Annotated in this window: 46 protein-coding genes and 1 riboswitch (1 of these 47 cut by a window edge); of the genes, 22 read left to right on the top strand and 24 right to left on the bottom strand. The window is 53.3% G+C overall.

Going from position 1 to position 54,960, the window contains the following annotated elements:
* Positions 1–607 (top strand): IS110 family transposase (locus tag AYI87_RS17655; protein WP_144201238.1); only part of this gene is annotated, 607 nt, incomplete at its 5' end.
* 963 nt (positions 608–1,570) lie between these two features.
* Here the strand turns inward: AYI87_RS17655 and AYI87_RS17650 are convergent.
* The 7 genes from AYI87_RS17650 to AYI87_RS17620 form a co-directional block, all read right to left on the bottom strand.
* Positions 1,571–2,581 (bottom strand): alpha/beta hydrolase family protein, encoded by a 1,011-nt coding sequence (locus AYI87_RS17650; protein ID WP_144203995.1) that lies wholly within the window; start codon positions 2,579–2,581, stop codon positions 1,571–1,573.
* A 513-nt stretch (positions 2,582–3,094) separates the two neighbouring features.
* Entirely contained in the window at positions 3,095–5,311 is a 2,217-nt protein-coding gene (locus AYI87_RS17645; protein ID WP_144203994.1) for a PAS domain-containing protein, read from the bottom strand.
* A 117-nt stretch (positions 5,312–5,428) separates the two neighbouring features.
* Positions 5,429–6,031, bottom strand: coding sequence for a TatD family nuclease-associated radical SAM protein (locus AYI87_RS17640; RefSeq protein WP_144203993.1), 603 nt, complete (start codon positions 6,029–6,031; stop codon positions 5,429–5,431).
* Between the two features lie 138 nt (positions 6,032–6,169).
* Positions 6,170–9,319: an efflux RND transporter permease subunit gene (locus AYI87_RS17635; RefSeq protein ID WP_144203992.1), complete on the bottom strand. Its 3,150-nt coding sequence runs from the start codon at positions 9,317–9,319 to the stop codon at positions 6,170–6,172.
* A complete protein-coding gene (locus AYI87_RS17630; protein ID WP_144203999.1) occupies positions 9,319–10,533 on the bottom strand; it encodes an efflux RND transporter periplasmic adaptor subunit in 1,215 nt (404 codons plus the stop codon). Before AYI87_RS17630 ends, AYI87_RS17635 begins: the two co-directional genes overlap by 1 nt.
* A gap of 238 nt (positions 10,534–10,771) precedes the next feature.
* Positions 10,772–11,992 carry an ATP-dependent RNA helicase SrmB gene (srmB, locus tag AYI87_RS17625; protein WP_144203991.1) on the bottom strand — a complete coding sequence of 407 codons (1,221 nt, stop codon included), beginning with the start codon at positions 11,990–11,992 and terminating at the stop codon, positions 10,772–10,774.
* Between the two features lie 89 nt (positions 11,993–12,081).
* Positions 12,082–12,813: a tRNA1(Val) (adenine(37)-N6)-methyltransferase gene (locus tag AYI87_RS17620; RefSeq protein WP_144203998.1), complete on the bottom strand. Its 732-nt coding sequence runs from the start codon at positions 12,811–12,813 to the stop codon at positions 12,082–12,084.
* Between the two features lie 477 nt (positions 12,814–13,290).
* On the opposite strand from AYI87_RS17620, the gene brnQ reads away from it, so the two are divergent.
* The 6 genes from brnQ to AYI87_RS17590 all read left to right on the top strand — a co-directional run bounded on the left by brnQ (position 13,291) and on the right by AYI87_RS17590 (position 20,380).
* Complete coding sequence (gene brnQ, locus AYI87_RS17615; RefSeq protein ID WP_260865174.1) at positions 13,291–14,601, top strand: branched-chain amino acid transport system II carrier protein; 1,311 nt, start codon at positions 13,291–13,293, stop codon at positions 14,599–14,601.
* Positions 14,602–14,679: 78 nt separating this feature from the next.
* Positions 14,680–15,591: a site-specific tyrosine recombinase XerD gene (gene xerD / locus AYI87_RS17610; protein WP_144203989.1), complete on the top strand. Its 912-nt coding sequence runs from the start codon at positions 14,680–14,682 to the stop codon at positions 15,589–15,591.
* Positions 15,592–15,811: 220 nt separating this feature from the next.
* Complete coding sequence (dsbC, locus tag AYI87_RS17605) at positions 15,812–16,537, top strand: bifunctional protein-disulfide isomerase/oxidoreductase DsbC (RefSeq protein WP_144203988.1); 726 nt, start codon at positions 15,812–15,814, stop codon at positions 16,535–16,537.
* 120 nt (positions 16,538–16,657) lie between these two features.
* Positions 16,658–18,382 carry a single-stranded-DNA-specific exonuclease RecJ gene (recJ, locus tag AYI87_RS17600; protein ID WP_144203987.1) on the top strand — a complete coding sequence of 575 codons (1,725 nt, stop codon included), beginning with the start codon at positions 16,658–16,660 and terminating at the stop codon, positions 18,380–18,382.
* Between the two features lie 559 nt (positions 18,383–18,941).
* On the top strand, positions 18,942–19,286 hold the full coding sequence (locus AYI87_RS17595; RefSeq protein WP_144203986.1) for a hypothetical protein: 345 nt from the start codon (positions 18,942–18,944) through the stop codon (positions 19,284–19,286).
* A 65-nt stretch (positions 19,287–19,351) separates the two neighbouring features.
* Positions 19,352–20,380 (top strand): DUF2157 domain-containing protein, encoded by a 1,029-nt coding sequence (locus tag AYI87_RS17590; RefSeq protein WP_144203985.1) that lies wholly within the window; start codon positions 19,352–19,354, stop codon positions 20,378–20,380.
* Positions 20,381–20,462: 82 nt separating this feature from the next.
* Here AYI87_RS17590 and AYI87_RS17585 read toward each other — a convergent pair whose 3' ends face one another.
* A complete protein-coding gene (locus AYI87_RS17585) occupies positions 20,463–21,452 on the bottom strand; it encodes a class 1 fructose-bisphosphatase (protein ID WP_144203984.1) in 990 nt (329 codons plus the stop codon).
* A gap of 206 nt (positions 21,453–21,658) precedes the next feature.
* On the opposite strand from AYI87_RS17585, the gene AYI87_RS17580 reads away from it, so the two are divergent.
* On the top strand, positions 21,659–23,911 hold the full coding sequence (locus tag AYI87_RS17580) for a S9 family peptidase (RefSeq protein ID WP_144203983.1): 2,253 nt from the start codon (positions 21,659–21,661) through the stop codon (positions 23,909–23,911).
* Positions 23,912–24,532: 621 nt separating this feature from the next.
* On the opposite strand, the gene arcA is transcribed toward AYI87_RS17580, so the two are convergent.
* Positions 24,533–25,252: a two-component system response regulator ArcA gene (gene arcA / locus AYI87_RS17575; protein ID WP_011864583.1), complete on the bottom strand. Its 720-nt coding sequence runs from the start codon at positions 25,250–25,252 to the stop codon at positions 24,533–24,535.
* A gap of 577 nt (positions 25,253–25,829) precedes the next feature.
* On the opposite strand from arcA, the gene AYI87_RS17570 reads away from it, so the two are divergent.
* The 4 genes from AYI87_RS17570 to AYI87_RS17555 all read left to right on the top strand — a co-directional run bounded on the left by AYI87_RS17570 (position 25,830) and on the right by AYI87_RS17555 (position 29,723).
* Positions 25,830–26,261 carry a DUF3293 domain-containing protein gene (locus AYI87_RS17570; protein ID WP_144203982.1) on the top strand — a complete coding sequence of 144 codons (432 nt, stop codon included), beginning with the start codon at positions 25,830–25,832 and terminating at the stop codon, positions 26,259–26,261.
* 103 nt (positions 26,262–26,364) lie between these two features.
* Positions 26,365–26,541: riboswitch (Lysine riboswitch) on the top strand.
* 129 nt (positions 26,542–26,670) lie between these two features.
* Positions 26,671–28,029 carry a lysine-sensitive aspartokinase 3 gene (gene lysC, locus AYI87_RS17565; protein WP_144203981.1) on the top strand — a complete coding sequence of 453 codons (1,359 nt, stop codon included), beginning with the start codon at positions 26,671–26,673 and terminating at the stop codon, positions 28,027–28,029.
* Positions 28,026–29,132 (top strand): succinylglutamate desuccinylase/aspartoacylase family protein, encoded by a 1,107-nt coding sequence (locus AYI87_RS17560; RefSeq protein ID WP_144203980.1) that lies wholly within the window; start codon positions 28,026–28,028, stop codon positions 29,130–29,132. The genes lysC and AYI87_RS17560 overlap by 4 nt, the downstream gene beginning before the upstream one ends.
* A gap of 93 nt (positions 29,133–29,225) precedes the next feature.
* Positions 29,226–29,723 (top strand): hypothetical protein, encoded by a 498-nt coding sequence (locus AYI87_RS17555; protein WP_144203979.1) that lies wholly within the window; start codon positions 29,226–29,228, stop codon positions 29,721–29,723.
* A gap of 178 nt (positions 29,724–29,901) precedes the next feature.
* Here AYI87_RS17555 and AYI87_RS17550 read toward each other — a convergent pair whose 3' ends face one another.
* The 6 genes from AYI87_RS17550 to AYI87_RS17525 all read right to left on the bottom strand — a co-directional run bounded on the left by AYI87_RS17550 (position 29,902) and on the right by AYI87_RS17525 (position 36,644).
* On the bottom strand, positions 29,902–33,801 hold the full coding sequence (locus AYI87_RS17550; RefSeq protein ID WP_144203978.1) for a rhombosortase-dependent M36 family metallopeptidase: 3,900 nt from the start codon (positions 33,799–33,801) through the stop codon (positions 29,902–29,904).
* 220 nt (positions 33,802–34,021) lie between these two features.
* A complete protein-coding gene (asnC, locus tag AYI87_RS17545) occupies positions 34,022–34,483 on the bottom strand; it encodes a transcriptional regulator AsnC (RefSeq protein WP_011864588.1) in 462 nt (153 codons plus the stop codon).
* A 134-nt stretch (positions 34,484–34,617) separates the two neighbouring features.
* A complete protein-coding gene (rluA, locus tag AYI87_RS17540) occupies positions 34,618–35,295 on the bottom strand; it encodes a bifunctional tRNA pseudouridine(32) synthase/23S rRNA pseudouridine(746) synthase RluA (RefSeq protein ID WP_144203977.1) in 678 nt (225 codons plus the stop codon).
* Between the two features lie 93 nt (positions 35,296–35,388).
* A complete protein-coding gene (locus AYI87_RS17535) occupies positions 35,389–35,676 on the bottom strand; it encodes a hypothetical protein (protein WP_144203976.1) in 288 nt (95 codons plus the stop codon).
* A gap of 25 nt (positions 35,677–35,701) precedes the next feature.
* Positions 35,702–36,253, bottom strand: coding sequence for a class I SAM-dependent methyltransferase (locus tag AYI87_RS17530; RefSeq protein WP_144203975.1), 552 nt, complete (start codon positions 36,251–36,253; stop codon positions 35,702–35,704).
* Positions 36,228–36,644 (bottom strand): hypothetical protein, encoded by a 417-nt coding sequence (locus tag AYI87_RS17525; protein ID WP_144203974.1) that lies wholly within the window; start codon positions 36,642–36,644, stop codon positions 36,228–36,230. The genes AYI87_RS17530 and AYI87_RS17525 overlap by 26 nt, the downstream gene beginning before the upstream one ends.
* Positions 36,645–36,862: 218 nt before the next feature.
* Here AYI87_RS17525 and AYI87_RS17520 point away from each other — a divergent pair, with 218 nt between their 5' ends.
* On the top strand, positions 36,863–37,852 hold the full coding sequence (locus tag AYI87_RS17520) for a 2-hydroxyacid dehydrogenase (protein WP_144203973.1): 990 nt from the start codon (positions 36,863–36,865) through the stop codon (positions 37,850–37,852).
* 114 nt (positions 37,853–37,966) lie between these two features.
* Positions 37,967–38,704, top strand: coding sequence for a dienelactone hydrolase family protein (locus AYI87_RS17515; protein WP_144203972.1), 738 nt, complete (start codon positions 37,967–37,969; stop codon positions 38,702–38,704).
* A gap of 89 nt (positions 38,705–38,793) precedes the next feature.
* On the opposite strand, the gene corA is transcribed toward AYI87_RS17515, so the two are convergent.
* Both corA and AYI87_RS17505 read right to left on the bottom strand, forming a co-directional pair.
* Positions 38,794–39,762 (bottom strand): magnesium/cobalt transporter CorA, encoded by a 969-nt coding sequence (gene corA, locus AYI87_RS17510; RefSeq protein WP_144203971.1) that lies wholly within the window; start codon positions 39,760–39,762, stop codon positions 38,794–38,796.
* Between the two features lie 16 nt (positions 39,763–39,778).
* On the bottom strand, positions 39,779–40,330 hold the full coding sequence (locus tag AYI87_RS17505) for a mechanosensitive ion channel domain-containing protein (RefSeq protein ID WP_144203970.1): 552 nt from the start codon (positions 40,328–40,330) through the stop codon (positions 39,779–39,781).
* Between the two features lie 334 nt (positions 40,331–40,664).
* Between AYI87_RS17505 and AYI87_RS17500 the strand changes: the two genes are divergently transcribed.
* From AYI87_RS17500 to AYI87_RS17485, 4 genes are all read left to right on the top strand, one after another.
* Positions 40,665–41,408 carry a spermidine synthase gene (locus AYI87_RS17500; protein ID WP_144203969.1) on the top strand — a complete coding sequence of 248 codons (744 nt, stop codon included), beginning with the start codon at positions 40,665–40,667 and terminating at the stop codon, positions 41,406–41,408.
* A 210-nt stretch (positions 41,409–41,618) separates the two neighbouring features.
* The gene (gene ahpC / locus AYI87_RS17495) at positions 41,619–42,188 is read left to right on the top strand and encodes an alkyl hydroperoxide reductase subunit C (protein WP_011864598.1); all 570 of its coding nucleotides are present in this window, start codon (positions 41,619–41,621) and stop codon (positions 42,186–42,188) included.
* Positions 42,189–42,365: 177 nt separating this feature from the next.
* Entirely contained in the window at positions 42,366–43,931 is a 1,566-nt protein-coding gene (gene ahpF, locus AYI87_RS17490; protein WP_144203968.1) for an alkyl hydroperoxide reductase subunit F, read from the top strand.
* A gap of 112 nt (positions 43,932–44,043) precedes the next feature.
* Positions 44,044–45,228, top strand: a complete 1,185-nt coding sequence (locus tag AYI87_RS17485) for a GGDEF domain-containing protein (RefSeq protein WP_144203967.1) — start codon at positions 44,044–44,046, stop codon at positions 45,226–45,228.
* Between the two features lie 29 nt (positions 45,229–45,257).
* On the opposite strand, the gene AYI87_RS17480 is transcribed toward AYI87_RS17485, so the two are convergent.
* The 4 genes from AYI87_RS17480 to AYI87_RS17465 form a co-directional block, all read right to left on the bottom strand.
* Complete coding sequence (locus AYI87_RS17480) at positions 45,258–45,662, bottom strand: hypothetical protein (protein WP_144203966.1); 405 nt, start codon at positions 45,660–45,662, stop codon at positions 45,258–45,260.
* A gap of 261 nt (positions 45,663–45,923) precedes the next feature.
* Entirely contained in the window at positions 45,924–46,121 is a 198-nt protein-coding gene (locus AYI87_RS17475) for a hypothetical protein (RefSeq protein WP_011864602.1), read from the bottom strand.
* Positions 46,122–46,242: 121 nt separating this feature from the next.
* The gene (locus AYI87_RS17470) at positions 46,243–47,661 is read right to left on the bottom strand and encodes a cytochrome C biosynthesis protein (protein ID WP_144203965.1); all 1,419 of its coding nucleotides are present in this window, start codon (positions 47,659–47,661) and stop codon (positions 46,243–46,245) included.
* Between the two features lie 228 nt (positions 47,662–47,889).
* Positions 47,890–48,327, bottom strand: coding sequence for a hypothetical protein (locus AYI87_RS17465; RefSeq protein WP_144203964.1), 438 nt, complete (start codon positions 48,325–48,327; stop codon positions 47,890–47,892).
* A gap of 322 nt (positions 48,328–48,649) precedes the next feature.
* Here AYI87_RS17465 and AYI87_RS17460 point away from each other — a divergent pair, with 322 nt between their 5' ends.
* The 4 genes from AYI87_RS17460 to chrA all read left to right on the top strand — a co-directional run bounded on the left by AYI87_RS17460 (position 48,650) and on the right by chrA (position 52,943).
* Complete coding sequence (locus AYI87_RS17460) at positions 48,650–49,126, top strand: MarR family transcriptional regulator (protein WP_260865173.1); 477 nt, start codon at positions 48,650–48,652, stop codon at positions 49,124–49,126.
* A gap of 24 nt (positions 49,127–49,150) precedes the next feature.
* A complete protein-coding gene (locus tag AYI87_RS17455; protein ID WP_144203962.1) occupies positions 49,151–50,392 on the top strand; it encodes a glycerol-3-phosphate dehydrogenase/oxidase in 1,242 nt (413 codons plus the stop codon).
* Positions 50,393–50,434: 42 nt separating this feature from the next.
* Positions 50,435–51,574 carry a 23S rRNA (uracil(747)-C(5))-methyltransferase RlmC gene (gene rlmC / locus AYI87_RS17450; protein WP_144203961.1) on the top strand — a complete coding sequence of 380 codons (1,140 nt, stop codon included), beginning with the start codon at positions 50,435–50,437 and terminating at the stop codon, positions 51,572–51,574.
* A 160-nt stretch (positions 51,575–51,734) separates the two neighbouring features.
* The gene (chrA, locus tag AYI87_RS17445; RefSeq protein ID WP_144203960.1) at positions 51,735–52,943 is read left to right on the top strand and encodes a chromate efflux transporter; all 1,209 of its coding nucleotides are present in this window, start codon (positions 51,735–51,737) and stop codon (positions 52,941–52,943) included.
* A gap of 34 nt (positions 52,944–52,977) precedes the next feature.
* Here chrA and AYI87_RS17440 read toward each other — a convergent pair whose 3' ends face one another.
* The 3 genes in view from AYI87_RS17440 to AYI87_RS17430 are tightly spaced (each overlapping or abutting the next) and all read right to left on the bottom strand, a layout consistent with a single transcriptional unit that may run on beyond the window.
* Positions 52,978–54,216, bottom strand: a complete 1,239-nt coding sequence (locus AYI87_RS17440; RefSeq protein ID WP_144203959.1) for an ATP-binding protein — start codon at positions 54,214–54,216, stop codon at positions 52,978–52,980.
* Entirely contained in the window at positions 54,213–54,917 is a 705-nt protein-coding gene (locus AYI87_RS17435; protein WP_144203958.1) for a response regulator transcription factor, read from the bottom strand. Before AYI87_RS17435 ends, AYI87_RS17440 begins: the two co-directional genes overlap by 4 nt.
* Positions 54,914–54,960, bottom strand: the 3' portion of a protein-coding gene (locus AYI87_RS17430; RefSeq protein WP_186300664.1) for a DUF3019 domain-containing protein. Its footprint extends 349 nt past the window's final position; 47 of the gene's 396 nt are visible here — the last part of the coding sequence; its start codon lies off the right edge, out of view; the stop codon is at positions 54,914–54,916. The genes AYI87_RS17435 and AYI87_RS17430 overlap by 4 nt, the downstream gene beginning before the upstream one ends.

The following is a 54,960-nucleotide window of genomic DNA, read 5'->3' as shown; positions in this document are numbered from 1 at the left end:
TAATCAAATCAGAGGCCTGCTATATGAATATGGCATTGTCATCGCAAAAGGCAAAGAAAGCCTTAAAGCAGCATTACCTGACTTAATTGAAGATGCAGAAAATGGATTAACCGAAAGAGCTCGAGTCCACTTTACGCTGCTACACCAAGAGTGGGGCGCGATTGATGAAGCCATAAAGTCATCAGAAAAGGATATCAAACAGCAAGCCCTGGCTTCCGAAGGAGCTAAACTACTAATGCAAATAAAGGGAATAGGAGAGATTACGGCAACAGCCGTAGTCTCTTTTGCTGGTAATGGTTCGTCCTACAAGAATGGTAGACATTTTTCAGCCAATATCGGTTTAGTACCTAAGGAACATTCAAGCGGTGGAAAACAAAGTCTTGGTGGGATAACCAAGCGAGGTAACCGTTACCTCAGGAAGCTACTCATTCAATGTGCTTGGTCGATTATCAGGCACTGTAAAACAGCGCAAGATAGGTTGTCTGTTTGGGTTAAAACGCTCATCGAACGGCGTGGCAGTCACAAGTCTGCAGTCGCGCTGGCTAATAAGTTAGCAAGAACTGTTTGGGCCATTCTATTTAAGAAAACAGAGTTCAGAGCTGTTTAAATTTAAAGTTTAGAGTAAAGCAAACCATGTACTGCTAAATAGTAATGTAACAACAGGTAATACCGGCCTCTACAACCCCTGAGAGAATCCATGAACCAAAGAGTTCGGACGGACGGTTAAGGCGTAGAGGCGCGGTTCTCATTAAGGCCAGAGCACAAAGATGCTCATAAACAGGTCGGATATACGGATGCAGTAATATCTTTTGTTACTAACAAATTAGCTATTGAATCTATCGAGGTGTCCATATATGGAGGGAATGCCAAAAAATGTAGGGAACATTTTTGGCCCTGTTTCGGAAGCTCACCGGCGCACCTACACCGAGTTATCTGTCTCTTCGATTTAGCCGCATTTGGTATCCATTAGCTTGATTAAGCGCATATTTTGGGGATGAGGGAGTGTTAGACTTTCGGCTCTAGCCGTCATCAGATATGGAATAATCCTTGTGTGAATAATGCCTGTCATAGGGGTGAAAGATACTTGACTAAAACTAGGGGAAATGAGCACAAGCCTAGTGTATTGTGTTAATTTTTAAGGCGTTTGTAATAGATTCCTTGCACTAACTTCACTCCAAATTGCGTCTCCCGCTTCTGGAACAGTAATCAAGATCCAGACAAGACCTAGTAGAATACAGCAAACGCAGATCGATATTAATCCAGCAACAACTCTTCTGCGCGTTTCATTTGCTAGATAGTACTTAGGAAAAAAGACAGAGATTCCCGAGTACTTGAGCAGGAAGGGGACTTCTTTTCCACATTTGTGCAAAGTGGAAAGACCAATGGCCGCAGCTAGCCCCGAAATAAATCCAACTAACCAAATTCCGACAAAAATGTTCGCAATGAAATCCATGCTCATAAGAGATATAACGCCTTGCTATGGGACGAGAGTTGGCTTGCTAAACTTGGTGAGGAAGGAACCCGAGCAAGCCGTTTCGAGTCCCATCCATTGGCAGCTTGTTATAATTTCCTACAAATATTTTTCAAACCAAGATACTAATTCTTCGTTTGCAGCTGCTTTGTTGTTCATTAAACCATGATCATCCCGAGGATAGACCACAAGTTTATGTGGTATTTCATTTTTTGATAAAGCTGCCGCTAGCTCAATTGAGCTATTCACTGGTACCCGTTTATCATTTTCGCCATGCAAAAGTAAAATAGGAACATCATGGGGTAACTGATCTACCCATTTTAATACTGAGCGTTTCTCTAATTCTGCAATCTTGTTTTTCTCATAATTTGGAATTCGATGAACAAAAACTTTCTCCATCTCAGGGCGAAAATCTAGTTCTTTCAATAGATCTGTAGGGCTGGCAATAGTTGCTATTGCTTTAATAATTTTTGAATGTCTAGCAGCTAAAAATGTTTGCATACCACCTCGGCTCGCACCAAACATGCCGATACGGTTTGAGTCTGCATTTTTAATTTTTGGAATATACTTTAATAATTCAGTGACATCATTTACATCCTTGCCACCAAATTCATCAAGTAAAATGTCTTTTGAACTCGATTGTCTATATTGACTACCAATGATCACAAACCCTTCATTGGCGATGGGAAATAAGTTGTGCATCATAGAACCAAACACAACGGAGCCGAAACTGCCATTTCCTCCCCGATTGTATACCAAAACTGGTAATGCTTTCTTATTAGGTGACTTGGGTTTAATCAAATAGCCATCGATATCAAGTCCATCCACTTGATATTTAAATGTAATGCAGGATAGGTTTTGCCTATAGTGATTAAACTTGTGTTCTCCAAACATTGAATCGAATTGCGCCATTCCTTTTGCTAATTTTTCTGTTGATTTAATCCTTTTTTTACGCTGGCTTTCTATAAAGCTTCGCCATGAATCATAGTCAGAAAAGATGGACCTAAAACAATCGAGTTGCTCTGTTATATTCTCGTCAGCAATTAATTCCTCTGCATTGCTAGCAAATGACGAAAAAAATAAAATACAAATTAAAAGATATTTTTTCACATAAACTCCTTTTTCTGTGATTGATTGAACTTAGACAAATGGGGTTAGAGTAGAGTTTTTAAGCGGCTTAGTTCGCACACATTATGATTGGCTTCTTCTTTCCCTAAATGGCGTACCCGTTAGCTTGATTACGAGTTTGCCCGGCTCTGTCCTTGGTTGGTCATACTTTAATCTACCTTATTGGCAGGACTCAATAGATGTATCACATTTTTACGGCGAATTTTAATTAAGAAAGAATGACTTGTATTTGCGGGCATCAGATATCGTTAAATCGAAGAGACGTTAGACACCCAGTGTAAACACGATTTTGGCCCTCGGCGGCAGGGAAGCCGCCGTGGAGCGTATAGGGACATATTCACAGCGTGCCAAAATAGTGTTTGCACGATCCCCGCCGGGCAGGCGTTAGGTTGCCATGAAGGTGCGAGCTTCAAATTCTCGTTCAAACACCACTTCAGCTAAGGGCTGAAATCTTCAAAGGCTAAGCATACGCCGCTGAGTATGCAGATCAAAAACCTAATTTTGCCTCGTAAATGCTTGGCAAATATTCTGCTCGCCTATCTGCTTGGCACGCTTGAGTGCCACCTCGGCATTACTCAGGTACTGCTCCAGGTTTTGGCCCGTCTGGTAGCTGGCGATCCCCATGCAGATCCCTGTACCCAGGCCGATCTCGTTGAGGCCATTTAACGACTTCACTGCGAAGTGGTGGGCGTCGTCCGAGCTGGTGTCCGGCAGTATCACGATCAGCTTGCCCAGCTGCCAGTGTGACATCTGGTAGTTGACCGGCAGGGTCCTGAGGATATGGATCTCCACCTCGCGCTGACGGTTTTCCAGCTGGCCGATATCACTCATGTGGCTCAGCATGCTCTCGGCGGTGATGTCGATCAGCAGCAGGCTAGAGTGCTCGCGGCTGACGGGGCTGAGTGACTTGAAGTAGTCGTCCAGATCCCTGAGGTTCACCAAGATGGCGCTGCGGTGGGGGATGAAGTCGCCGGTGTCTTGCAGCAGGGCGCGCTTCTGCGCCTGCTCCAGGGTGCAGACGATATGTTCTATCTCACCGGCGGCGTCCAGGTGGCCCTTGAGGGTCGCCTGCAGGCAGGTGTTCTCCTTGCTGTTGGGGTCACAGAGGATCTGCCCCTTCCAGCTGCCCTGTAGCAAGATCTGCTGGGTGATCCTCGGCCACTGGGAGCTGAGGTCGTTGTTGAGCAGATCCGTGAGGTTCTTGCCCTGAATGTCGTGGATGGAGACCAGCTGCATGAAGGCCTGGTTGGCCAGCTCCAGCATGCCGTTAGCCTGCACCAGGGCGCAGGGGATGGCGTTGTCGTTCAGTAGCTCGTTGAGCTTGGCCTGATGCTGGACCTTTCTCAGCTGAGACACATCTTCGAAGGTGACCAGATAGTACTTTTCCTGACGGCTGCGGCGCGGCGAGCTGGTGACAGTGATCGCCAGATGGCTACCGCCGGGCGAGTCGAAGTCGATGACGCCTTGCCACTTGTGATTAGCCTCAAGCTGGGCGGCGACCTCGGCGTACTGCTCGTTCTCGAACTGCAGGATCCGCTGCAGGTTACGATCTTGCAGCTCGTCCAGGGGCAGGCATAGTAGCTCGGCGGCCTTCTCGTTGGCGGTCATCACCCGGTTCTTGTCGTTGATGATCACGCAGCCGATATCCTGGTGGAACAGGCGGTGGGCCAGCTCGATACTGTATTCCCGCGAGCGCTGGCCGATGCGATAGGAGTGGCTCAGCAGGATCAGCGCCAGTGCCAGCAGGGTGAGCACCACTGCGCCGACGATTAAGATGTTGCGCCACTCGGAGAACAGCTCGGCGATGGCGTCGTTGCGCACATAGGAGACCAGGTAATATTCCCGGCGCGTCTCATACTGGGTGGTCAGCTCTATCTTTAGGTAGACGAAGGTGGCGTCGTCGCCATGGAACTGGCCGAAGTTGCTCATGGCCATCTTGCGCCACAGCGCCGGATAGGTCTGGCGCAGGCTGCCGCCCATGGTATCTGGGATGCGGTTGATGGTCGGCTTGCTCTCGGCGCCGGCATACAGCAGTCCCTGGGTGTCGAGCATCATGAGCGGCGACTCGGCGCTGGAGTAGGCGGGCTTGATGCTTTTCAGCATACGGCTCATGGACTGATAGGTCAGCAGGTAGCCGCGCACGCTCTGGTCGGGATTCTCAAGCCAGGCCAGCTGATACAGGTAAGGCTCTAGCTTGCCCTTGATGGGGGTAAACTCCAGCGGCGAGGTGTAGACCTCGTTGCCGCCCATGTTGCGCGCGCCGCCGAGCAAGGAGGGTGGTAGCGGGTCGCGGCTAAAGTCGTTGGTGGTGGAAAACTTATACTTGCCCTGGGGATCGAACAGGGCGATATCGAGCAGCTCGGGGATGTTGCGTATCATCACCTCCCAGCTCTGTTGTAGCTTAAGCTGACGCACCTCGCTGGGGATGGTCAGGTAGCGCTTGAGTAGCTCATCGTTGGCAAACATCTGGGTGCGGAACTGCTGGAAGGAGACCTTGTCGGCGATCAGGGTGCCGACAGATTGCAGTTCGCTGTATCTCTGGGTGGCCCAATCTTCCTGCAGGCGACGCTCGCCCAGGGTGATGATGACGTTGGTGAGGAGCAAGACGCTGATCAGCAAGATGATGATCTGGGTGACCACCGAGAAGATGCGTTGCGCAGACCAGTGCAGCCCCTGTCCGGCGATCAGTTGTGGTTGTTTCTGCGTCAGCATTGCAAGCGGTGTTTCCCCAGTGATTTTGCGGCTATGTTAGCATGATTTTCGCCGCAGAACACAGTCGGTTACAAACCGGCAACGCCCCGGTAAATCATCGGATGACGCCCAGGTAAATTAACCGACGACGCCGAGCTTTCTGTGTTTAAACTGCGCCTTGACATCGAGCACCAGGGCGCGGCATCTGTCGATATCCACCCCTTCCAGGCCCTCGATGGCCGACACCTGCACCTGGTCGATATAGCGAGGTGCCATACGGATAAAGTCCCACAGTGACTCATAAGCGCCCTTGAGCTTGGGCTGACAGTGTCTGAGGTAGGCGGCCTCGGTATCGGCGTTGAGCGAGATGGAGAGGGCGTCGACCACCTCGGCCAGCTCAGGCAGTATGTTGCGTCGGTGAAACAGGTTGCCAAGCCCGTCGGTGTTGACCCGCACTCTGCCGCCGCGGCGCTTGATCTCCCTTGCCACGCTAAGCAAGGTGGCTAGGTTGAGGGTAGGCTCGCCGTAGCCGCAGAACACATATTCGTCGAACTGGCTCACTTCGCCCAGTAGGGGGATGAGCTCATCGGCTTTTGGCTGATGGTCGAGATCAAGCTGATACTCATGTACCTGCTTGCTGCCGTTATGTTTGGGGCAGAACTGGCATCTCAGGGTGCAACGCCCCGTGATGTTGAGGTAGCGGCTGTTGCGAATGTCGTAGATTAAGGTGGACTGGATCATGGTACTCAAAGCTGTGATTGACTGGCCCTTGGCAAAATGAGTTGCAAGGAGAATGGCAGGAGTCTAGCGCGTTTGGCGCGGCGAAAACCTCTGCTGGATCAAAAAGGGAGGCTAAGCCTCCCTTTGAATCTAGATTGATTAGGACTGCTCGCCCTCGACGCTATGGCTACGGGGTTGCCACCACCAACGGAACAGACGGCCGGTGAGTTGCCTGATATCGTTGAGTATGATGTAGAGCACGGGCACCAACACCAGGGTCACCACGGTGGAGAAGAGGATACCGAAGGCCAGCGAGGTGGCCATAGGGATCACAATCTGCGCCTGTAGGCTGCGCTCGAGGATGATGGGCACCAGACCGACGAAGGTGGTCATAGAGGTGAGGATGATCGCCCGAAAACGATAACAGCCTGCGTCTATGGCGGCCTCTTTAAGCGGCAGGCCCTGAGCGCGGGCGCGGTTGACAAAATCCACCAGGATCAGCGAGTCGTTTACCACTACCCCGGCCAGCGCCACGATACCACACAGGCTGAGCACGCTCATGGAGAGCCCCAGGATGAAGTGGCCGAACAAAGCGCCTATGATACCGAAAGGGATCACCGACATGATGATCAGCGGCTGGCTGTAGGACTTGAGCGGAATTGCCATCAGCGCATAGATGGTGAACATGGCAAAGAAGAAGCCCTGGATCAGGCCTATCATGGCGCTCTGCTCATCGGCGCTGCCACCATCTAGCGTGGTGGATATGTGGCGATACTTGCTCTCAAGGTAGGGCAGGAAATCCTTCTGGATCTCACCCACTACCTTGGAGGGCTCGACCACATTCTTGTTGGCGTTGGCGATAACCGTGATGGCGCGGCGGCCGTCGACACGGGTGATCGACGAGTAGGAATCACCCAGCTCTATGTCGGCCACGCTGGAGAAGGGCACCGAGGTGCCTTGGGGCGTGCGGATCATCATGTTTTCCAGATGCCCCAGGGTGCGGCGCTGCTCCAGTGGGTAGCGCACCATTACCTTGACCTCCTCCTTGTTGCGCAGAATACGCTGGGCCTCATAGCCGTAGAAGCCGTAACGCACCTGGCTGGCCAGATCCGACAGGGTCAGCCCCAGGGCCTCGGCCTCGGGCTTGATCGCCAGGCGGATCTCGTGGCTGCCGGAGGAGTAGTTGTCCGAGATGTCATACACCCCCTCGTAGGTGCGCAGCTTCTGTTTCAGCTCGTCGGCGGCCTGGGAGAGCTGCTCGAGATCGCTCGAGGTGAGCCTGAAGGAGATATCGCCGCCGGCGTCGTTGGTGCTGGCATTAATGTTGAGCTTCTTCACCGAGATCAGCTCAGGCAGCGCCTTGCGCCAGGCATCGGCGATGGTGACGCCGTCCACGTCTCTGTCTTCACCCTTGGTCAGCTCGGCGAAGATGAAGGCAGAGGTGCGCGAGCCCATGTTGATAAAGCTGTGCTTCACCACAGGGTAGCCGTACTCGTCTTCCATCTGATCGTTCATCACATAGAGGGCGTTCTCTATCTCCTTGACTACCTTGAGGGTGTTGGCCTCTGAGCTGCCCACATCCATCTCCAGCCGTACCTGAATGAAGTCAGACGGAATATCAGGGAAGAAGACCCAGCGCACCTTACCGCTGGCGACCAGTGCCACCGAGAGGATGAGCACGCCGACGAAAGTGGCGACCACATTGTATCTGTGCTCGATACAGCGACCGATGAAGCTGCGGTAGCTGTGGTGGATGAAGTGTTGCACCTTGTTGTTGAGCGCCGTCTTGAAACGCACAAACAGGTTAGGGTTAGGGTTCGGGCGACGTGGCTTTAGGTGAGCCAGGTGCGCCGGCAGAATAAGCTTGGATTCCACCAGTGAGAAGGCGAGACAGAGGATCACCACCAGGCCGATGGACTTCCAGATGATCGCCATGGGGCCAGATACCATCAACATGGGGATGAAGGCGGCTATGGTGGTCAATACGCCGAAGGTGGCGGGCATGGCGACCTTGTGGGCGCCCTTGATCACATTGTCCAGCGAGTGGCCGTGGCGCTCGATCTCCGTGTAGGCACTCTCGCCGATGACGATGGCATCATCCACCACTATCCCAAGCACCAGAATGAAGGCGAACAGGGTCAGCATGTTGATCGACAGCGAAAAGGGCTCCAGTGGCATCAGCAGCATGGCGCCGAGGAAACAGACAGGCAGGCCCACCATCACCCAGAAGGCCAGACGCAAGTCGAGGAACAGCGCCAGAATGATAAATACCAAGAGGGCGCCATAGAACATGTTCGACAGCATCATGTTGAGACGGCCCTTGAGGTAGTGGGTCAGGTCGCCCCAGGTATCTAGCTGAGCAGTGGCCGGCAGGGTGGCGCGGCGCTCCTCCACATAGGCTTTCACCTGAGAGGAGATATCCAGCGCGTTCTGATCGTCGACGCTCAGCACCTCGATAATGGCCGCCGGCTTACCGTTGAAGCGGGTGTATTCCAGACGCTCCTCGAAGTCGTCGCGAATGTTGGCCACCTCGGGCAGCATGATGCGGCTGCCATCCTTGCGGGTCTTGACCACTATCTTGGCAAAGTCGTCGCCGGTGTAGGCCTGGCCCTTGGTGCGCAGCAATATGTCGCCATCCTCGGCGCGGATCGAACCGCCGGGCAGGTCGATGGAGGAGTTACGCACCGCCATCGCCACGTCGGCGAAGCTGAGGCCATACTCACGTAGCTTGTCTTCGGAGACCTCTATGCCTATCTCATAGTCACGCACCCCGGTGACTTGTGCGCGGGTGACGGCGGGTAGAGCGGTGATCTCCTCACGTATGCTCTTGGCCAGCTCTTTCATCTCGTGCAGGTTCATGTCGCCATACACTGAGACCCAGATAACGTTGTTTTCCGGCTTGATGCGGAAGATGTTGGGCTTCTCGATATTGTCGGGAAAGGTCGCGATGGCGTCGATGCGCAGCTTGGCCTCGTCGAGGATATCCTGGGGATCGAAGCCGTCCTCCACCTCTATGGTGACGCTGCCTGAGCCTTCGCTGGCGACCGAGGTCACCTTCTTGATGCCGCTGATATCCTGGATCGCCTCTTCGATCTTGATGTTGATCCCCTCTTCGATCTCCTGAGGGGCGGCGCCTGGATAGGCCACGGAAATTTGCAGATAGTTGAGCTCGAAGGAGGGGAAGACCTCCTTATTGATCAGCAAGGTGCTGAACAGGCCGCCGATAAGCAGCGCAAACATCAAGAGGTTGGCCGCCACGCTGTTGCGGGCGAACCAGGCAATGATGCCCTTATTGGTATTGGTCTCCATTACTGATCACCTGCTGCCACTAGGGTCTGCTGGCTGTCATCCTCTTTGTCCTGGTTCTGAGACTTGTCCTCTTCGCCGATCACCTTCACCAGCTGACCGGTGGCCATGTTGTTAATGGTGGTCAGTGAGATGCGCTCGCCATCTTTCAGGCTGTCCTTGATATAGACCTTGTCGATATCGCTGCGTACCACGTTGACCTCACGCATCTCTAGCGTGTTGTCGTCGCGTACTACGGCGACCTGGTGATCCCTGACAATATAGCGGGGCAATTTGACTATCCCCTCAACGGTGCGGCCCTTGATGATGGCGTTGACGAAGCTTCCGTATTTCAGCGGCAGCTGGCCTTCAGTCTTGTTCTCTCTTAAGTAAGGGTCTTTCACCTCGGCCACCAGATAGACCATGCGGTTGTCGGCGTCGATCACTCCTTCGCTGCGCACTATTTGGCCTGTCCAGTTTACCGTGCGACCCGCCAGTTCGGCGCTCAGGGTCACCTGGGTATCGGGGTTGTCGATAGATTCCAGGTAGGCCAGCTCATGGTTGGCCAGCGGCAGACGGATCTCGGCGGTGCGGGTGTCGTACAACTCGCCCAGGTTAGTGCCCAGGGTGACATACTGGCCCAGATCTACGTTACGGGACTTGATGATGCCGTCGAACGGCGCGCGTATGGTGGTGCGCTCCAGGTTACGTTGGGCGCGGGCCAGGGCGGCCTCGGCAAACTTGACGTTGGCCTGCTCCTTCTTGAGCTGTGGCACACGCAGGCCAAGCTCTGGCGGCACGCCGCCGTCGTAGCCCTTCCAGTCGTTCTTGGCCACTTCGCCGCGGGCGATCTCTTCATCCAGCGCCGCCTTGGCCTGGGCCAGGGTGGCCTGAGCCTGCATCAGATCCGCCTCGTAATCCGAGGGTTCGATCTGCGCCAGCATATCGCCGCGCTTGACTATGCCACCGGCGACAAACTTGTCCGAGATGGTCAGCATGCGTCCTTGCACCTCTGTGACCAGCTGGGTCTTGTTCTTGGGGAGCACCACGCCGTAGGAGGGCAGGTTTAATGAAACGGTTTCACTTCGTACCGGCATCACGTCCACTATGGGAACCGGCATCTCTTCCTCTTTCTGCTCTGGGGCTTCCTGAGTACTCATCAAGAGGGCGGCAAGCAGGCCGAAGACGATCAGGATGAGAAAAGGGGGGAAAACTCTTCGTAGGATAATTTTTATCATTGACTTCATGCTATTCCGTGCTGAGCTGAATGCCCTATAAATTACCAGAGTCTCCTCTGTGCGCAAAAGTCTTTTTGTAAATAAAATGTGTCAAACCCACTCTGTTAAACCAATTTAACATATTGAAAATCAAGTGAAGCTGGTGACACTTGCTACCAATTTGTTAAAACGCCATAAAAAAAGCGCCCCCTTAGGGACGCTTAATTGCCGAGACGGCGGGCGTTTGACAAGCTTAACGCTAGCGTTTCTTCTTGGATTTCTTCGGGCTCTTCTTGTCGCTGCTCTTCACCTTCTTCTTGGTGGGCACCTTAGCTTCCTTGTGCTTAGGGCGCAGCGAGTCGATCACCCGGCGTTTCAGCGGCTGCTCGATATAGCGCTCAATTTTGGCGACGACGCGCATGTCGTGGGCCTCCACCAGTGAGATGGCCGTGCCCTTGTTGCCCGCGCGGCCGGTGCGACCGATGCGGTGCACATAGGTGTCTGCCGAGCGCGGCATGTCGAAGTTGATCACATGGGTGATGCCGTCGATGTCGATACCACGGGCCGCCACGTCGGTGGCCAGCAGCACGTTAACCTCGCCCTTGGTGAAGCGGCCCAGCGCCTGAAAACGTGCCTTCTGTTCCATGTCGCCACGCATGAAGGCGCAGTGAATTCCGGCCTGTTGCAGTTGACCTTCCAGGCTGGCCACTATCTCGCGGGTTTTGACGAAGACGATGGCGCGGCTGACCTCTTCACGCTTGAGGATGTCGCACAGCAGGGCAAATTTATGATCTTTGTCGTCGGCCAGATGCATCCATTGATGGATCTTGGCCTTCTCGCTGCGGGGCGGCTTGGTTTCTATGGTCACAGGATTGGTCAGCAGCATCTCGGCGAAGCGGCTCACACCGCCGCCTTCCAGGGTCGCCGAGAACAGCATGTTGTGCTTACGCTGTTGCGCCTCGATGGCGATAGACTGCACCGCCGAGGAGAAGCCCATGTCCAGCATGCGGTCGGCCTCGTCGAGCACCAAGATCTCCACCGATTGGGCGTCGAAGAGTTCCTTGTCCAGGTACTCCATCAGACGGCCGGGTGTGGCCACCAGAATGTCGATATTTTCCTTGAGCGCCTGCTCCTGCGGAGCGTAAGGCACACCACCTGTGATGATGGCGATATCCAGTCCCAGGCCGGTGGCCAGATGGCAGGCGTATCTGTGTACCTGGCTGGCCAGCTCACGGGTTGGAGCGAGGATCAGCACGCGCGCTTGGCCCGAGTAGCGGCGAGGGAAGTCCAGCAGATGTTGCAGCGCCGGTAGCAGGAAGCTGGCGGTCTTGCCTGTGCCTGTCGGTGCCCTCGCCAGGATATCTTTGTGCTCCAGGGCTAGGGGGATCGTCTGTTGCTGGATGGTGGTCGGGGCAAGATGGCCCATCGCCTTGAGCGACTCGAGCAGGGTGTCGTCAAGGTGGAAATCTTCAAATTGCATGCGCTGCGTCTCTCTAAATAATAGCGGCGCATTATACACCCAAACCTGAGTAAAGTGCGAGGTCGCTCGCCTAGTAGATTCGCTGCGCCTCAGAGCTTGAGGTAGAAGTCTTGGGTCAGGGCGATCATAGCCTCGCTGTAGGCGCCTGAGGCATCGCGTATGCTGAGGTGCTTCGCCTCTATTGCTTCGCTAGGCTCGGCGATCGAGACGTCGTGGCTCAGGCAGAGCAGATGCCTTTGAGGCGCCTTGCTGGGCGCTGTGGTGATGTCGACTCTGGCATTTAGCTGCAGCTCAAAATCGGCAAGCTGGGGTAGAAATCGTCCCAGACTGGCATTTGGCAAAATCAGGCTCGCCTTGCCCGTGGGGGCCAGCAGCTGCTTGATGGCTGACAATAGCTGGTCAAATGTCAGGCTGTCCGTGTGTCTGGCCTGGGCGCGTTTGCTGCACTGAGACTGAGGCCCGTTGTCGAAATAGGGCGGATTGCAGAGGATATGGTCGAACTGAGTTTGAGCCTGAGTCTGAGCAAAGGGATACCAATCCAGCAGATCCGCCTGGATCAATGTGATGCGATCGCTCCAGGGACTCTGGTCGATGTTGTCTTTGCAGTCCTGAGCCGCCAGGGGGTCTATCTCCAACGCCTGTATCACCGCCTCGCTGCGCTGGGCCGCCATCAGGCTCAGCAGACCACTGCCGGCGCCGATATCCAGTATGGTTTTGGCCTGGGTGAGTGGTGCCCAGGCGCCCAGCAGGACGCCATCTGTGCTGACGGGCATGCCGCAGTGGCTGTCATCGACGTGAAATTGCTTGAAGGTAAAGGGCATGGCCTTGCGTCTGGAGTAGGGGTTCTTGGAGCGCATTGTACGTGATAGCGCTAAACGCAGAAAGTCCGCTGTTACAAGGGCGCAAAACAGTGAATCTTGCTAGGACCAAATGTTGCCTGGTGTGAAGGGTGAAAACAGTGTGTGGCGAGTTTGTTAAAATTAGGCTCTCATTTGCATCGATCTGGCGCCGTAATCTTGTGTCTCGGTGGCCTTTTTGCTAATAGTAGGTCCTCCTGTCGGGGCTGAAAGCCTTGATTTGAGCTAGGTAAGCCAGTTTGAATGCATTTTTAGCGTTAGTTAATCCTGCTGTCGTTCAAGAAGTAGCCAAGAATGGGCTAGATTTACCACGGAGACGTGTAATAAGAAGTTTACACGCAATGAAGGTCGCGGTCATTAGCCAATAATTTCCACTAAGCGATTAAGATCATTATACAAAGCAGATTAACGGGGCGTTGTGTGCAGAACAATAAATTGAGTATGACGGATACATTGGGTTTAGGTTTCATGACCTTTGCCTTCTTCTTAGGCGCGGGGAACCTGATCTTCCCGCCGCTAGCCGGATTCCTTGCCGGTGAGAACATGTCTTGGGCCATGATCGGCTTCCTGCTGACCGCGGTGACCCTGCCGCTGGTGACCCTGATTGCCGTGGCAAAGGCCAACGGTAAGGTGATGGGCCTGTTGCCACCACTTGCCGCGACCATGCTGGCGATCGCCATCTACATCATCATTGGCCCAGCCTTTGCGGCGCCTCGTGCCGGTCTGGTGGCCTATGAGATGGGCTATAAGCCTTTTATCGAAGATGCCCAGGCGAGTTTTGAAGTCGCCGGTGTCGTCCTGACCAGCTCACAGCTTCTCTACACCAGCATCTTCTTCGGCATCGCCATGTTGCTGTCGCTGTTCCCCGGCAAGCTGCTGGACAGCGTAGGTAAGGTGCTTACTCCTATCATGATCATTCTGCTGGTGGGTCTGGCGATCTCTGTGGTTGTGCTACCAGGCTCAGATGTGGCCGCTGCCGTGGGCGACTATCAGACGAACCCGTTAACCAAGGGGATCCTCGAAGGCTATAACACCATGGACACCCTGGCATCGCTGATCTTCGGCATGCTGATCATCGACCTGCTACGTAAGAAGGGCGTGGATTCGCCAAGAGAGCAGACCAAGTACCTGGTGCGCGCGGCCTTCATCGCCGCCGGTGGCCTGGCGTTCGTCTATGTATCACTCTTCTACCTAGGGGCGACCGCTGGTGACCTGGCCGTGGGCGCCGATAATGGCGGGGTGATCCTGACTAACTATGTGAACCATCAGTTTGGCGCCTCGGGACAACTGCTGCTGGCGGCCGTGGTGACCCTGGCCTGTCTGACGACGGTTGTCGGTCTGGTCTCTGCCTGCGCCGAGTACTTCAACGAGCTGATGCCTAGCCTCTCATACAAGCTATTGGTAGTGGTGATGAGCGTCACCTGCGCCGTGGTGGCTAACGTAGGTCTGGCGCAGCTGATCAACATCAGCATTCCTGTGTTGGTGACCATCTACCCTGTGGCGATCGCCCTGGTGGCGGTGACCTACCTGACCGAGCGTTTTGCCCAGCCTGCCTTTGCCCACCGCATGGTGTTGAGTGTGGCCCTGGTGTTCGGCATCATCGACGGCCTCAAGGCGGCCGGTGTCAACATGAGCATGTTCGACGTGATGCCACTGTCGGCTCAGGGCATGGCCTGGTTAATTCCGACGGCAATTACCATCTTTGCCTGCTTGATGGTCAAACGCCCACGAGGTGAAGCGGTATTAAATTGATGCCAGCCTAAGCCATAGCGTAAGATAGCGGTGTTAACTCTAAGAGTTAGCACCGTTTTTGTATCTAAAGGATTTCATGTGCTAGCTGAGAGCAACGAATATCAGACCGATCCCCTTATCGAGCCGTTTCTCGATGATCTCTGGGCCGCTAAGGGACTGAGCGATCACACGCTGCAGGCCTATCGCAGCGATCTCAGCCACTTCGATCGTTACCTAAATAAACAGGGCTCCAGCCTGCTATCGACCAGTCAGGCTGAGGTGCGTGACTATCTCGCGCTACGGGTCGAGCAGGGCTTTGCCAAGACCAGCAGTGCCAGGTTGCTTAGTAGCCTGCGCCGCTTCTATAAATACCTGCTGGCCAAGAAGTTGATAGAAGTTGACCCCATGGCGATGATCAAGCCGCCCAAGCTGGCGAGAAAGTTACCCGATGCCTTGAGCGAGGCGGACGTGGATCGCCTGCTTAACGAGCCTAACCGGGAAGATCCCGTCGAGGCCAGGGATCGCGCCATGCTGGAGCTGCTCTATGCCAGTGGGCTGCGGGTGTCTGAACTGGTGGGGCTGACGCTGGATCAGATGAGTCTGAGGCAAGGTGTGGTACGCATAGTGGGTAAAGGCAGTAAGGAGCGTCTGGTGCCCTTTGGCGAGCAGGCGGGCGCAGAGATTGAGGACTACCTCAAGGCGGCCAGGTTCGAGCTGTTAAAGGGCAAGGCCAGCGACGTGGTGTTTCCCTCCAAGCGTGGCAACATGATGACCCGCCAGACCTTCTGGCACAGGATCAAGCTCTACGCCCAGCGTGCCGGGATTGTGGTGCATCTGTCGCCTCACACCCTGAGACACGCCTTTGCCACCCATCTGCTCAATCATGGCGCGGATCTGCGGGTGGTGCAGCTACTGCTGGGTCACAGTGACCTCTCTACTACCCAGATATACACCCATGTGGCCAAGGCCAGATTGGCCCAGCTGCATCAAGCCCATCACCCCAGAGGTTGATGCGAAAGCCTTAAAATTGCACTGTGAAGGCCTAAGTGATGGCCTCCATTGCGATTATTCGTTTGCTTTAACGGCCTCGAGCATGTAACTTTTCTGCCTCTAGGCCGGTCTATAAAAATGACATCTTGGTCATAGCAAGTTTTAGTAACAATTTAGGTTGGAAAACCGGCAGCCTATTTTGCTTTAATGCTATTAGCCCTAACACCCTATAGGAATTCTAATGAAGTTTACCCGAGCGCTCACCTTAGTTGTTGCCATGGTGGCCACGCCCCTGATGGCGGCATCAAACAACGTGGTCGACAATGGCGACCAGTTGAAGCAGAAATTATCAGATACCCTAGGCGTCGAGGTGCAAAACCTTAGCCAGTCGCCAATCCCAGGCCTGTATGAGGCGATCACCAACCGTGGCGTACTCTATGTCAGCAAAGACGGCAGCAAGCTGTTTCACGGGAACCTGTACGATCTCGACAACGGCATGAAGAACCTCACCGAGGCGGCATTAGCCGGTCCGCGTATGGAAGCGATCAAGCCGTTTGAGCCAAACATGCTGGTCTACAAGGCCAAGGATGAGAAGCATGTGGTGACGGTATTTACCGACATCACCTGTGGCTACTGCCGCAAGTTACACAACCAGATGGCCGAGTATAACGACTTAGGCATCACGGTACGTTATCTGGCCTTCCCTCGTCAGGGCGTGCCGTCTAAAAACGCAGTGGATATGGAAGCCGTATGGTGCTCGGCCGATCCGCTCAAGGCAATGACAGATGCCAAGGCGGGTAAGCAGGTTTCGGGGGCTAAGTGTGATGCCAAGATCGCTCAGCAGTATCAACTTGGGCAGAGTCTTGGGGTGAACGGCACGCCAGCCATTATCTTGGAAGATGGCACCATGATCCCGGGTTATCAGCCGCCTGAGCAGCTACTCCAGGTGCTGGACCGCGTCCAATAAGTCGCTAATGCGCGAAATAAGGTGAGCCTGGGCTCACCTTTTTTTTTGGCCATCTTTTGCTGTGTGTTCCGAGCTGGCTTTGTTATGCTAGCGGCAAGATTTTTAGAGGTTGTTTGAGTCGTGATCCATAAGATAGTGCGCCGCCCCAAGGTAGATGACAGCCATCTGCCGAGTCACCTTTCCCCCATCTTAAAGCAAGTCTACGCCAGCCGAGGCTGCACAGTGGACGACTGCGAGTTGACGCTGGCTAACCTGCTGCGCCCCAATACACTCAAGGATGTGGACAGGGCCGCGGCCATCATTGCCGATGCCATGGCCAAGCAGCAATCGATTCTGATCGTCGGCGACTTCGACGCCGACGGCGCCACCTCCACCAGTGTCTGCCTGCTTGCCCTGCGAATGATGGGCGCGATTAATGTGGATTACCTGATCCCCAACCGCTTCGATTACGGCTATGGCCTCAGCCCTGAGATAGTTCAGGTGGCCCAGCAGAAGGGAGCAGAGCTGCTGATCACCGTCGATAACGGCATCTCCTCCATCGAAGGGGTTGCGGCGGCCAAGGCGCTGGGGATGCAGGTGGTGATCACCGACCATCACCTGCCGGGCAACAGCGTGCCCGAGGCCGATGCGATAGTGAACCCTAACCAGCTAGGTTGTGGCTTCGCCAGCAAGGCGATCGCCGGGGTCGGGGTCGCCTTCTATCTGATGTCGGCCCTGCGCGCCGAGCTGCGTAGCCGTGGCTGGTATCAGGCACAGGGCATACAGGAGCCCAATCTCGCCACACTGCTGGATATCGTTGCCTTGGGCACAGTGGCGGACGTGGTGTCGCTCGATACCAACAACCGCATCCTGGTGGACGCCGGTCTCAAGCGGGTGCGCGCCGGACGCTGCCGCCCAGGAATTACCGCCCTCTTGGAAGTGGCCAAGCGTAACACCTCCCGCATCGTCGCCTCCGATTTTGGCTTCGCGGTCGGCCCCAGGCTCAATGCCGCCGGGCGCCTGGACGAGATGGCCTTGGGGGTCGAGACCTTGTTGTGCGACGACATGATGCGCGCGCGGCGCATGGCCAGCGAGCTGGATGGACTCAACGCCGAGCGGCGTGAGCTGGAAACCGGCATGCAGCAGGAGGCGCTAAAGAGTCTAGAGAGTCTGTCGCTTAATGAGGCCGAGCTGCCCTGGGGGATCGCCCTCTACCAGCAAGACTGGCACCAAGGGGTGATCGGCATCCTGGCGTCGCGAATCAAAGATAAGTATCACAGGCCGGTGATCGCCTTCGCCGAGGCGGGCGAGGGGGAGATCAAGGGCTCCGCGCGCTCCATCAAGGGGCTGCATATGCGCGACCTGCTGGAGCTGATCAATGCCCGCCATCCCGGAATGATCATCAAGTTCGGTGGTCACGCCATGGCGGCGGGCCTGTCCCTGCGCGCCGGTGAGTTCGAGCGTTTCGCCAAGGCCTATGATGAGGCGGTGCGTGAACTGCTTGCGCCCGAGCAGCTGACCGGCGAGATCGTCAGTGACGGCGAACTAAGCCCGGCTCAACTCAACATGGCACTGGCCAGGGAACTGCGCAGTGCAGGCCCCTGGGGGCAGAATTTCCCCGAGCCGATATTCGACGGCGTGTTTCGTATCTTGCAGCAGCGGATCGTCGGCGAGCGTCACCTCAAACTCGTGCTCGAGAGTGAGTGCGGCCAGACCATGGTGGATGCCATCGCCTTCAACGTGGATCTCACCACCTGGCCCGATGCCACCATCCAATACGCCGAGGTCGCCTACAAGCTGGATATCAATGAGTTTCGCGGTAATGAGAGCCTGCAGCTGATGGTGGAGCAGATTAAGCCTAAGTAGCCTCTGCATCAGAGTTGGGGATAGTTTCTAAATTTAGTGTTGTTTGCCGTGGATATTTTTGAATTCGTCTTCGGCGGTAAAGCTCTTTGGCCCTTGCACCTTAGCGATTACCTAACGCCTGCCCGGCGGGAGCGCTATATGGAAGTACGAATGTCGTGATCACAGGGATGTGAGAGAACGACGTATCTACATTATCTTATCTAACATATCTTCAATTTGGCGGCGCTCTCGTATGATGAGGGAATGGAGCAACATGTCGCGAACATTACGATCCTGATTTCGCGCCCCTTCGCAATATCTAAACTCAGTATTCAACGCCTCATAGATCGAATTATTGGTGCTATCGCGGTTTGAAGGCGGTTCAATTTTTGCGGGCAAGCGAAGCTTGTCATTAAGCCACTTTTACTCATCGAAGAGGCAGCGTATCAAGATGATGCTTAAATTGTGATAATCTGGTGTGGAGCGTAGAGATGCAAAGATGCACAGAAGGTGCTGCTGCGAGAGGGCGTTATCATTAAATACTGATATTCACATCGATAAGGAAAGGAGACCTTAAATTATGCAAAGCGTTGTTGAAGTACTAGAGAGTGAAGGCTTTAACGTTCGTCAGAAGGATAGCAAAGTCATCGTCAAGCTCGATGGTCTCGCTAATCCTGTCACGGTCAGCAAGGATATTGCGAAGGACGAGTATAAGCTTGGCAGCAACGATTGGGGCAAGTCGTTATCTGCTTCTTTGGCCCTTATGTTCGGGCTTTATGGATATCAACAGCATAGTGGCAGCTTTATTAGTTCCATTTTTATTGCTGGAGGCCTGTGGCTGTTTGTCGTCGTGCTGCTTACCGAGCTTAAGTTGACAAAATTGCGTGCCCTTGTGGACAGGCTCAATCGAGAAAGGCAAAGATAACAAGTGATTATCGCAATACCACTATAGCTACAGTGTTCGACAAAAGTTAATGTCAGGGAGTAAACATGGATGTCAGTAAGAAACAGTTAGATGCTGCGGCGCGGGAAAATATCATTTCAGCTCAGCAAGCTGAAGCCCTTTATCAGTTCTTAGCCGCTCAACCTAGTGCCAACCCCAAATTTACCTTTACCCATGTGCTCTATTACTTGGGTGGGCTTATCGCCATCGGCGCAATGACACTTTTCATGAACTTAGGGTGGGAGTCCTTCGGCGGCGCAGGTATTTTGTTTATCTCGATGCTCTATGCGGCTGTTGGTTTAACCCTGACCAACAGGTTTTCAGCAAGAGGCCTCATTATTCCCGCTGGCATTTGTGCCACCTTTGTCGTCTGTCTAACCCCTCTAGCGATTTATGGCCTGCAACAATGGTTAGGTGTATGGCCAGATGAGAGTGCCTACAGGGATTATCACAGAGTCATAAAATGGCATTGGTTATACATGGAACTGGGTACACTCGTCGTCGGCGTCATCACCGCGTGGCGATATAAATATCCCTTTTTAATCATGCCTATCGCGGTCACCCTCTGGTATATGACGATGGACATGACTGTGGTGATCTCGGGTGATGATATAACATGGGAGCTTAGATCCTTAGTCTCAATGTATTTAGGCCTATTAATGATAGGGCTCGCCTTTTGGGTCGATGTCAGGTCTCACCATAAGGCTGACTATGGCTTTTGGATCTACATTTTTGGCGTCATCGCTTTTTGGTGTGGTTTAACTTTCCAGCACTCTGACAGTGAATTATCAAAGTTTATCTATTTCTGCATTAACCTGTTAATGATTGGGGTTGGCGCGCTATTAGTTCGAAGAGTGTTCGTGGTATTTGGTGCCCTTGGCAGTTGCGGCTACCTCAGTTACTTGGCTTATGACGTCTTTAAGGATAACTGGCTGTTCCCGATTGCATTATCGTTTATCGGGCTCGGGGTGGTTTATCTCGGTGTGCTCTGGCAGAAGCATGAAAAAGCCATTACCGAAAAATCGAGAGCATTACTGCCGGCGCCACTTAGGGCACTGCTGGAATCAAAGTCGTGAATTGGCTTTTTACATGCTTGCCATGAGGCAATAAAAAAGTCGCCAATTGGCGACTTTTTACTTTTTAAAGGAGCAGACTAGCTTACAGGCTTGGCTCTTCGCTGTAGTCCTGGCCGTGGTATTCCAGGCAGGCATCGACTTCGTTGGCTGAGCCTAAGATCACAGCGACGCGCTGGTGGATCTCGCTTGGCTGGATGTCCATGATGGTTTCATAACCGGTAGAGGCCTTGCCGCCCGCCTGCTCAACCAGGAAAGACATAGGGTTTGCCTCGTACATTAGGCGTAGCTTGTATGGCTTCTCCGGATTCTTGTTGTCGGTCGGGTAGGTGAACAGACCGCCGCGTGACAGTACGCGGTGCACGTCGCCAACCATGGCGGCGATCCAGCGCATGTTAAACGACTTCTCGCGCGGCCCTATCTTGCCAAGTAGCAGGTCTGCGATATAGGTCTGCATCGGTGCTTCCCAGAAACGCTGGTTAGACATATTGATGGCGAACTCGCTGGTGTCCTTGCTGATGGACATGGCTTCGTTGGTCAGCAGGTACTCGTTGGTCTCTGGATTGAGGGTAAACAGCTGTACCCCTTGGCCAGTGGTGAGGGCCAGCATGGTCGAGGGACCATATAGCACGTAACCTGCGGCCACTTGCTGACGGCCTGGCTGTAGGAAGCTCTGCTCGCTCAGCTCACCGCTTGGCGCCGGCAGTACCGAGAAGATGGTGCCCACCAGTGAGTTGATGTCGATGTTTGACGAACCATCTAACGGGTCGAAACAAACCAGGAAATCGCCACTCTGACCTACCTCGACAATATGATCTTCCTCTTCAGATGCCAGACCACGTACCGTGCTGTCGGCCGTTAAGGCTTCTTTGAGCATGTCGTTGGTGATCACGTCGAGTTTCTTCTGGGTTTCACCCTGAACGTTTTCCTGTTCGGTGGCGCCCAGTACGCCGGCGAGGGCGCCGTGACGCACCGCATGGCTGATGGCTTTGGAGGTATCGGCCAGCGTGGTTAACAGCTGGGCTAGCGGGGCTTGAATTCCTTGAGAACTAAGGTGTTGTGCCAGAGTTTGCATGTTATTTCCTATGACAAATGGGAGCTAGGCTCGCACTGGAGGTCAGATCTTGTTTATCTTGTTATGCGGGCGATTCTACCCCAGATGAATCATTTTTTCAGCGGCAATTTAGCCCATCTGGATCGCGGTTTTCGTTTTGCGTCACTTTAGGGCACAATGCTAGCCTGCAATTTGACCTATACCTGTTTTCTATCCAGGACATAATAATGACTAAAAAATGGATAAGTTCGGCCTTGATGGCGGTGCCTATGTTTTTATCTCACGCGGTAAGTGCGTCACAACCCCAACTAGCGCAGCCTGTCGGCGGCAATGAACCCCTCACCATAGAAAGGCTCTATGCCTCTCCCGCACTGGCGGGCAGCAGCCCCAGGGGCTTAAAGCTGTCGCCCGATGGTAAGCGTGTGACCTATCTGGCTGGTCGGGCAGAGGATCAACACTTCTACGATCTCTGGCAGATGGAGGTCGCAACGGGTAAACAGAGCCTGTTGCTGGACGCCGACAAGTTAAAGAGCGGTGAGCTGTCCGATGAGGAGAAGGCGCGGCGCGAGCGTCAACGCATCTATGGTCAGGGAATCATGGAATATTTTTGGGCGGACGATAGCCAGGCGCTGCTGATCCCGGCATCGGGCGCCCTCTATTACTACTCACTGAGCGATAACAAGGTGATGCCGCTGCCTGTGGGGGAGGGCTTTACCACAGACGCCAAGCTGTCGCCTAAAGGCCATTATGTCTCTTTCGTCCGTGATCAAAACCTCTATGTCTTCGATCTGCGCAGCCAGAAGCTGACCGCCATGACCATAGACGGTGGCGGCGCCATTAAGAACGGCATGGCGGAGTTTGTCGCCCAGGAGGAGATGGACAGAATGACGGGTTACTGGTGGGCGCCGGATGAGTCGGCCATCGCCTTTACCCGCATCGATGAGTCCGGCGTTGAGCTGGTAACTCGCAACGAGATCTATGCCGATGGCATCAAGCTAACCGAGCAGCGCTACCCTTATGCTGGCAAGAACAACGTGGCCATCGCCCTGGGTGTGGTGACGCTGGCCGATAAAAAGGTGCGCTGGGTCGACCTGGGAGAAGATAAGGATATCTACCTGCCGAGAGTGAAGTGGTTGCCAGACAGCCTGCAGCTGTCTTTTCAATGGCAGAGTCGGGATCAGAAGACCTTAGATCTGCGTATTATCGATCTACGTAGCCAGGATGCCCCTATGACCATGATCCGCGAGGAGAGTGACGCCTGGGTGAATCTGAATAACGACCTGTATTTCCTCAAAAAATCACCGCAGATGTTGTGGGCATCGGAGCGTGACGGCTTTAATCACCTCTATTTGTTCGACCAGCAAGGGCGACAGCTCAGGCAGCTGACCAAAGGTGACTGGGCGGTGGACGAGCTGGTGCATGTGGATGAGCAGGCGGGCTGGGTCTATTTCACCGGTCGCAAGGCGAGCGTGGTCGAGCAGCACCTGTTTCGCGTACCGCTTAAGGGCGGCAAGATAGAGCAGCTGAGCAAGCGCAGCGGCATGCACGCGCCGGTGTTTGCCGACAATCAGGCGATCTATCTGGATTACTTCAACAGCCTGGCGCAGCCGCCGCAGATAAGCCTTCATGACGAGCAGGGCAAACGCCTGGCCTGGGTCGAGCAGAACAAGGTGGACAAGAGCCATCCACTCTATCCCTATTTTGGTCAGTGGCAGCTGCCTGAATTTGGTCAGATAAAGGCAGAAGATGGTCAGGCGCTGCAATATCGCCTGTTTAAGCCGACGCAGTTTGACGTCACTAAGCAATATCCAGTGGTGGTGCGCGTCTACGGTGGTCCCCATGCCCAGCTGGTGGTTAACAGCTGGAGCGAGCACGACTACTTTACCCAGTACTTACTGCAACAGGGTTTTATCGTGTTCCAGTTGGATAATCGTGGCTCGGCCCATCGTGGCACCAAGTTTGAGCAGGTGATCTACAAGCATCTGGGTGAAGCCGAGGTGAATGACCAGAAGGCCGGTGTCGATTACCTGCGTAGCCTGAGCTATGTCGATGGCAAGAATATCGCTATCTATGGTCATAGCTATGGCGGCTACATGGCGCTAATGAGCCTGTTTAAGGCGCCGGATTACTTCAAGGCGGCTATCTCGGGCGCACCCGTGACCGACTGGTCTCTGTATGACAGCCACTACACAGAGCGTTACCTGTCGCATCCGGCGACCAATGCCGAAGGCTATGAGGCCTCTAGCGTACTGCCGTACGTCAAAGGCTATCAGTCTGGCCTGCTTATGTACCACGGTATGGCCGACGACAACGTGCTGTTTGAGAATAGCACCCGTGTCTACAAGGCGCTGCAGGATGAGGGCAAGCTGTTCCAGATGATAGATTACCCCGGTTCTAAGCACTCGATGCGCGGTGAGAAGGTGCGTACCCACCTCTACCGCTCACTGGCTGACTTCCTCGATAAGCAGCTGAAACACTAAGCTATCGGCGCTAGGCCTTAGTAAAACAAAAGCCCTGTTGCTTATTGAAAGCAGCAGGGCTTTTTGTGGGAATAGCAGTCCTGAAGACAGTTGAGTTAGTTTCGAATTAATTTTAATAAGGTACGAATAAACCTAACTAATCTTAGTTAGCCTAGTTTTAGAGCCTTTGTGCATCAATCAAAAGAAGCGAAATCGAAGAGATAGAAGATACCTGTGTAAACACGATTTTGGCCCTTGACGACAGGACGTCGTCGAGGAGCCTCCAAGGATGGAAATTCGGCGTGCCAAAATTGTGTTTGCACATCCCTCGCCGGACAGGCGATTCAAAGCAATGAAGTTTTATGATGTAAATTAGGTCAGTGCGACAAAATTTGTAGGTGCAAATATCAAAGCTACCCATCCCTAGGATTTTAGATATTCCCTTTTTCCCTGTTTAGAAATGTCTGGAACATTTCAGGCCCTGGCCACCGGGGATAACTCTCCATAAACAGAGAAAATCCATGTACAAATCCCCTCTATGGCCTTCCCTGGCCACCGGGGATAAGTACAGTCCATGTACAAAAAAGCCAGTCGTTAGACTGGCTTTTTAATCGAATCACATTTGCGCTAGCTGGATGTGATTTATGCTTCTTCTAAGTTACCGCAGAAACGATAGCCTTCGCCATGGATGGTGGCGATGATCTCAGGCGTATCTGGCAAGCTTTCGAAGTGCTTACGGATGCGACGAATGGTCACGTCCACGGTACGGTCGTGTGGCTTAAGCTCACGGCCTGTCATCTTCATCAGCAGGTCAGCACGGGTCAGGATCTTGCCTGGGTTCTCAACAAAGTGCAGCATGGCGCGGAACTCACTGCGGGGCAGCTTGTACGACTCGCCCTGTGGGCTCACCAGTGAGCGGCTGTTGATCTCTAGGCTCCAACCGTTGAAGCGGTAGAATTCTACGGCACTCTTCTCTTCGGTTTCGCCGCCGGTGCTGTTGACGCGAGTCAGCAGGTTACGTGCACGGATAGTCAGTTCGCGTGGGTTAAACGGCTTGGTGATATAGTCATCGGCACCAATTTCCAGACCCAAGATCTTGTCAACTTCGTTGTCACGGCCGGTAAGGAAGATAAGGCCGATGTTATTGATTTCACGAAGTTCACGCGCAAGCAGCAGACCATTCTTACCTGGTAGGTTGATATCCATTACCACAAGATTGATCTTGTTTTCCTGCATGGCTTTATGCATCTCTGCGCCGTCATTGGCTTCAGTTACCACATATCCTTCAGCCTCGAAAATACTTCTTAGCGTGTTCCGGGTAACGGCTTCATCTTCAACGATCAGAATGTGCGGGTTTTGCATATTTATTTACCTAATATTTGTTTAAAACTGTTCTAACCATGAGCGCTAGTTGGTGCTGCTGCGCCCTATCTGTCTTCGCGACAATTACCGAACTCACGTAGTGCTTTTATCAAACCCAATTGGTACAGCAACACACTTCATGATTAGTAAAGTATTCGTATCTCTTTCAAAAGACACGCGAACTGTTACTCACTTCGATTAACAATAGTTGGGAATAGTTCCGTTAACTATCTAATATTTTCAAGTTTAAATGCTAAATCAGCCTAAGCTCACATTTTATACAGGAAATTGACTAACTTTTAATGACCTTGTCGCCGACAAGATGTAACAAAAAGTATTTCATCGTGAGATGAGTGGAAGTGAATCAACGAACTTATTGTACTCGTTTTAGTCATTTGTTAACAAATGAAATGTTAACAAAATTCCTTTGAGATTTGATGTATATCACATTTGCGCACATAAGCTTATGATTTTAATGGTATTAATAAAATTTAATAAAGTGACCTGTCTCACACCTCTAGGAAGCCGGAGGAATTTTGCTATAATCGACGGAATCTAATTTAGGAATATTTTAGTGATGAGTACAGCAAGCGAACACCTTTGGCAATGCTATCAGCAAACGCAGTTCTTACTTACACAACCTTTCTCCCCTTCGTTATCATTTGCAATCATTACCGCTCATAATCCTAAAGGCCAACACCTTTCTCCCTCGCAAAACCGTCTCCTCGACAAGCAGCTTCAACGTCATATTCAACGTCTTCAATATCCCTATCGTGCCCTGATCGGTGCCTCCAATGACAGAGGCCATATGGAGAAGAGCTGGGCGGTGTCTATCGATAAGGCCGCAGCCGTGGATCTTGGTAAGGTGTTTAATCAAAACGCCATCTATTTTGTCGATGAGGACGAGCTGCAACTGGTGCCTTGTCTGGTGGAGTATGACGAGCTCACCCTGGGCAAGTTTTCTGCCCGGGTCTGCTTGGTTAGCGAGCTGCCCGACATCAGCCGCTAGCAGGCGGGGGAACTTGAGAGGCTTTCATCAAGACAAGCTAAAATATCGTTGACTTTTTATTCTGTTATTTGATAGTTTTCTTGCATCCTGACCTTAAGGTTAGTGATACAGAAGAGGAGCGTTAACTAGGTAGTAAGCCCGAGGAGTCCAAACTCCGTTGACGGTTTATGAGGGAGATTAACGCCGAGGTAAAGAGATGTTTGGTTTCATCTATTTATCGGTCGACTGGGCTGAATCCCACCGATTGTCACCTGTTTTTTGGTGGAGAGCTTCTGGTGGCAATCGCTGTTTCCCGTCTTGGGGTGCGTCATCTTTGCACCAGGCTCTTCGAACGAAGTAAGTTCGGAGCGTATTCAATGTTATCTATTTCTTTTGTGTCATCGTCAGCTACTTGGGTTGAGGTGCGCTAATGTCTATTGTTGTTGCTAAGTTTGGTGGTACCTCGGTTGCCGATTATGAGGCGATGAACCGCTGCGCCGATATCGTATTGGCCAATCCTGAAACCCGCGTGGTGGTCGTCAGCGCCTCGAGCGGTGTGACTAATCTGCTGGTGGAGCTAACTCAGGAGCATGTGGACTTTGAGCGTCGACAGCAGCTGCTCAAGGCGATCGCCTCGATTCAATATAAGATCCTCGATGAACTAGGTCAGCCCCATGATGTGGCCGCCCGCCTCGATGCCATCTTAAGTAAGATTGCCAGCCTAAGCGAGTCGCTCTCCCAAAACCGCAATAAGGCGACCACAGACGAACTTCTTGCCCAGGGTGAGCAGTGTTCGTCAGTCTTGTTTGCTGCCGTGCTGAGAGAGAAGGGCGAGCGGGCGAGCGCCTTCGATGTGCGTCAGGTGATGCGTACCGACAGTCATTTCGGCCGTGCCGAGCCGCAGATCGAAGCGGTGAAGCAGCTTTGCACAGAGCATCTGCTACCACTGCTTAGTGAGCAGCGTATCGTGACCCAAGGTTTTATCGGCGCCGATGAACATGGGGCCACCACTACGTTAGGCCGTGGGGGTAGCGATTATTCGGCGGCCCTGCTTGGCGAGGCGCTGGATGCGTCTGCGGTTGAGATCTGGACGGATGTGCCGGGGATTTTCACCACAGACCCACGCCTCGCGCCGAATGCGCGTCCTATCCCTGAGATAAGTTTCAACGAGGCGGCCGAGATGGCCACCTTTGGTGCCAAGGTGCTGCACCCGGCAACCATTTTGCCGGCGGTCAGACATAAGATTCAGGTGTTTGTTGGCTCCAGTAAGGCGCCTGAGCTCGGTGGCACCTGGATTCGTCATCAGGTGAACGACGAGCCTATCTATCGCGCCGTGGCGGTGCGACGCGACCAGACGCTACTTAACCTGCACAGCCTACAGATGCTTCACGCCCAAGGCTTCCTGGCCGAAACCTTCGCCACCTTGGCGCGGCACAAGATCAGTGTGGACTTAATCACCACCTCAGAGGTAAACGTCTCTCTGACGCTAGATAAGACGGGCTCAGATTCGGCCGGAAACAGCCTGCTGAGCGAGGCCTTACTGCAGGAGCTGTCTCAGCATTGCCGCGTGCGGGTCGAAGATGGCCTGGCACTGGTGGCGATAGTGGGTAACAAGATTGCCACCACGTCGGGTGTGTGTCGCCGCGTATTCGAGGTGTTAGAGCCTCACAATGTGCGTATGATCTGTCAGGGCGCCAGCCCACACAACTTATGTGTCCTGGTGGCCGAGTCTGAGGCGGCTCAGGTCGTCAGCGCCCTGCATCAAAACTTGTTTGAAGGGTCGCTATGAAACCGGGTCGTTCCACGCTAAAGATTGGCGAGCTCGCAACAGGCCAAGATCTCGAGCTAAACCTGTTTGAATTTGCCCCTGAGGTGCAGACAGGGCCGAGTGTCTACATACAGGCCAACGTCCACGGCGCCGAGGTGCAGGGCAATGCGGTGATCTATCAGCTGATGCAGGCGCTCGAACGCTGTGAGCTGCGCGGTAAGATCACCCTGGTGCCCCTGGCCAATCCTTTGGGGATCAATCAAAAGAGTGGCGAGTTTACCTTGGGCCGGTTCGATCCCATAACTGGGGTGAACTGGAACCGTGAATATCTCGACCATAAGCTGGATATTGCTAGCTGGTATCAGGGTCATAAACATCTGAACGATGCCGAGCTGATCGCCCATTTCAGGGCCTTGCTGGTTGAGCGCTGCTATAGCCGTCTGCATGAGCCATGGGGCATCACCACGGGTCATCGTCTGGCAGTGAGCCTGCAGCAGATGGGCCATGAGGCGGATATCGTGCTGGATCTGCACACGGGCCCTAAGTCGTGTAAGCATCTCTATTGTCCCGAGTATGATACAGACGCCGCCAAGTACTTCTCTATCCCCTATACCCTGCTGATCCCCAATGAGTTTGGCGGGGCCATGGATGAGTCTGTTTTCTGTCCCTGGTGGCAGTTGAGTGAATATCTGGCCACTCAGGACCGCGAGATCGAGGTGCCCGTCTCGGCCTTTACCCTGGAGCTTGGTAGTCAGGAGAATGTCGATCTGGCCGATGCCCTGGTTGATGTCGAAGGGATCATGGCCTATCTCAGCCAGCGCGGCGTAATAAGTGAGCGGGTTGAGCCAGCTGAGATGCCACGCTACGCCTGTTATCTGAAAGACTATAAGAAGTATCACGCGCCGCAAGGCGGCTTGGTGGAGTATAAGGCGAAGGTTGGGCAGCCGCTCATCGCCGGTGAACCGCTCGCCAACATCTTGCGTGTCGACAGATATGGCGAGGAGGGCGCAATAGCGCCTCTGAGTTTGCCGGTGGACTGCGTACCCGTACTGCATTTTGCCTCGGCGTCAGTATATCAAGGCACAGAGCTCTATAAGGTGATGACTAAGGTATTTGCGCTTTAGTCTGTGCCAATATAGGTAAGATTCCAGTAACAACTAGTGTTACACTCAATTTGCATCAAATGCATTGATAACTAAGGAATCTAGGGGGAGCGAATGCAAAAAAGGATTTTAGTATCACTAATTGTAACGTTGGGTGCCTGTTCGACTGAGAAGCCTGATACTGTCAGTATTGAAAGCCAAGATGACATGAAACAGGTATCGACTTTGGCCTTGAGTTCAACAGAGAACAGGGAAGAAGCTTCTCTGTCACCGCAAGAGAAGAGTAATTCAAAATACAGTTATGAATTGAACGGTGTGAAATTTAGTTCAAACGATAGAGTATTGAAGAAGGGAAGTGTTGTTCAGAGCTTGTCTGAGTCTGCTTTTGGATTGATCAGAGGGAGTTTTGTCGTAATCGCATCTCAGTTTCCCAAGGGAGTGACTGAACACTATGAAGTGAATGAGATCGCAACGTCAACCTATAGATTAATCCCCTTAGAGGGAAGCGGTGATTTTTACAAACTTTATCAAGCATTACGCAAGAACGATGCTTTTTCTCGTGTTGAAATAGAGATTGATTATAGCGGAAAACAAACATCAGATAGCTTCTGATAAGTCATAACACCTAAGGGATTAGAAATAAGGCCTGACATTGGTGAAATTGATTTAGAGAAAATCTTTGGTGGTTTAAAGTAATTTCCTTTAGAACAGACGTAAAAAAAGCCATAACTTAATGTTATGGCTTTTTTATATTTGATCACCATCTAAAGCTGGTGACAGTTAGCCCATGTTACTTACGACGACGTAGTGCAGCAAATGGTATGAGTAACAATGAAAGCCAGCCTAAAGAACCACCTGAACTACTAGTTTTCTCTTTAGATACAGCTGCAAAGCTTACTTTCACCTTGTTCTTCACTTCTCCTGTGCCATCACTCACAGTAAGCGTGAAGTTTAATGTCGCCTTTGGATCATTTAATGCGGGAGTCACGAAGCTTGCTTCGTTACTTGTAGCATTTTTGATTTCTACAGCAGGACCTGAATCTTGTGTCCAGCTATATGTCAGCACGTCATCAGCATTTGGGTCAATTGCAGTTGCGGATAACGTTACCACATCACCTTCTTTTACTAATGTAGAACTTGCCTTAGCAGTCACTGTTGGTAAACGGTTTTCACAAGCGAAAGTATCACCAGCAATTTGCTCATAGAAAACATTTGAGGTGATGTTGTTGAAGGTTACGTTATCAACTATCCATCCAAATTCACTTGTATTGGTGTCGGTAACCATACGGAAACGTAGCTGTACCTGATTGCCATTTAACGCTGTACCGAAGTTAACGGTTTCGGTTTCACCAAATGCAACCATTTTACCAGTAAAGGCTTTACGATCTGGCAATAGTTCATCTAGCTCACCTGTGTAACCCGTAGTTGAGAAGGTGCCACCCACCTTGGTAACGTCAACCCAATCTCCACCATTAACACTGATTTCAACGACACCACCATCGTACCCCTTTTCGATTTCGAAATAGTGGAACCAGCTCATGGTAAAGTCACCACCGTATCCTACGGTGAATGGCTTAGTTTCATAAGCAACATCGGATGAGAAGCCATTGTTTCTAATGTATAGATACTGGGTATCGACAGGGAAATATGCTGCATAGCGGCTACTTAGCTGTGCAGTGCCTTTCGCCAGATCACCACCTTCAAGTACTACCTCATTGAAATCCTTCAGGCCTGCAAAGTCTTCCATGTCACTTGTCGACATATTGCCTTCAATATCTTTGATCTTGAAGTCCATATTTACTGCAGTCGATAGTGTATAGGTCTGAGCTTTGATTTCGTCATCAAGGTCAGGGAATGACAGTTCAAAGGTAACTTCATCTGCAGTGGCTGCGTCGTTTAGGGTGAATTCAATTGGCTCGTTAGTTGCCTCACCGAATATGCCTACATCACCAAACGATACTTTGCCTTCATTGGCGAATGTTACGTCTTGACCACTAGTAACCTTAACGACACCTTCTATGCTTTCTAGCGCCTTACTACCTTTGTTCATAACAGTAAAGGCGACAGTGCCAGTTTCACCTTTATCTAAAATACCGTCTTTTGAACAATAGCCATTGGTGAGCCCTTCGAAATCACTATTGAGTTCATGATTGGCGACCGTAAAGGTAGCAAGTTCTGTCTCATATGATTCAACTACACCTGTGTGTTTCCGATCGAAACGATCTGGTGAAACCGCACCAAAACCCATACCACGACGAGCGAAGGCGGCTAACATCAGCTCGTAATCTGCAGGATCATTTGCATAGGCTGCGGCAAGAAGCGCATCACGGGCTTCGGTATAAGTAGGCGCGATTGGCGTCATCTTATAGCCTGCAACCAGATAATCCATCATCAAACTACGGGCTTCTTCGAATGAGTGACGTTCATCGTTGATTAACGCAACATAGCAATCCCATAGCATAGCAGCCCAAGGTTCACCTGCGTCATGTACTTCAGCGTTGCCATTGATGTCTGGGCCTGTACCATTGCCTAGCTCGACGTTGGCAAAGGTCAGTGGGTTGATGCTCATATCGGTACTGTAAGGATAGTTACGAATACCAGAGTAGAAGCTACCAACGTAAGAAACCGCGGCATAGGCCTTTTGGAACATCTCGTTGCCGGCTAGCTTGGCATCGTCAGCTTCAGATACTAACAGCAAGGCATGGAAATCACCCCAACCTTCACCCATTGAGCGGCCTTGTTGGTTGATCAAGCCTGATGCGTTGCCGACTAGACGATTAGAGATGTAATGACCCCATTCGTGCGCAACGATAGCGTTATCCCAAGAACTCGCCTTATATGGCTTGTTATTAAACATGGAGAGCGTGACATCTTTACCTGCATCCAAAAGCGCATAGATCTTTGCACCGTCATTGAATGATAATCCCATGTTAGGGATTTTCACTGTATCGTCAGAGCCACCCATAGGTGCTGGCTCATCAGTTCCAGAATTATTGGCAATGAGTACTGCAATTGCGCCCGCATCTTGAGCGTGTTTTACTTTTTGGGTAAAGGCACAAGCGCCGCGATCGATAATGGCAATGTTGCCCATTATGTCTGCGCCGTTCACAGTTTTATCGCAACCATCGGTTGTAGTATTAACACCATCATCGATACGTACAACTTTGCCCTCTACGTTAAATTGTCCTTGACCAAAGCCTGAGCGTTTAGTTGAGCCAAGCAGGCCGACAGTGTCATCAGAGGTGACTGTTACGCCATAGTCTTCGCCATTGACGGCATCTTTGCTATCCCATAGGTACATCTGCATGAGTGGAGAATAACCATCTGCAGGAGTACGCATGTTCGCGTTGTTAAAGCCAGAGTTATCTTGCACTTCGGCGCGAATAGCATCACCTTCGATACCACCACGATCATAGTTAAGTGCCTGGGCGTTACCAGAAGCTTCATCGAAACCATGATCGTAGAAAACGTCATGCAAGTAGTTGTTAATATAGAATAGGTTAACTACCGCAGCTTTACGGTTGTTGACAGAGCTTTCTAATTCGCTGGTGTTGTACTTATAGTCGAAGGTATTGGCGCTGGTTACTTCAGCAGTAAAGTCGCCATTGGTGAATCCATCGGGTGCAATGGCATCGACATAGGCATTTACGTTGTTACCTGAGGTTACGGTTGCATCTTCTGCTAGCCAAGCATCTTTTGTGCTAATTGGGCCGTGGGTAAGAGTTACCATAGGCGCATCCAAGTAAGCCGTAGCATCCTCTTGGTCTGCGCTAGTTGCAGGAATAACGTTGCCGTGAGGGCTATCCCAAGGCACGCCAGCTTCATCTGCATAGATGCGATAATTAAATGCCGAGTCTTCTGCAGTTAGGTTGTGCTTGAATAGGATTTCGTTGGTGTTTGCGTCGATAACAAAGCTATAAAATTCAGAATCTACACTTGTCTTATCACCAACTTCTAATTCGACATAGTGAGCGGCAACCAGCTTGCCCTTCTTCTCGAAGTAGACTTGTTTAGCACGCGGTGAGCCAATGATCTGCTTAGAGCCTGACATGTTCGACACTAAGAATGATTGATATTTAGCGTCATTACTCTTTTGCTTTGTCAGTGTAACTGCGTTACCACCCATATCGGCAAAGGCGGTCTCTACTGCGGCATTTGCGCCTTCAAATTCCTCTGTCAGACCAGAAATAGAAGGGCTACTATTGGTGACACTAGCAAATTGTCCAGATGCTGCTACCAACTGAAATTCTCTGTTCATCATGACATTGACTTCACGATTGAACACTTCGATGCCGTTAACTTCTTGAACATATTTGGCGACAGTTGCGCCACGGCCGCTGTCGTGCATGTTCTTAAGAACTGCCTTAGAAGGGCCCTTGTTTGCAGTCGAAATTCCTGTGACGGCATTGAGGTAATAATCGGCAGCAGTGGCTAATTTATATTTGTACTCCAATGCACCTAGTGCTGGGGCTTGCTGTCCTTTCTTAGCCCATTGAAAGGTACCCTTTCCGGTTTTGTGGTCAAACTGATCACGCATGCCAGAAACACTCTGAATTTGCTTCAGGTTTTGCGTTTGGGCAGGAGATAAGTTAAGAGTATTGATTGCTTGCGGGCTTGCCATTGCCGCAACTGAATAAGCGGCGCCTGATATCAGAGCTGCCGATATGGCTAGAGATAATTTAGTTTTCACAACTTCTTTCCTTGTCAAATAGAAGTGTTTGAGACACAAAACACTATTGGTATTGCTGTAACTTTGGTTACTAATGCTTTCTTATTTTGTTGCTGTCGTGTTGACGGCTTGTTCTTTTTAACACAAAAGATTGCCAAAGTTAAAGCTGGCAGAAGAAAAAGTTGCAAGTGTTTTTTTATTAGTCGTATCCACTAAGGCTGTAAGCCCTAGTGGTCTTGGGTTAAGGCTTTACCGCGCGGCTGATAGGATTTTGTAAACTGATGAGTGTTTCAGTCGATTGGATCTCATCAATAGACTGAATTCGGTTGATCAGCACATGCTGTAGGCCATCGATCGACTGGCACATTACCTTAACGAAGATGCTGTAGTTGCCTGTGGTGTAATAGGCCTCGGTGACCTCTTCTAATGCGTTGAGTTTGGCGATGGCGGCGGGATAGTCGCCGGCGCTCTTGAGGTTGATGCCGATAAAACAGCAGACGTCATAGCCGAGGGCCTTGGGGTTTACCGTGATCTGGGCGCCTGTGATGATGCCCGCCTGTTTCATCTTTTCTACCCGCACATGTATGGTGCCGGCGCTGACGCCGAAACGTTTGGCCAATTCGGCGAAGGGGGTGCGCGCCTCTTCCATAAGCGCCGAGAGGATCTGGTTGTCGAGCTGGTCTCGCTGAAATGAACTATCCATTGCTACATACCATTTTAAGTCAACATTATGAGGTAATTTACGGTATTGGTTAGCTAACTGCTAATCTTTTAACGAATTATGTAGATTTTATTGCGAAGCAGGCCCAGTGAATGCCGATAAGTTAACACCGGGCTCTATTGCTCCTCGGTGACATCCGTGAATGGGATTGGCGTGCTAAAGGTCATAGGCTGCCTGCTGTAGGGATGGGTCAGGCTCAGCGACTGGGCATGCAGCAGCAGACGCGGTGCCAGGCGTTTCGCCAGCGGGTCTGCGTAGAAGTTATCACCCAGGATGGGGTGCCCTATGGCCATCATATGCACACGCAGCTGGTGGGAGCGACCTGTGATCGGCGTGAGCTTAACCAGGGTCGAGCGCTTGGCGCGGCTGACGACTTCGAACAGGGTCTTAGAGGCCTTGCCTACGCTATGATCTACCTTCTGTTTCGGGCGGTTGGGCCAGTCGCAGATCAGCGGATAGTCGACGCTACCTTGCTCCGCCTTCAGATGGCCGGCGACCCGGGCGTAGTAGATCTTATGGGTTTCGCGATCGCGAAACTGGCGCTTTAGTTCCCGCTCGGCGCTGCGCCTGAGGGCCACTACGATAACGCCTGAAGTCGCCATATCCAGGCGGTGAACTATCTGGGCGTTGGGGTGATCGTGCAGGACGCGGGTATAGACGCTGTCATGATAGGCGGGGTCGCGGCCAGGCACAGAGAGTAGGCCTGAGGGTTTGTTGACCACCAGAATATCTTTATCCTCGTGGAGGATCTCGAGCCAGGGATCGGTGGGCGGCGCATACACAAAATCAGACATGGCAAACCTTGGGTGTTAAATCGGGCTGCAAAGATACCTTTAGGGTGCGGGCGGCGCAAGTTCTACCCACGAATCTTGCGTGGTTTAGCGGGGCTAAAAGCTGTGGCCATTGACATGCATGATGGCAAAGGTCCAGACCACGAACGCCAGGCTGAGGTGGATAAAGGCGTAGATGCTCTGATCAAGCCGCTCGATTCCCTTGGCCTGCCAGATCAATTTGCCATGCAGTAAGATGTTGAGGGGAAACAGCATAAACAGTGGGTAGAAGGCGATGGCGCTGTCGTCGCCGAACAGGGCGCGAGACACTATCGACCATAACACCATGAGGGCGGTGATCAATGGCGGCGCGGCGAGTCGGTACTGTTCGGGATAGGGAAACATCTATCGTCCTTAACGCTGTGAATTCCTAGTTAGCCGGTTTGCGGCCAATATATTGTGCCTTGAAGCAGGGCGTCTCTTCACAGCCTACATTACCTTCGAAAGCGTGCAAAGTCTGCCAGCCATAAAAGCGCTGTGATAATTCACCATCGGCCAGTAGGAAGTTGGGATTCTTGGGTCTGCCCACCTCGGCCTGCTTCTCTATGAAGGTCTCGTAGATGATGAGACCGCCGGGTTTGAGGCTCTCTTTAATGAGCTCAAACAGCGGGCGGTGCAGGTAGTTGAACACCAAAACTATGTCATATCGCGACTCGGGAAGTTGTGGCTCGCCGCTTTCCAAGTCGAGCGCTAAGGCCTGACAATGCTTAGGTACAGCCGCTAGCCTGCCAAGGTCTCTGTCGATAAAGGTGACCTGGGCGCCATGGGCGGCCAGCCAGAGGCCGTTACGCCCGCTGCCGCAGGCAAGGTCGAGCACCTGGAGATGATGCTCTTGTCCTAAAAGCTGGTTATCGAGCCCTAAAAGCTGGAGGTGCAGCGTCAGCAGCGGGGCGGCTTCAGCCCTTAATCTCTTTTCGTCCATCGAGGCGTCGTCCATGTATTACCGAGAAATGTCTGAGCCCCGCCGGGCCGTGGGAGACGATCACCGACAGCAAGACGATGGCGATCAGCAGCTCGGGCTTGTAGTTAGCGAGGGGAATAAACAGCGCCAGCAGGCAGAGTTTCATCAGGGTCAGCACGCCCTTTAGTTGGATCAGCCAGCGCCAGTCTCTGACCACCTCCCATAGCATCAGCAAGCTGCCGGTACTCATGGCCAAGATCCAGTAGTTGCACCACAGGCTTTTATCCACCCCGAGTAAGATGCCGCCACCGGCACCTGTTATGCCTAAGATATGCAGGGCACGCAGGCTGGTTTTGCTCAGGCGTTGCAGCCAAAATTTTTTCTCGGAAATCTGCTTATGCTTTTGACTCATGGGGCGAAAGAAGACTGAAAATTTGCGCCAGCTTAGCAGGAAATCGGCATAAAACACATTGACGGCTCACAAAGTTAACTATTTCGTGATCTAAGCGCGATTTATCTTTGCTAAGTCACATATTTCCTTGGCTATAATGGAGCCAAGACTGGCAGGGGCTTTGTGATACTAGGGTGACAAATCTCTGTCTAATGTTGAATCACTTTTAGGTAGCTAAGATGAGAATAGGTTTTTTTAGTGCCAAGCACTATGACATGGAACATTTCAACCGCACCAACCAGGCCTTTGGCGCTCAGATTGAGTATTTCGACTATCGCCTCTGTATGCAGTCGGTCAAGCTGGCCTATGGTTTCGAGGTGATCTGCGCCTTCGTTAACGATTCGTTATGTGAAGAGGTATTGGTAGAGCTAGCTAAAAATGGCACTAAGATCATTGCGATGCGCTGCGCCGGATTTAACAACGTCGATCTCGAGGCGGCCAAACGCCTGGGAATCAGGGTGGTGAACGTTCCTGCCTACTCGCCCGAGTCGGTAGCTGAGCATACTGTGGCCCTGATGCTGACCCTTAATCGTAAAGTGCACAAGGCCTACCAACGTACCCGCGATGCCAACTTTTCCCTCGAGGGGCTGGTGGGCTTCAACATGTATGGCCGCACAGTCGGCGTGATCGGCACGGGTAAGATAGGGGTGGCGACCATCAAGATCCTGCTGGGCTTCGGCTGTAAGGTGGTAGTTTACGATCCTTACCCTAACCAGGCGGTGCTGGATATGGGCATCGAATACCTGTCGCTGGACGAACTCTACGCGGTGAGCGACATCATCAGCCTGCATTGTCCGCTGACCAAAGAGAACCATCATCTGCTCAACAAGGCGAGCTTCGATAAGATGAAACCTGGGGTCATGGTGATCAACACCAGCCGTGGCGGCCTGCTAAATGCCTTCGATGCCATGGAGGCGCTCAAGACAGGGCAGATTGGTTCCCTCGGGCTGGATGTGTACGAGAATGAGAAAGAGCTCTTCTTCGAGGATAAGTCTAACCAGATCATTCAGGACGACGTGTTCAGACGCCTGTCGGCCTGCCACAACGTGATCTTTACCGGTCACCAGGCCTTCCTCACCGAAGAGGCGCTGGGCGCCATTGCTCACACCAGCCTGACCAATGTGCGTCAGCTGCTCGATGGCGAAGCGTGTCCTAACCAGCTATTTTAACTTCTTTCACTTCTCTTTCTTTCACTTCTTTAGTTTCGTCAGCCGGGTTTCACCTGACAAGGGGAGCCCAGGCTGATAACTTAGGGATAAGTTTATTGGCCTGAGGGCAAGATTATGATGGTAAAACAGGAAGTTCACGACATAGACACGCCCACGGGCACGATGCGCTGTTATCTCTATCGTCCCGACAGCGAGGGCTTGTTCTCGACGATCATCTTCTACTCGGAGATTTTCCAGCAGACCGCCCCTATCGCCAGGGCTGCGACCATGTTGGCCGGTCACGGTTTCGTGGTCTTGGTACCGGAAGTTTTCCATGAGCTCAATCCCATAGGCACGGTATTGGCCTATGATGATGAGGGCAAAGACAAGGGCAATCAGGATAAGTTTACCAAGGCGCTGGAACATCACGACAGCGATACCCAGGCCCTAGTCGACTTTGCCATGAGCCAGCCCTTCTGCACCAATCAGGTCGGTGCCATGGGCGTCTGTATCGGCGGTCATCTGGCCTACCGCGCCGCGCTCAATATCGACGTCGTCGGTGCCTTTTGTCTCTACCCTACGGACATCCACTCAGGTACCTTGCCGGCCAACCCGGGTAATGACTCCCTGAGTCGCACCGGAGATATTGAGGCGGAGTTGGTGCTGGTGTTTGGTAAGCAAGACCCCCATGTGCCGAGCGAGGGACGCAGGCTCATCTACGACAGACTCACTGAGACGGGGCGCAAGTTTACCTATCTCGAGGTCAATGCCCAGCATGCCTTTATGCGTGATGAGGGAGACAGATACGATCCCGCGTTGGCACTGCAGATCTATCAGCAGGCGGTGGGCTTCTTCCATCGAGTGCTGCGCTAATCTGCGTGCGTAAAAAGTTAATAGAACAAAAAGGCGAACCTAAGGTTCGCCTTTTTACTTTAGTCGAGACAATCTGCGCTAGAGGCTAGCTAGAGCCATTTGCGGCGCCTGAATAGCCAGATCAGTACCGCAGTGATGCTGAGCATGACCCCCCAGACGATGAAGTAGCCATCTTTATGTTTCAGCTCGGGAATATACTCGAAGTTCATGCCATAGATACCGGCGATAAAGGTGAGCGGCACGAAGATGGCGGTGATGATGGTCAGCACTTTCATGATGTTGTTCAGCCTGTGGGCGCTGATGGAGATGTAGCCGTCGATCAGATCGCTGGAGACCTGATAGAAGAGGTCCGCCAGACTGGCCGCCCTGTGTTGATGCTCGCACACGTCGTTGATCTCATGGTAGAGGCTGTCGTCGAAGGGCACTGAGGGCTCGCCGCGCAGGCTGTCGAACAGCTCCACATGGTAGTGAAAGTTGCGTCTCAGCCGGGTGAGATCTGTCTTGTAGAGCACCACCTCGGCCAGAATTTTATCGTCCGCCGTGGTGAGCATCACGGTTTCCAGCTCCTCCAGGCGGCTCTCGAGATCAAACAGGATCTTATGATAACGCTTGATCACGTAGCGGCTGAGCTTCAGCGCAACGGCGCCTGTGTTTTGCAGCGACAGCTCGCCAGCCTCCAGCGAGGTCATGGTGCGCTCGATGGAGAGCGAACGCTTGCTGTGGCGGGTCACGATGAAACGCGGCCCCACAAACAGCGCCAGCACTATGTTGTCGCAGTTGATGGAGTCAGAGTCGGCCGACAAGCCCCTAAGCAGAATAAAGGTATGGTCGTCGAAGTCCTCTATCTTAGGGGGATGGCGATCCCGCGAGGCGTCCTGTAGCGCCAATGGGTGCAGACCGAAATCCTGCTGCAGCGACTCGCTCAACTCATCGTCTATCTCACCGTCGATATTGAGCCAGAGTATGGTGTCGTCCCTCTGCTGCCAGCTGGCGACCTGAGACGCATCGCCCCGGGTGAGCGAATTATTTTGCGGATCATAGAGTAAAGTCGTGAGCATCGCGGCCCCCTGTCGGTTAATCGCTTTGTACTTGAGTATGGTCTTTCTCGGGCGATTCGCTCAATGGCTTGGCCTGAGTGTGCGCCTGAGTCAGTTTCAATACTCCTTTCTGTAGCATCAGGTTGTTAGGGTAGGTGATGGTGATGCCGTCGCTGCGCTCGATCAACACGTGAAACAGACTGATCTCGGCGATGATGCCGCTAACATCTTCATCCTTATCGATAATTTTGATGTGATCGCCAATACGGTAGGGGAAGACGAAGAAGATCAAGATCCCGGCGGTGATGTTACTTAAAATCGACCATTGGGCCACCAAGGCCACGCCGAGCACGGCAAATACCGAGGAGATAAACAAGGAAACCTGCTGATATTCGATGCCGAGTGAGATCACCCAGAGACAGGCGATGATGATAAACAGCAGGTAGGTAATATATTGGGTCACCATTTTGGTGCGTTTAAAGGAGACCTGTTTGGACTCGGCCAGCTTGGCGATCCAGTTGGTAAGCAGACGCTGGGCGAAGATGAAGATGCCTATGTAGAGACAGCTGACGAGTAGGGTTTGTGTCATGGTAAATTGCAAATGAGCCAAAGATTTCAAACAAATACTACAAGGCTTGCCCGATTGCAATGCGAGAATGATGGGGCGAATGAGGGGGGGGGGGGGCTGCTTAGTTTTTACCCTTGACTCACAAACTAAACTCGTGTGCCTGCCTTTCTTTTTGTATAAGGCTCTATAAAAGGTTTCAGGGAAGGGATCTGCCTGCTGTTGTGTGCGCTGTTGCCTTTGCTATTGCCTTTGCCGTTGTGGGGGCTTTTGCGGCATACTAGCGCCTTTATTTCGCCTAACCTTTGTTGCGTTTGAAGTCCTGCGCCCAAGATGAGGCGTCCCTGCGGAGAGAGAGATGTCAGACTATATCACCCTATATACCGGCGAAGATGACCATGGCCCACTGCTGGTCATGGAAGATAAGGAGGTTCGCCTGCTCTCCTTTGGGGATAACGATGAGCAGAGCAAGCTGCTCAAGTCGGCGCTGCATGTGCCCATGCATACCTATCTGCAGGCCATGTTGCTGGTGCTACTGTTTATCAAGCCTAAACGCGTCATCGTACTCGGCCTGGGGGGGGGCGGCCTCATTCATGCATTGCGTAATTTCGACCGCGGGATCAATATCACGGCGGTAGAGCTGAGGGAGGCGGTGATCGAGGTGGCCAAGCGTTATTTCTGGTTGCCGCTGGGGAAGAAGCTCAACCTGATTCATCAGGACGCCAATGCGTTTCTGGCAGATACGGATCATAAGAAGGCCGATGTGATCTTCGCCGATATCTATCATGGCGACGGCGTGGATGAGCAGCAGCTCAGCGAGACCTTTATCGCCAACGCCGCCGCCCTGCTCAAGAGTGAAGGTTATTTGGTGCTTAACTGCTGGAAGGAGCATAGCCGCGACTCCGCCTTGCTGGCCCTGTTACAGAAACACTTTAGCGACGTGCGCGCCTGCCTGACAGGTGGCGGCAACTGGGTGGTGCTCGCTGGTAAACAGGCGCGGCAGATAAGCGCCAGCGGCCTTAAAGCCGAGGCGCAGCAGTTGTCGCTGCTGCTAGACTTTCAGTTAGGCCGCAGCCTGACCCGCTTCGAAACCTGGGAGTGAGACTGACTCGCTCCCCTTAATCGGTTTTTTACGGCTATGCCATTATGTAATAGACTTGTAATCTTAAAAACCGATTAGCATGATAGCTTTTATCCGTTATATTTAATTGTCCAGTCTCGTTATTATCTCTTCATCGACAAAGAACACGGGGTTAAGGCAAACGCCTCACCCCCACAAATTTACTGTTAATAACGAGCACTGGAGCAAGCAATGACTCAATCTATCATCAACACCGAAATCAAGCCTTTCTCAGCCACCGCATATCACAAGGGCGACTTCGTCTCTGTAACTGAGCAAGACCTACTGGGTAAGTGGTCTGTGGTTTTCTTCTACCCAGCCGACTTCACCTTTGTCTGCCCAACAGAGCTGGGTGACATGGCTGACCATTACGAGAAGCTACAGTCTATGGGTGTTGAAGTTTACTCAGTGTCTACCGACACTCACTTCACTCACAAGGCGTGGCACGATAGCTCAGACACTATCGGCAAGATCAACTACCCAATGATTGGCGACCCAACGGGTGTTATCTCACGCAACTTCGGCGTGATGATCGAAGAGGAAGGTCTGGCACTACGTGGTACCTTCGTGATCAACCCAGAAGGTCAGATCAAGGTTGCCGAGATTCACGACCTGGGTATCGGTCGTAGCGCTTCTGAGCTGGTTCGTAAGATCCAAGCGGCCCAGTATGTTGCGACTCACGACGGTGAAGTTTGCCCGGCAGCATGGCAGCCAGGTGAAGAGACCCTAGCGCCTTCACTGGACCTAGTTGGTAAGATCTAAGATCTTCCACATCAGGGTCGCCCGGGGCCTCATCATCTCGGGCGACCCGGCGAAAGCCAAAGTAGTTTAATCATCATTCTTTTTCATTGCCGGTTCACCTCCCCCTGCATGCGAGCCGGCAATTTTTCCCTATGTTTTTGGCTCCCTTCTGGGGGCCACTTTTTCCTAGGAGTTATCATGTTAGATGCGAATGTGAAAAATCAGCTGACTACCTATCTGCAAAACCTCAAGCGCCCAGTTGAACTTGTCGTATCGGCAGATGAGCGTCCTAAAGCAAAAGAGTTATTGTCGCTGGCAACCGATATTGCCGCGCTTTCAGAATTAGTGTCATTGACCGAATCCGTGGGTGAGCGTACCCCGTCGATGACTGTGAAGAGTGCCGATAACGGCAGTCAGATCCATTTTGCCGGCCTGCCAATGGGCCACGAGTTTACCTCTCTGGTGCTGGCCCTGCTGCACACAGGCGGCCATCCGATCAAGCTTGCACCTGAGGTGATCGAGCAGATCCGCGACCTACCCGGCGAGTATCGCTTCGAGACCTATGTGTCACTCAGCTGTCAAACCTGTCCGGAGGTGGTGCAGGCGCTCAACATGATGTCGGCGATCAACCCCAATATCCAAAACACCATGATAGACGGCGCCCTGTTCCAAGATGAAGTGAACGAGCGCAATATCATGGCGGTTCCCTCTGTCTACCTGAACGACGAGCCGTTTTCTGTCGGTGGTATTAGCGTGGTCGAGATCCTCAATAAGCTGGATGTCAACGCGGCAAGCCGTCAGGCGGAAAAGCTCAGCCAGAAAGAGGCTTTCGATGTGCTGGTGGTCGGTGGCGGCCCGGCTGGCGCATCGGCCGCCATCTATGCGGCCCGTAAGGGACTGAGAACCGGCATCCTGGCGGACAAGTTTGGTGGTCAGGTGGCCGAAACCGTAGGCATCGAAAACTTTATCTCGGTCAAGGCGACCGAAGGGCCTAAGCTGGTGGCCAACCTGGAAGCCCATGTTCACGACTATGATGTCGACATCATGGATAACCAGCGTGCCCTGAGCCTTAAGTCAGGCGAGCTGTTTGAGATCCAGACCGAAAGCGGTGCACTGCTGCGCAGCAAGACGGTACTACTGGCTACGGGCGCTCGCTGGCGCGAGATGAATGTGCCGGGTGAGAAAGAATATCGCGGCAAAGGCGTCGCCTACTGCCCACACTGTGACGGCCCGCTGTTTAAGGGCAAGCGTGTCGCCGTGATTGGCGGTGGTAACTCGGGCATAGAGGCGGCCATCGATCTGGCCAATATCGTCGAGCATGTTACCGTGCTGGAGTTCGACAGCAAGCTACGCGCCGACGAGGTGTTGCAGCGTAAGGCAGCCTCCATGGGCAACATAGAGATCATCACCCAGGCGATGACCACAGAAGTGGTGGGCGATGGCACACGGGTACAAGGCCTGAACTACACAGACAGAGCCACGGGCGAGCAGCACCATGTTGCCCTGGCGGGTATCTTCGTACAGATAGGTCTGGTGCCTAACGCCGAGTGGCTCAAGGGCACAGTGGATCTTAGTGATCGCGGTGAGATCATTGTCGATGCTAAAGGCCAGACCTCATTGCCAGGCGTATTTGCCGCAGGCGATGTGACCAACTCAGCCTTTAAACAGATCATCATCGCCATGGGTAGCGGCGCAACGGCCTCTCTGGGCGCATTCGATTACCTGATCCGCCTCGGCGAGCCAGCAGACGCGGTAGCCGCCTAAAGGTACAAAATGCCACAAAATAAACAGTCAGCTTTATGCTGGCTGTTTTTTTTTTCGTCTTTATAATTACTTAAGCTTATGACGAAAGCAGAAGAGGGCGGGCACAGACACGATGAATAGTAAGCCAAAAAGCTTTGACGAACTACTAGTCCAAGAAACCCATATCTATCTTTGCCGCTCGGTAAAATGGACCGCCTATCTCTCTGTGTTCCTACTTGTCGCCATTTTCCTTGCGTCCATGCTACAGAAGAATAGTCTTCTGACGCTGCAGGATCTTCTGGTGCTGCAAATGCCAACCCTGTGCATCGCCCTGTTTGGTCTGGCGGGGATCCTCTATCGTCAGCCAGAGCAGCATCGCATGGGGCTGGTGTTGGCCTATCTACTGGTGTTAGAAGTTGCCTGGATCTACTTTGTGGTGGGCCATTACTGGCTCACCAGTTCCTATAACCTGTTGGGCGAATATGGCTCTCTTGCCACCGTCGATTCGGTAACCGACGTGCTGGTATTCACCTTCGCCATCTCTCTCTATCCGGTGCGTCGCTGGCTCCTGGTCAGTGTGGTGCCTCTGTTACTGGTTAGCCTAGTGACCCGGCTTATCGAGATCCCGGAAAATCCTATCTTTGCCCTGACCAAGTTTGTCTGTCTCTTGGTGATCATCATTACCGGGCAGAAGGTGTTGCTGCAATGGTTTCGTAAGGCTATCTTGCGCGACGCCGAGAAACAGCAGTTGTTGCAGCAGTTTAAGCGTATGGCGCTCATCGATGGTCTAACTGACCTGAGTAACAGGCGTCATTTCGATGAGGTGCTCGCCTTGGAGATCAAGGCCGCCGAGCGCACCGGCGATCCTCTGAGCATGATCTTGTTGGACGTGGATTTCTTCAAGCGCCTTAACGACAGCCTGGGCCATAGCGATGGCGATCGCTGTCTGGTAAGGCTGGGTGAGGTGCTGCATGGTGTGGCCTCCCGGCCTCGGGATCTGGCGGCGCGATATGGCGGCGAGGAGTTTGCCATCATTTTGCCCGATACAGATCTCGACGGGGCGCGCCATATTGCCGAGCAGATACGTTATGAGCTCAAGGACGCCGAGATCCCCCATCCCGATTCTACTCTCGGCGCCTATGTCACCGTCTCTCAGGGGGTCTGTTTGTGGCAGCCGGGCTTGGATGCGGATGAGCTGCTGGCCTGCGCCGATCAGCTCCTCTATCAGAGTAAGGCCCAGGGGCGGGATAGATACAGTACTGGGGTGGCCAAGGGGGAGGCGGCCGAAGATAAGGTCGTCAGTTCCTACCAGTCTTGACGGCGCCTCTGGAAGGCGCCCATAAAAGGCTAGCTGTATTTGGCGTCTATGGTCTTTAGCGAGCGTAAAAACAGCCCCAGGCCGCCAATTGCCAGCACCAGTATGACCAAGAGATCGAAGGTGCTCATGGTCCTGAGGTTGAATCTGACGCTGGAGAGTACACCAAAAATAAGCGCCGTGAGTGAGCCTAGGGTCAAGAGCCAACCCAGCAGGTTTCTGGCGTTGTAGAAGATGATGCCTATGCCGAAGATCAGTGGGATCAGTATGGTGCCACCGGTGATCCCCATGCCACCGACGTTGTAGAGTCGATAGCCTAGGCTAAAGTTTGAGGTCACTGAAATGGCGTTCAGCAGCAGGTAGAAACCACCACACATCATCACCAAGCCCACTAAAAACAGGCCTATTCCTCCGGAACTGCCGCCGGCTCCTCGCATCTTGTTATCCTCCATAATTAATCTTCCACTGTTTGTGACTAGCTATCTGTAACCAGTTTTGCCAGATTTGCTCGCCTGGGCATATAGCAAGGTCGGCTCAGCTTAGTATTTTTTACCGCGTTAGCCAAATAACTTTGTCTGATGTCGGCAAGCCTTGAGGTAGGCAAGGGGAGTGATGAGCCTGAGGCAACATCAAACAGCGACAAATAAGGGCCATAAAAAAAGCCCTCATGATGAGGGCTTTGCGAAGTTCGCTCTGATCTAAGCTGTGGTATTAATGTTGTGACCACTATTTCCCACAGGCCCAGCGCTAGGCGCCGAGTCAACTGCTTCAATCAGTTGTAGTGCAATCTCTCCCTCTGCCTGCTGCTGCTCTTTGGCGAGCTGTGCAACTTTAACCCCAACGCTTCCATTGCTTAGATTAGGTTGTAGATTACTGGTTCCAACTGTTATTGCCATGATTACCGCCTTAAACTGGGTGAGAGCCTACTTACTTTGTGACTATAGTTAACCGAAAAATTCGCTTAGGTTAACTATAGTGCTATCGGCAGCGTTTTGGAAAACTTTAGCCTTTGCCAAATTAACTGGTGGCGCCGCGTCTCTCTATCAATTTGCGTCCCATGCTGATGATGAAGGTCAGGCCGATGGAGGCGAAGATCAAGCCAATGGCCAGGCCGGCATTTTGCAGCGCGGTCGGATCCAGGGCCAGCATGCCGCCCAGGCCAATCATCATGATCCCCGACATCAGCTTCAGTGTCTGTCCCTCTTTCTCGGTGAGCTTGCGCTTACCCAGGGTGGCGCTGAAGGCGATCACGATAGCCGCCAGCGGGATCACATAGACTATGTTGTAGAAGGCCAGGTAGAGATAGCGCTCGAATGCCGGCAGCTCATGCATAGACAAGACGCTGGTGTAGATCATCGGGAAGCCTGCGGTGCACAGCAGCTCATAGGCGTTGGCCAATATGGCCAAGACCACAGTGCCGGCAATCATCGCCGCCATGCTACTGGCGCTGGTGAGTTTACCCATGCGCTTGATAAGCCCGGTGCGGTTCTCCGCCGACATGGAGAGGCTGACCTCGCCCTTGGTGAAGAAGTATTCCTTGATGTTGATGGCACCGGCGACCAAGGCCATCAGGCCGGCCCCGAGTATGATGAGGCCACCATCGCTCCCTGCGCCCAGCAGTTCGAAGATGTTGAGCCAGGCGATCATAAACAGGAAGTAGATAAAGCCCGAGAAGAAGACGAAGATGCCGCCGACGATCAGCATGCGGCTGCGGCTCTTGGCATTTACCATGATAGAGAGCAGAAACAGCAGCACGAAGAAGGCGCACGGGTTAAAGGCATCGACCCCGGCGAGCACCACGGTTAACACTGGCAAGGAGAGCTGCTCTGGCGCCACCACGCCGATCAGTGGCAGTTCTATAGGCTGTACCTTAGTGACGGGCGCGGCAGGTGCGCTTTCTTCCAGCCCCAGGTCACAGGTACCGGGCTCGCTACTGGCGCTACAGGTGGCAAACAGCGGCTCGCCCTCAGCGGATGCCATGCCTGCTTGGGTAGCCTGATCATTGTCTGCGACCACACCGCCCAAGGCGCGGTAACAGGCCTTGAGCTGCTGTAGAATAAATTGCCCAGTCACGGCTTCGCTGCTGTAGCCTACGGTTGCCTGTTCGCAGGCGGCGATATAGGGCACGGAGCGGGCGGCAACCTTGGTCTGCTCGGCGATTGTCTGCCATTTCTCTTGAGTCCCCGCCTGAGACACCATGTGTGACTCCAGCTCAATCCAGGGATACTTTTCCGGCAGACTGTCGATGAAGGGGTGCGCCTCGGCGCAGTGCGGGCAGGTCTTAGACCAGAAGAAATAGAGCTTAATTTTCAGCTGGCCGTCGGCGTCGACATAATGCCAGGTGGCATTCTGAGACGCAGTGTGTTGCTCGGCCTGTGCGAAGCTGGGTAGTGCGCTCGAGAGTAACAGAAAACAAAACATCAGGGCTCTAAACATAATCCCTCCCCGGGGCTGACTTGCCAAAAGACGATGACAAAGGCGTGAATCCTCTAGGGACAGTTTACTGCGGGTGATGGGGGAGACTAAGTTTATGTTTAAGATTTGCAACGCAAATCTTGAAATGTACAGGAAGTGTTAACTGGCGCGGATTTTTGTTTATCGTCAAGCCGCCTCGCTAATTCTGAGGGAGACGGCTTGCTGACTAGTGCCTACTCGCTGAGGCGCTTACTTTAGTTGTTGACGGCTTGGGTCTACCGTGCTGGCGATGGCTGTTTCGTTCTCGCCCTGCTGGCACCAGTGAAGGCTGAGGGTACGGGTATCTTCCTTGCTGGCCGTCAGCAGCTTAGTGACCACAGGCTGGTTGTAGTCGGCCTTGGTCAGGAAGGTCTTGACCCGCTCGATGCGGCGGTTGGCGAGCCAGAGGTTATAGTCTCTGAGCTTCTTATCTGTCTCGCCCTTATAGAGGGGAAACTCCAGCAGCAGGTAACCGCTGTCGGCTTGAGTCTTCTCGATCAGCGCCTGCAACTGTTTGGCATATCGGCTATCGAAGTAAGAGCTGTTTTTCTCAAAGGGAATATCGCCAAAGCTAATGTTTTGTGGGCAGGCGGCACTGGCTTGGGCGGCAAAGAGAAATGACAACATCACTAGCAGCAATTGCTTCATAGTGAACACCTCCATTGTGTTTTTTAGTGTATCGAGCTGAATAGTGGGGGGAATTTAGGGGATTATCGCTCGAAAAGCAACCATCTTTGTTGGTGGAAAGGGGCGGAAATTTCAGCCTTTTTGAGTATTTAACCTAGCGTCAGGATTCAGTCGAGCCGCATCTAGATGGTTTTACTTAATTATTTGATTAAGTCTCTGTAAAGATGACAGATTATTGACTAACTATGCAGTAAAAAATTTTTTTGATAATTTTTCACTTTGGCCTGCGCATGGCGTAAACTTGGTAAAAGTTGTGTGCAATTTAATGATGGCGATCCAATTCATGAGTCAATCCACGAGCCAAGATTCTCACCCTAATCCCCTGGCCCTCGAAAACCAGGTCTGCTTCTCGCTTTATAGCGCCGCCAATGCCATGGTGCGTGCCTACCGCCCTCTGCTGGAGGCGTTGGACTTGACCTATTCGCAATATCTGGCGATGTTGGTGCTGTGGCAGGAGCCGGGGATCAGCGTCAAGACCCTGGGTGAGCAGCTGCACCTGGACTCGGGCACCCTGACGCCTCTGCTAAAACGCTTGGAAAGCAAAGGCCTGGTGACCCGCGGGCGAAGCGAAGCCGACGAGCGGGTGCGGGTGTTGCAGCTGACCGACGCAGGCCGTGAGCTGCAGCAGCAGGCCCGGTCGATCCCTATGCAGATGCGTTGCAAACTTGGGGGCGAGCCCGAAGAGTTTATTGAACTCAAGCGCCTGTGTGACAAGGCCTACCGCTATCTGGATGCGGCGAGCCAGAGCGAGAATAGATAGGTTTATTTGGCGAAAGGATGCGATATGCAAGCAGTGGATTTAGTGGTGATTGGTGGCGGAATAACCGGGGTGGGTATCGCCCAGTGTGCCCAGGCCGCCGGCTACTCTGTGGTGCTGCTTGAGAAGGATAATCTGGGCGAGAAGACCTCGTCGAACTCCAGTAAGTTGATCCATGGTGGCCTGCGTTACTTAGAATCGGGCCAACTCGGCTTGGTGCGCCAATCCCTGAGTGAGCGCAAGGCGCTGCTGACACTGGCGCCCGAGCTGGTCAAGCCTGTGCCTTTCTACATTCCCCTCTACCGTGGCAGTCAGCGCGGCCCGCTGGCCATTCGGGCCGGGTTGAGTTTGTATGCCTTGCTCAGCGAGCTAGATCCCCTGGGCCAGTTTCAGTCTGTGCCGGCCAGTCGCTGGAGTGAACTGGCCGGTCTCAAACTCAAGGGGCTGCGCGCCGTGTTTCGTTACTGGGACGCCCAGACCGACGATGGCGCCCTGACCCGCGCTGTGGCCCAGAGTGCCAGACGGTTGGGGGCAGAGCTGCTGACCCAGATCAGCCTGGAGCAGATAGAGCACAGGCCAGACTCCTGCATCGTCAGCTTCAGCCATAAGGGGGAATCGCGGCGCCTCAGTAGTCGCTGCGTCATCAATGCCACCGGGCCCTGGGTCAATCAGACACTCGAGCTGGTCATCCCTAAGGTGGAGGTCTCGCCGGTAGAGCTGGTGCAGGGGAGCCATCTTGTGCTGGATATTCCAGCGCCCAGCGGCATCTTCTACCTGGAGTCTATCTTCGATAAGCGGGTGGTGTTTGTCATGCCCTGGCAGGGTAAGACAATGATAGGCACCACAGAGACCCTAATCGATGCGGTGGACACGGCGGGCGTGACGCAGGCCGAGGAGGCTTATCTGCTGGGGATCTACCGCCACTATTTCCCTCTGAGTGAGAATGATGGCGCACTCGAAGGGCGCATCACAGGGCGATACTGCGGCGTGCGCGTGCTGCCCAAACAGGGCGGCGAGGCGTTCGATCTGCCCAGGGATACCATGATGCTGTCGCGCGATACCCATCCCAACCTACTCACCGTCTATGGCGGCAAGCTGACCACCTTCAGGCACACGGCTAAGGAGGCGTTGGCCTGGGTCAAGAGTCGCCGCGGGCCCAAGCCGATACGTGCCGATGTCGATAAGTTGCGCCTCACGCCCGTGGTAGATGAATCATTGGTAAGCCTGTCACCCTCGGCGACAGGTGATTTTTCTCCTCAAAAAGGCTAAAGTAGGGCGCCTTTTTTAAGCTAAGCTGCGAGCAAACCATCCGTGAAGTGTGCCTATTTCGATGCTAATCAGTGTCTTTCCTGTCGTCATCTCAAGACGCCCCTGAGTGATCAGGTGGCGGCGAAAACGGCGACCCTGGAGGCACTGCTCAAGGAGCTGCCGGTGGAGCAGTGGCTTCCTCCTGTGGTGGGGCCAGCGAGCGGTTTTCGTAACAAGGCCAAGATGGTGGTGTTGGGCGCCGCCCATCAACCTATATTGGGGCTGGTGAGCCCGAGTGGCGAGGCGGTGAGCCTGTGTGATTGCAGCCTCTATCCTCAGGATATGCAGCAGTTGCTGCATCGTTTAGAGGCGTTCGTGCGCCAGGCCGGCATTCCGCCCTATAGGGTCGATAAGGCCAAGGGCGAGCTTAAATTTATCCTGCTGACCCGCAGTCAAGTACGCGGCGAGTATATGCTGCGTTTCGTGATGCGCTCAGAGCAGGCCATTCCCCGCATCGAACGTGAACTGCCAAGGCTGTTAGCCGAGCACCCCGAGATCAAGGTGGTGTCGGTGAACCTCCAGCCTGTACATATGGCTATTTTGGAAGGAGAGGAGGAGATCTTCCTTACCGAGGCGACTCGGCTGGAGGAGGAATTTAACGGAGTGCCCCTCTACATTCGTCCCAAGAGCTTCTTCCAGACCCATCCCGAAGTGGCGGCCAAACTCTACCTGAGCGCGCGGGAGTGGACCCGTGAGCTGGCGCCTAAATCCATTTGGGATCTCTTCTGCGGCGTCGGCGGTTTCGGCCTGCACTGCGCCTCGAAGGATGTGGCCCTCACCGGCATAGAGATCGAGGCCGAGGCGATCGCCTGCGCCAAGATGTCGGCCGAGACGCTGGGGCTTGATAAGATGCGCTTCACCGCGCTGGACTCGACCAGCTTCGCCAGCGACAGCCGCGGTCAAGAGAAGCCGGAGCTTATTATAGTCAACCCGCCCAGACGTGGTATAGGCGAGGCCTTGTGCCACTCCCTGAGTGAGTTTGCCCCTAAGGCGATCCTCTACTCCAGCTGTAATCCCAAGACGCTGGCCAAAGATCTACATTGCATCTCAGGTTACCGGGTGACCAAGGTACAGTTGTTTGACATGTTCCCCCACACAGATCATTTCGAGGTGCTGGTGATGTTGCAGCGCATCGGCGAGTAACCGGCCAAGTTGCTAATGGTAGCTCTCAAGTCTCTTTTTTGAGTCTGTCATCAGGCTGTCATCTGTCTGTCATAATTTAAATAGCCATGCTATTCAAAAGGCTGCGCTGGCTTAAGCGACGTGGTCAAATCACGGGCGCGCGTTGACGGAGGATGACAACTTGGGCGAGGTATTTAAGCAGTTTCTGCTCCTGGGGCTGATGAGCTTCGGCGGGCCGGCAGCGCATATCGGGTATTTCAAGCGGCGCTTCGTCGATGAACTCGGCTGGCTGGACGCCGAGCGTTTTGGCGCCATAGTCGCCATGAGCCAGGTGATCCCCGGACCGGGCTCGAGCCAGGTGGGTTTCGCTATCGGCCATCACAGGGCAGGACTTTCCGGTGCGCTCGCTGCCTTCCTGGGCTTTACCTTGCCCTCATTTCTGCTTCTCTATCTTATGGCTGTGGCTAGCCTGAGCTGGCTGGATACCAGTTGGTTTCAGGGGCTGATCCATGGCCTCAAGCTGATGGCGGTCGTTGTGGTAGCCGATGCCGTGCTGAGTATGTTTAAGCAGTTCTGCCGTCGCGGCGCCACCCGGCTAATTATGCTGCTCTGCGCCTCATTCACCCTGTTTGTCGGCACCCTGGCCAGCCAGCTAGGCCTGTTGATCTTGGCCGCAGTTATCGGCGCCGTCCTGCTGGCACCATCGGCGCTTCAGGGTCTTGAGCAGGATGCAGGGCAGCAAGGTGCGAATGGAGGAGAGGGCGTCTCAGTGGATACCTTACGGCCGCAGATGCTGCCGCTTATGCTCTTTATCCTGCTGTTTGGTCTGTCGCTCTTCTGGCTAGGGACTGGCCATAGCCTGTCTCAGTTGTTTGCCCAGTTTTATCAGGCGGGTGCCCTGGTGTTCGGTGGCGGTCATGTGGTGCTGCCGCTGCTGGAGGCGAGTGTCGGCCAGCAGCTGACCAGCGAACGTTTCCTGACGGGTTATGCCCTGGCTCAGGCGGTGCCTGGCCCCATGTTTACCCTGGCGGCCTTTCTCGGCGCAGAATCTTGGCTGGAGTCGCCGCTGCTGGGGGCCCTAGTGGCGACACTCGCCATCTTCCTCCCGGGATTCTTGCTGCAACTCTCTTTGCTGCGCAGCTGGCATGGCCTGATGGGGCGGGCGAGATTTCGCGGCGCCATCATGGGACTCAACGCCGCCGTGGTGGGCCTGCTGCTGGCGGCACTTATCTCGCCTGTGATAGCCAGTGCCATCCTCGCCTGGCCCGATGCTCTCTTAGTACTGATAGGACTGGCCTGGCAGCTGCGTTATCGGCCCAGCATTCTCATGCTATTGCTAGGCTTCGCGCTGGCGGGGATGCTGCTCGGCGTGCTGGGAGGGCTTTTTTAGGATGAGACAAGTTTAATGGAGCGGCGAGCCGATGCTATTTTGCTGGCTGATTGCGCCAGAGCAGGGTGAGGCTGGCACCGCCTAGCTCTTCGGACTTAGCCACCTCTAATCGGCCCTGATGCCAGATGGCGATCTTGCGTGCTATGTAGAGCCCGAGGCCGTAGCCCGAGCCGTCGGACTGTTCCTTGTCCCTTGCAAAAGCGGCCAGCAGCTGTTTGCCCTTGCCTTCGAAACCTGGGCCATCATCTTCAACGGTTATCTGACACAGATCGCCTTCGCAGATAAAACGCACCTGGATAGTCTGCTTGGCGAAGCGCAAGGCGTTCATGATCAGGTTTTGGGTGGCTATGCTCATTGAGCTGGCGTCGAATACCGCAAGCCTGTCGTCGGCAATAAAAGTGATGCCTATCTTGTCCTGGTAGAGGGCAAATTTCTCCTCTAACTGGTCGAGGAAGGCCTGGGTGCTGACGGCTTCTTTCTTTATCTGCGCCTCCCTGTGTTCCAGCTTGGCGAAGGAGAGGTAGTTGTTGGCCAGCTGCTCTATCTCATCTATATCGGCGTTGAGTCGCTGCCAGTATCTCTCATCCAGCTCCGCCTTGCTCAGCTGCAGCGCGAAGCGCATGCGCGCCAGAGGCGTCCTGACTTCGTGGGAGATGGTGCGCGACAGCTCCTTGTGCATCTGCAGGAAGTCGACGATCTGCACCGTGACTTCATGGAACACCTTGGCCAGGGGATAGATGGCCGAGCGCTTGTTGATCGTCTGCTCCATCTTTCTTGGATTGGCTCCGAACTCCACCGCGGATGCCTGCAGCTGGGAGAGATCCCGAAACAGGGGCCAGATCAGCAGCAGCGCCAGACAGCCCAGGCTGGCGTAGAGGGCGAAGATGATAAGCTCTGTGGGCACCGCCTGAGTGGGCTTGCGCAGCACAGGGCCGAAGGCGATCACCTTGGCCGGCTCTTTGTTGTTTGAATCGCTAATCTCGGGGGCCTGACGATAGTAGTAGGTCTTGCCGCCGCTGAGGGTGAGGGCGATGGTTTCGCCGCCATCCAGCTTATCGGCCAGGTCCTGGGGCAGCGCCAGTTCGTCGCGTGAGAGCTGGCGGAACAGCACACTATTGTCATCCTCGCTCAGGCCACGAAACACGCTGTCGACATCTATCTGGTAGGACTCCACCTGGTGCTGCATGGCGCCGTGGATCTCGCTGAAAGACCAGATGATCAGGGCGCTGCTTAAGATCAGCAGGGCATAGAGACGGTAGAATTGAAACTTCATCCCTTTTCCGATAGCTGGGGCTGATAGTTAAACAGATAGCCCTGGCCATGTACCGTCTTGATGGTGAGGCCGTCGATCTGATAGCTGTCTATCTTCTTTCTCAGGCGGCTGATCTTAAGATCGATTGCCCGATCGAGGCCGTCGTAGGGGCGGCCTACATACTGCTCGAACAGGTATTCGCGGCTGAGCACCTTGCCCGGGTGCTGGGCGAAGATCCATAGCAGGTCGAATTCCTGGGTCGTCACCTTCTGTGGGCGGTCGCCTATGGTCAGCTGTTGATGAGTATGATCTATGGTGAAATCGTGCAGAGTGACGCTCTGTGGCGGCGCCTCGCTGGGGAGCTTTCTCAGGTTGGCCTTGATGCGAGCCACCAAGAGTTCGGGATTGACCGGCTTGACGATATAGTCGCTGGCGCCCAGCTCTAAGCCCTTTATCTGTTCCTGCTGGCCGTCGAGGGCGGTCATGAAGATGATCACGCATTGGTAGCGCGCCTGTAGCTCGGCGAATAGGCTGAAGCCGTCGCTGTCGGGCAGCATGATGTCGCAGATGATGAGATCGAACCTTAGATCGGTGGGCAAATTAGCCACCGCCTGGGCCGATTCGCTGTGGGTCAGGTCGAAGCCTTGCTGTGTCAGGTAGAGCAGGGTGAGCTCCGCCAAATCCAGATCGTCTTCAATCAGGAGAATCTTAGGTTTGCTCATAACAGGTTCCAGTTGAGTCCTCGTCGTTTGCGAGTGTTAACGG

The sequence above is a fragment of the Shewanella sp. KCT genome, from assembly GCF_007636505.1.
GTDB lineage: Bacteria > Pseudomonadota > Gammaproteobacteria > Enterobacterales > Shewanellaceae > Shewanella > Shewanella halotolerans.
The sequence above is the reverse complement of the archived record's forward strand: the minus strand, read 5'-3'. Positions and strand labels throughout refer to the sequence as shown.

What these genes read in the sequence shown, in the direction of transcription:
- AYI87_RS17475 (WP_011864602.1), bottom strand. Translation starts at nt 46,121, where the DNA reads ATGGCAATAACAGTTGGAACCAGTAATCTACAACCTAATCTAAGCAAT.
- ahpC (WP_011864598.1), top strand. Translation starts at nt 41,619, where the DNA reads ATGACTCAATCTATCATCAACACCGAAATCAAGCCTTTCTCAGCCACC.
- AYI87_RS17505 (WP_144203970.1), bottom strand. Translation starts at nt 40,330, where the DNA reads ATGACACAAACCCTACTCGTCAGCTGTCTCTACATAGGCATCTTCATC.
- AYI87_RS17580 (WP_144203983.1), top strand. Translation starts at nt 21,659, where the DNA reads ATGACTAAAAAATGGATAAGTTCGGCCTTGATGGCGGTGCCTATGTTT.
- AYI87_RS17485 (WP_144203967.1), top strand. Translation starts at nt 44,044, where the DNA reads ATGAATAGTAAGCCAAAAAGCTTTGACGAACTACTAGTCCAAGAAACC.
- AYI87_RS17455 (WP_144203962.1), top strand. Translation starts at nt 49,151, where the DNA reads ATGCAAGCAGTGGATTTAGTGGTGATTGGTGGCGGAATAACCGGGGTG.
- AYI87_RS17560 (WP_144203980.1), top strand. Translation starts at nt 28,026, where the DNA reads ATGAAACCGGGTCGTTCCACGCTAAAGATTGGCGAGCTCGCAACAGGC.
- ahpF (WP_144203968.1), top strand. Translation starts at nt 42,366, where the DNA reads ATGTTAGATGCGAATGTGAAAAATCAGCTGACTACCTATCTGCAAAAC.
- AYI87_RS17645 (WP_144203994.1), bottom strand. Translation starts at nt 5,311, where the DNA reads ATGCTGACGCAGAAACAACCACAACTGATCGCCGGACAGGGGCTGCAC.
- AYI87_RS17620 (WP_144203998.1), bottom strand. Translation starts at nt 12,813, where the DNA reads ATGCCCTTTACCTTCAAGCAATTTCACGTCGATGACAGCCACTGCGGC.
- AYI87_RS17555 (WP_144203979.1), top strand. Translation starts at nt 29,226, where the DNA reads ATGCAAAAAAGGATTTTAGTATCACTAATTGTAACGTTGGGTGCCTGT.
- AYI87_RS17595 (WP_144203986.1), top strand. Translation starts at nt 18,942, where the DNA reads ATGCAAAGCGTTGTTGAAGTACTAGAGAGTGAAGGCTTTAACGTTCGT.
- AYI87_RS17515 (WP_144203972.1), top strand. Translation starts at nt 37,967, where the DNA reads ATGATGGTAAAACAGGAAGTTCACGACATAGACACGCCCACGGGCACG.
- AYI87_RS17635 (WP_144203992.1), bottom strand. Translation starts at nt 9,319, where the DNA reads ATGGAGACCAATACCAATAAGGGCATCATTGCCTGGTTCGCCCGCAAC.
- AYI87_RS17535 (WP_144203976.1), bottom strand. Translation starts at nt 35,676, where the DNA reads ATGTTTCCCTATCCCGAACAGTACCGACTCGCCGCGCCGCCATTGATC.
- AYI87_RS17570 (WP_144203982.1), top strand. Translation starts at nt 25,830, where the DNA reads ATGAGTACAGCAAGCGAACACCTTTGGCAATGCTATCAGCAAACGCAG.
- arcA (WP_011864583.1), bottom strand. Translation starts at nt 25,252, where the DNA reads ATGCAAAACCCGCACATTCTGATCGTTGAAGATGAAGCCGTTACCCGG.
- AYI87_RS17585 (WP_144203984.1), bottom strand. Translation starts at nt 21,452, where the DNA reads ATGCAAACTCTGGCACAACACCTTAGTTCTCAAGGAATTCAAGCCCCG.
- AYI87_RS17480 (WP_144203966.1), bottom strand. Translation starts at nt 45,662, where the DNA reads ATGCGAGGAGCCGGCGGCAGTTCCGGAGGAATAGGCCTGTTTTTAGTG.
- AYI87_RS17640 (WP_144203993.1), bottom strand. Translation starts at nt 6,031, where the DNA reads ATGATCCAGTCCACCTTAATCTACGACATTCGCAACAGCCGCTACCTC.
- AYI87_RS17465 (WP_144203964.1), bottom strand. Translation starts at nt 48,327, where the DNA reads ATGAAGCAATTGCTGCTAGTGATGTTGTCATTTCTCTTTGCCGCCCAA.
- corA (WP_144203971.1), bottom strand. Translation starts at nt 39,762, where the DNA reads ATGCTCACGACTTTACTCTATGATCCGCAAAATAATTCGCTCACCCGG.
- AYI87_RS17440 (WP_144203959.1), bottom strand. Translation starts at nt 54,216, where the DNA reads ATGAAGTTTCAATTCTACCGTCTCTATGCCCTGCTGATCTTAAGCAGC.
- rluA (WP_144203977.1), bottom strand. Translation starts at nt 35,295, where the DNA reads ATGTCTGATTTTGTGTATGCGCCGCCCACCGATCCCTGGCTCGAGATC.
- AYI87_RS17435 (WP_144203958.1), bottom strand. Translation starts at nt 54,917, where the DNA reads ATGAGCAAACCTAAGATTCTCCTGATTGAAGACGATCTGGATTTGGCG.
- AYI87_RS17525 (WP_144203974.1), bottom strand. Translation starts at nt 36,644, where the DNA reads ATGAGTCAAAAGCATAAGCAGATTTCCGAGAAAAAATTTTGGCTGCAA.
- dsbC (WP_144203988.1), top strand. Translation starts at nt 15,812, where the DNA reads ATGAAGTTTACCCGAGCGCTCACCTTAGTTGTTGCCATGGTGGCCACG.
- asnC (WP_011864588.1), bottom strand. Translation starts at nt 34,483, where the DNA reads ATGGATAGTTCATTTCAGCGAGACCAGCTCGACAACCAGATCCTCTCG.
- AYI87_RS17460 (WP_260865173.1), top strand. Translation starts at nt 48,650, where the DNA reads ATGAGTCAATCCACGAGCCAAGATTCTCACCCTAATCCCCTGGCCCTC.
- AYI87_RS17500 (WP_144203969.1), top strand. Translation starts at nt 40,665, where the DNA reads ATGTCAGACTATATCACCCTATATACCGGCGAAGATGACCATGGCCCA.
- srmB (WP_144203991.1), bottom strand. Translation starts at nt 11,992, where the DNA reads ATGCAATTTGAAGATTTCCACCTTGACGACACCCTGCTCGAGTCGCTC.
- AYI87_RS17470 (WP_144203965.1), bottom strand. Translation starts at nt 47,661, where the DNA reads ATGTTTAGAGCCCTGATGTTTTGTTTTCTGTTACTCTCGAGCGCACTA.
- AYI87_RS17630 (WP_144203999.1), bottom strand. Translation starts at nt 10,533, where the DNA reads ATGATAAAAATTATCCTACGAAGAGTTTTCCCCCCTTTTCTCATCCTG.
- brnQ (WP_260865174.1), top strand. Translation starts at nt 13,291, where the DNA reads ATGACGGATACATTGGGTTTAGGTTTCATGACCTTTGCCTTCTTCTTA.
- AYI87_RS17530 (WP_144203975.1), bottom strand. Translation starts at nt 36,253, where the DNA reads ATGGACGAAAAGAGATTAAGGGCTGAAGCCGCCCCGCTGCTGACGCTG.
- lysC (WP_144203981.1), top strand. Translation starts at nt 26,671, where the DNA reads ATGTCTATTGTTGTTGCTAAGTTTGGTGGTACCTCGGTTGCCGATTAT.
- AYI87_RS17520 (WP_144203973.1), top strand. Translation starts at nt 36,863, where the DNA reads ATGAGAATAGGTTTTTTTAGTGCCAAGCACTATGACATGGAACATTTC.
- AYI87_RS17590 (WP_144203985.1), top strand. Translation starts at nt 19,352, where the DNA reads ATGGATGTCAGTAAGAAACAGTTAGATGCTGCGGCGCGGGAAAATATC.